Origin of the sequence: Trichococcus patagoniensis (genome assembly GCF_003051085.1) — a bacterium.
GTDB lineage: Bacteria > Bacillota > Bacilli > Lactobacillales > Aerococcaceae > Trichococcus > Trichococcus patagoniensis.
Genome location: NZ_QAOM01000003.1, coordinates 115186 through 172856, shown reverse-complemented (window position 1 = coordinate 172856; position 57671 = coordinate 115186). Strand labels below are relative to the sequence as shown.

Annotated in this window: 47 protein-coding genes and 1 other annotated feature (2 of these 48 only partly in view); of the genes, 34 read left to right on the top strand and 13 right to left on the bottom strand. The window is 48.7% G+C overall.

Annotated features, from left to right (window positions below):
- On the top strand, positions 1 to 1311 hold the 3' portion of the coding sequence (locus C8U37_RS03055; RefSeq protein ID WP_108031789.1) for an ABC transporter ATP-binding protein. Its footprint begins 552 nt before the window's first position; 1311 of the gene's 1863 nt are visible here — the last part of the coding sequence; its start codon lies off the left edge, out of view; the stop codon is at positions 1309 to 1311.
- A 236-nt stretch (positions 1312 to 1547) separates the two neighbouring features.
- On the opposite strand, the gene C8U37_RS03050 is transcribed toward C8U37_RS03055, so the two are convergent.
- Positions 1548 to 1880 carry an iron-sulfur cluster biosynthesis family protein gene (locus tag C8U37_RS03050; protein WP_170100172.1) on the bottom strand — a complete coding sequence of 111 codons (333 nt, stop codon included), beginning with the start codon at positions 1878 to 1880 and terminating at the stop codon, positions 1548 to 1550.
- Between the two features lie 514 nt (positions 1881 to 2394).
- Here C8U37_RS03050 and C8U37_RS03045 point away from each other — a divergent pair.
- A complete protein-coding gene (locus tag C8U37_RS03045; RefSeq protein ID WP_108031787.1) occupies positions 2395 to 3675 on the top strand; it encodes an O-acetylhomoserine aminocarboxypropyltransferase/cysteine synthase family protein in 1281 nt (426 codons plus the stop codon).
- A 472-nt stretch (positions 3676 to 4147) separates the two neighbouring features.
- On the opposite strand, the gene C8U37_RS03040 is transcribed toward C8U37_RS03045, so the two are convergent.
- A complete protein-coding gene (locus C8U37_RS03040) occupies positions 4148 to 4657 on the bottom strand; it encodes a DNA-deoxyinosine glycosylase (protein ID WP_211306109.1) in 510 nt (169 codons plus the stop codon).
- A gap of 170 nt (positions 4658 to 4827) precedes the next feature.
- Positions 4828 to 5070 (top strand) — a binding site (T-box leader).
- Between the two features lie 105 nt (positions 5071 to 5175).
- On the opposite strand from C8U37_RS03040, the gene trpD reads away from it, so the two are divergent.
- The 6 genes from trpD to gpmA all read left to right on the top strand — a co-directional run bounded on the left by trpD (position 5176) and on the right by gpmA (position 10287).
- Positions 5176 to 6189 carry an anthranilate phosphoribosyltransferase gene (gene trpD / locus C8U37_RS03035; protein ID WP_108031832.1) on the top strand — a complete coding sequence of 338 codons (1014 nt, stop codon included), beginning with the start codon at positions 5176 to 5178 and terminating at the stop codon, positions 6187 to 6189.
- Positions 6186 to 6968: an indole-3-glycerol phosphate synthase TrpC gene (trpC, locus tag C8U37_RS03030; protein ID WP_108031786.1), complete on the top strand. Its 783-nt coding sequence runs from the start codon at positions 6186 to 6188 to the stop codon at positions 6966 to 6968. The genes trpD and trpC overlap by 4 nt, the downstream gene beginning before the upstream one ends.
- Positions 6968 to 7579, top strand: coding sequence for a phosphoribosylanthranilate isomerase (locus tag C8U37_RS03025; RefSeq protein WP_211306108.1), 612 nt, complete (start codon positions 6968 to 6970; stop codon positions 7577 to 7579). Before trpC ends, C8U37_RS03025 begins: the two co-directional genes overlap by 1 nt.
- On the top strand, positions 7576 to 8757 hold the full coding sequence (gene trpB / locus C8U37_RS03020) for a tryptophan synthase subunit beta (RefSeq protein WP_108031784.1): 1182 nt from the start codon (positions 7576 to 7578) through the stop codon (positions 8755 to 8757). The genes C8U37_RS03025 and trpB overlap by 4 nt, the downstream gene beginning before the upstream one ends.
- The gene (gene trpA / locus C8U37_RS03015; RefSeq protein WP_108031783.1) at positions 8750 to 9526 is read left to right on the top strand and encodes a tryptophan synthase subunit alpha; all 777 of its coding nucleotides are present in this window, start codon (positions 8750 to 8752) and stop codon (positions 9524 to 9526) included. Before trpB ends, trpA begins: the two co-directional genes overlap by 8 nt.
- Before the next feature lie 74 nt (positions 9527 to 9600).
- Positions 9601 to 10287, top strand: a complete 687-nt coding sequence (gene gpmA, locus C8U37_RS03010; RefSeq protein ID WP_108031831.1) for a 2,3-diphosphoglycerate-dependent phosphoglycerate mutase — start codon at positions 9601 to 9603, stop codon at positions 10285 to 10287.
- A 582-nt stretch (positions 10288 to 10869) separates the two neighbouring features.
- On the opposite strand, the gene C8U37_RS03005 is transcribed toward gpmA, so the two are convergent.
- Positions 10870 to 11619 (bottom strand): NRDE family protein, encoded by a 750-nt coding sequence (locus tag C8U37_RS03005; RefSeq protein ID WP_170100171.1) that lies wholly within the window; start codon positions 11617 to 11619, stop codon positions 10870 to 10872.
- Between the two features lie 228 nt (positions 11620 to 11847).
- Here C8U37_RS03005 and C8U37_RS03000 point away from each other — a divergent pair, with 228 nt between their 5' ends.
- Positions 11848 to 12570 (top strand): hypothetical protein, encoded by a 723-nt coding sequence (locus C8U37_RS03000; RefSeq protein ID WP_108031781.1) that lies wholly within the window; start codon positions 11848 to 11850, stop codon positions 12568 to 12570.
- A gap of 37 nt (positions 12571 to 12607) precedes the next feature.
- Entirely contained in the window at positions 12608 to 13603 is a 996-nt protein-coding gene (locus C8U37_RS02995; RefSeq protein ID WP_108031780.1) for a sodium:calcium antiporter, read from the top strand.
- A gap of 43 nt (positions 13604 to 13646) precedes the next feature.
- Here C8U37_RS02995 and C8U37_RS02990 read toward each other — a convergent pair whose 3' ends face one another.
- A complete protein-coding gene (locus C8U37_RS02990; protein WP_108031779.1) occupies positions 13647 to 14930 on the bottom strand; it encodes an AI-2E family transporter in 1284 nt (427 codons plus the stop codon).
- 220 nt (positions 14931 to 15150) lie between these two features.
- Between C8U37_RS02990 and C8U37_RS02985 the strand changes: the two genes are divergently transcribed.
- A complete protein-coding gene (locus C8U37_RS02985) occupies positions 15151 to 15750 on the top strand; it encodes a cob(I)yrinic acid a,c-diamide adenosyltransferase (RefSeq protein ID WP_108031778.1) in 600 nt (199 codons plus the stop codon).
- Positions 15751 to 16095: 345 nt separating this feature from the next.
- On the opposite strand, the gene C8U37_RS02980 is transcribed toward C8U37_RS02985, so the two are convergent.
- On the bottom strand, positions 16096 to 17643 hold the full coding sequence (locus C8U37_RS02980) for an NAD(P)H-hydrate dehydratase (RefSeq protein ID WP_108031777.1): 1548 nt from the start codon (positions 17641 to 17643) through the stop codon (positions 16096 to 16098).
- A gap of 249 nt (positions 17644 to 17892) precedes the next feature.
- Between C8U37_RS02980 and C8U37_RS02975 the strand changes: the two genes are divergently transcribed.
- The 3 genes from C8U37_RS02975 to C8U37_RS02965 all read left to right on the top strand — a co-directional run bounded on the left by C8U37_RS02975 (position 17893) and on the right by C8U37_RS02965 (position 23141).
- The gene (locus C8U37_RS02975) at positions 17893 to 18813 is read left to right on the top strand and encodes a peptidase U32 family protein (protein ID WP_108031776.1); all 921 of its coding nucleotides are present in this window, start codon (positions 17893 to 17895) and stop codon (positions 18811 to 18813) included.
- A 36-nt stretch (positions 18814 to 18849) separates the two neighbouring features.
- A complete protein-coding gene (locus C8U37_RS02970) occupies positions 18850 to 20088 on the top strand; it encodes a peptidase U32 family protein (protein ID WP_108031775.1) in 1239 nt (412 codons plus the stop codon).
- 416 nt (positions 20089 to 20504) lie between these two features.
- On the top strand, positions 20505 to 23141 hold the full coding sequence (locus C8U37_RS02965; protein ID WP_108031830.1) for a cation-translocating P-type ATPase: 2637 nt from the start codon (positions 20505 to 20507) through the stop codon (positions 23139 to 23141).
- Between the two features lie 76 nt (positions 23142 to 23217).
- On the opposite strand, the gene C8U37_RS02960 is transcribed toward C8U37_RS02965, so the two are convergent.
- Positions 23218 to 24408, bottom strand: a complete 1191-nt coding sequence (locus C8U37_RS02960) for an MFS transporter (RefSeq protein ID WP_108031774.1) — start codon at positions 24406 to 24408, stop codon at positions 23218 to 23220.
- 164 nt (positions 24409 to 24572) lie between these two features.
- Here C8U37_RS02960 and C8U37_RS02955 point away from each other — a divergent pair, with 164 nt between their 5' ends.
- Together C8U37_RS02955 and C8U37_RS02950 are read left to right on the top strand one after the other, a co-directional pair.
- Positions 24573 to 25643 carry a serine hydrolase domain-containing protein gene (locus C8U37_RS02955; RefSeq protein ID WP_108031773.1) on the top strand — a complete coding sequence of 357 codons (1071 nt, stop codon included), beginning with the start codon at positions 24573 to 24575 and terminating at the stop codon, positions 25641 to 25643.
- Between the two features lie 395 nt (positions 25644 to 26038).
- On the top strand, positions 26039 to 27367 hold the full coding sequence (locus C8U37_RS02950) for a uracil-xanthine permease family protein (RefSeq protein WP_108031772.1): 1329 nt from the start codon (positions 26039 to 26041) through the stop codon (positions 27365 to 27367).
- A gap of 407 nt (positions 27368 to 27774) precedes the next feature.
- On the opposite strand, the gene C8U37_RS02945 is transcribed toward C8U37_RS02950, so the two are convergent.
- Positions 27775 to 28893, bottom strand: coding sequence for a 5-methyltetrahydropteroyltriglutamate--homocysteine S-methyltransferase (locus tag C8U37_RS02945; RefSeq protein WP_108031829.1), 1119 nt, complete (start codon positions 28891 to 28893; stop codon positions 27775 to 27777).
- A gap of 560 nt (positions 28894 to 29453) precedes the next feature.
- Here C8U37_RS02945 and C8U37_RS02940 point away from each other — a divergent pair.
- From C8U37_RS02940 to C8U37_RS02880, 12 genes are all read left to right on the top strand, one after another.
- Positions 29454 to 29744 carry an ArsR/SmtB family transcription factor gene (locus C8U37_RS02940; protein WP_108031771.1) on the top strand — a complete coding sequence of 97 codons (291 nt, stop codon included), beginning with the start codon at positions 29454 to 29456 and terminating at the stop codon, positions 29742 to 29744.
- Between the two features lie 24 nt (positions 29745 to 29768).
- Entirely contained in the window at positions 29769 to 30002 is a 234-nt protein-coding gene (locus C8U37_RS02935) for a thioredoxin family protein (protein WP_108031770.1), read from the top strand.
- 194 nt (positions 30003 to 30196) lie between these two features.
- Entirely contained in the window at positions 30197 to 31204 is a 1008-nt protein-coding gene (locus C8U37_RS02930; RefSeq protein WP_108031769.1) for a permease, read from the top strand.
- A gap of 34 nt (positions 31205 to 31238) precedes the next feature.
- The gene (locus C8U37_RS02925) at positions 31239 to 31472 is read left to right on the top strand and encodes a thioredoxin family protein (RefSeq protein ID WP_108031768.1); all 234 of its coding nucleotides are present in this window, start codon (positions 31239 to 31241) and stop codon (positions 31470 to 31472) included.
- Between the two features lie 166 nt (positions 31473 to 31638).
- Positions 31639 to 32163 carry an arsenic metallochaperone ArsD family protein gene (locus C8U37_RS02920; protein WP_108031767.1) on the top strand — a complete coding sequence of 175 codons (525 nt, stop codon included), beginning with the start codon at positions 31639 to 31641 and terminating at the stop codon, positions 32161 to 32163.
- Between the two features lie 117 nt (positions 32164 to 32280).
- Complete coding sequence (locus tag C8U37_RS14785; protein WP_108031766.1) at positions 32281 to 32655, top strand: ArsR/SmtB family transcription factor; 375 nt, start codon at positions 32281 to 32283, stop codon at positions 32653 to 32655.
- An 18-nt stretch (positions 32656 to 32673) separates the two neighbouring features.
- On the top strand, positions 32674 to 33759 hold the full coding sequence (arsB, locus tag C8U37_RS02910; protein WP_108031765.1) for an ACR3 family arsenite efflux transporter: 1086 nt from the start codon (positions 32674 to 32676) through the stop codon (positions 33757 to 33759).
- Positions 33760 to 33788: 29 nt separating this feature from the next.
- Entirely contained in the window at positions 33789 to 35462 is a 1674-nt protein-coding gene (locus C8U37_RS02905; protein ID WP_108031764.1) for an FAD-dependent oxidoreductase, read from the top strand.
- A 138-nt stretch (positions 35463 to 35600) separates the two neighbouring features.
- A complete protein-coding gene (locus C8U37_RS02900) occupies positions 35601 to 36797 on the top strand; it encodes a MalY/PatB family protein (protein ID WP_170100170.1) in 1197 nt (398 codons plus the stop codon).
- Between the two features lie 328 nt (positions 36798 to 37125).
- Entirely contained in the window at positions 37126 to 37824 is a 699-nt protein-coding gene (locus C8U37_RS02895) for a zinc metallopeptidase (RefSeq protein WP_211306105.1), read from the top strand.
- Positions 37825 to 38230: 406 nt separating this feature from the next.
- Positions 38231 to 38836 (top strand): TetR/AcrR family transcriptional regulator, encoded by a 606-nt coding sequence (locus C8U37_RS02885; RefSeq protein WP_108031761.1) that lies wholly within the window; start codon positions 38231 to 38233, stop codon positions 38834 to 38836.
- A 49-nt stretch (positions 38837 to 38885) separates the two neighbouring features.
- Positions 38886 to 40076: a YcjF family protein gene (locus C8U37_RS02880; protein ID WP_108031760.1), complete on the top strand. Its 1191-nt coding sequence runs from the start codon at positions 38886 to 38888 to the stop codon at positions 40074 to 40076.
- Between the two features lie 52 nt (positions 40077 to 40128).
- On the opposite strand, the gene C8U37_RS02875 is transcribed toward C8U37_RS02880, so the two are convergent.
- Both C8U37_RS02875 and C8U37_RS02870 read right to left on the bottom strand, forming a co-directional pair.
- Complete coding sequence (locus C8U37_RS02875) at positions 40129 to 41367, bottom strand: MFS transporter (protein WP_108031759.1); 1239 nt, start codon at positions 41365 to 41367, stop codon at positions 40129 to 40131.
- Positions 41368 to 41607: 240 nt separating this feature from the next.
- The gene (locus tag C8U37_RS02870) at positions 41608 to 42765 is read right to left on the bottom strand and encodes an ROK family transcriptional regulator (RefSeq protein WP_108031758.1); all 1158 of its coding nucleotides are present in this window, start codon (positions 42763 to 42765) and stop codon (positions 41608 to 41610) included.
- Positions 42766 to 43204: 439 nt separating this feature from the next.
- Between C8U37_RS02870 and C8U37_RS02865 the strand changes: the two genes are divergently transcribed.
- Positions 43205 to 43945 (top strand): sulfite exporter TauE/SafE family protein, encoded by a 741-nt coding sequence (locus C8U37_RS02865; protein ID WP_108031757.1) that lies wholly within the window; start codon positions 43205 to 43207, stop codon positions 43943 to 43945.
- An 84-nt stretch (positions 43946 to 44029) separates the two neighbouring features.
- On the opposite strand, the gene C8U37_RS02860 is transcribed toward C8U37_RS02865, so the two are convergent.
- The gene (locus C8U37_RS02860; protein ID WP_108031756.1) at positions 44030 to 45370 is read right to left on the bottom strand and encodes a DUF1576 domain-containing protein; all 1341 of its coding nucleotides are present in this window, start codon (positions 45368 to 45370) and stop codon (positions 44030 to 44032) included.
- Between the two features lie 447 nt (positions 45371 to 45817).
- A complete protein-coding gene (locus tag C8U37_RS02850) occupies positions 45818 to 46636 on the bottom strand; it encodes an aldo/keto reductase (RefSeq protein WP_108031754.1) in 819 nt (272 codons plus the stop codon).
- Positions 46637 to 46836: 200 nt separating this feature from the next.
- On the opposite strand from C8U37_RS02850, the gene C8U37_RS02845 reads away from it, so the two are divergent.
- The 4 genes from C8U37_RS02845 (at position 46837) to C8U37_RS02830 (ending at position 54013) form a co-directional block, all read left to right on the top strand.
- The gene (locus C8U37_RS02845; protein WP_211306104.1) at positions 46837 to 49695 is read left to right on the top strand and encodes a DEAD/DEAH box helicase; all 2859 of its coding nucleotides are present in this window, start codon (positions 46837 to 46839) and stop codon (positions 49693 to 49695) included.
- Between the two features lie 14 nt (positions 49696 to 49709).
- Positions 49710 to 51503: an AIPR family protein gene (locus C8U37_RS02840; RefSeq protein WP_108031752.1), complete on the top strand. Its 1794-nt coding sequence runs from the start codon at positions 49710 to 49712 to the stop codon at positions 51501 to 51503.
- A gap of 574 nt (positions 51504 to 52077) precedes the next feature.
- The gene (locus C8U37_RS02835) at positions 52078 to 53241 is read left to right on the top strand and encodes a M20 family metallopeptidase (RefSeq protein ID WP_170100169.1); all 1164 of its coding nucleotides are present in this window, start codon (positions 52078 to 52080) and stop codon (positions 53239 to 53241) included.
- Positions 53242 to 53515: 274 nt separating this feature from the next.
- Complete coding sequence (locus C8U37_RS02830; RefSeq protein ID WP_108031750.1) at positions 53516 to 54013, top strand: hypothetical protein; 498 nt, start codon at positions 53516 to 53518, stop codon at positions 54011 to 54013.
- Between the two features lie 367 nt (positions 54014 to 54380).
- Here C8U37_RS02830 and C8U37_RS02825 read toward each other — a convergent pair whose 3' ends face one another.
- Positions 54381 to 54977: a helix-turn-helix domain-containing protein gene (locus tag C8U37_RS02825; protein ID WP_108031749.1), complete on the bottom strand. Its 597-nt coding sequence runs from the start codon at positions 54975 to 54977 to the stop codon at positions 54381 to 54383.
- Between the two features lie 254 nt (positions 54978 to 55231).
- Between C8U37_RS02825 and C8U37_RS02820 the strand changes: the two genes are divergently transcribed.
- On the top strand, positions 55232 to 56875 hold the full coding sequence (locus tag C8U37_RS02820; RefSeq protein ID WP_108031748.1) for a phosphoenolpyruvate carboxykinase (ATP): 1644 nt from the start codon (positions 55232 to 55234) through the stop codon (positions 56873 to 56875).
- A 100-nt stretch (positions 56876 to 56975) separates the two neighbouring features.
- Here the strand turns inward: C8U37_RS02820 and C8U37_RS02815 are convergent, their stop codons facing one another.
- Positions 56976 to 57671: the 3' end of a sensor histidine kinase gene (locus tag C8U37_RS02815; RefSeq protein ID WP_108031747.1), read on the bottom strand. Its footprint extends 1146 nt past the window's final position; the window shows 696 of its 1842 coding nt (coding positions 1147-1842); the start codon falls outside the window, past its right edge — the gene reads right to left on this strand; it ends in the stop codon at positions 56976 to 56978.

Sequence of the window (57671 nt, the reverse complement as noted above, 5' to 3'; positions counted from 1 at the left end):
ATCACGACACTGACGGGTGTGTTCATCATGATGCTGACGATCAGTTGGTCGTTGACGCTCGTCATCCTTGGCGTATTGATCCTTTCCATGATGCTGTTGGTGCTGATCATGTCGAAATCCCAGAAGCACTTTGCCAATCAGCAGAAATATTTGGGTGCAGTCAATGGTCATGTGGAAGAGATGTACGGCGGACACGTCGTCATGAAGGCATTCAATGGTGAAGAAAAATCCATTACTGCTTTCGATAAAGAAAACGACCAGCTGATCGAAGCCGGCTTCAAAGCTGAATTTCTTTCCGGTTTGATGATGCCTTTGATGAGCCTGATCGGGAATCTTGGGTATGTCGTAGTCTGCATCATGGGTGGTGCGATGGCAGCCGGCGGAAAAATGACGATCGGGGATATCCAAGCCTTCCTGCAGTACGTACGTAATTTCACGCAGCCGTTGACGCAAGTCGCTCAAGTCGGCAGCCAGCTGCAACGGATGGTGGCATCCTCTGAACGCATATTCGAGTTTTTGGAAGAGGAAGAAGAGACGGTATCCGAAGCAAAAATCGAAATGGCGACTGCTGAGGTGAAAGGGAATGTCCGTTTCGACCATGTCAAATTCGGTTATGAACCGGATAAATTGGTCATCAAGGACTTCTCCGCGGATGTCAAAGAAGGACAAAAAGTGGCGTTGGTCGGGCCTACGGGAGCCGGCAAGACAACGATGGTTAAATTGCTGATGCGTTTCTACGATCTGACGGGCGGAGCCATCTACATCGATAATCATAAGCTCACTGATTTTACCCGCAACGATCTGCGTACGGAATTCGGGATGGTGCTTCAGGACACTTGGCTGTACAACAGCACCATCATGGAAAACATCCGCTACGGAAAACTGGATGCGACGGATGAAGAAGTCATTGCCGCCGCAAAAGCCGCGCAAGTGGATCATTTCGTCCGGACTTTGCCGGATGGCTACAATATGGTTCTGAATGAAGAGGCCAACAACGTTTCGCAAGGCGAGAAGCAATTGCTGACAATCGCACGCGCCATCCTTGCCGATCCGCAGATCATGATCCTGGATGAAGCGACAAGCTCGGTCGATACGCGTACGGAAGTACTGATCCAGAAAGCGATGGATACGCTGATGCAAGGCAGGACAAGCTTCATCATCGCGCATCGCCTGTCGACCATCAGAAATGCCGACCTGATCCTCTGCATGAACAACGGAGACATCGTCGAACAAGGAACCCACGAAGAATTGCTGGCGAAAGGCGGCTTCTACGCCGACCTCTACAACAGCCAATTCGACGAAGAAGAATAATAGCAGTAGCGAAAAAGAAAAGTACGAAGACATTGAATGACTGCCTGACAAGCAGGAAAATGATAAATTAACTGGACACTAAACATGCTAAGATCAGTAGCGCTGACCATACCTTTGGTTTGAACTACTGATCTTAGTATTTTTTTGTTTTTCGAAGGAAAAAATGCCCAGCGAAATCATGGTTCGCCGGGCACTGCTGTCAGAAGGAATGTACACTTTATCTGCTGTCGCTTTTCTCAATCTTTCAACTTCATGTTTTCGTAGTTCATGTTCGGGTTCAGCAGGCCGCGGTTGCTTTTCAGGACGAAAGAGAAGCTGCTGTCGTTGAAATCGATGATGTTGTCTTCATCCAGTTGCTGCAGGCTGTCCCGGGTGACTCTGACCGTGCCGAAGTTGGTGTCCAAAACGGTGTCGTAGTATGGGTTTTCCGTATCGTACGCTCGGATCGTGAACATGCTGCTGTCTGGTCCGCCGCAGCCGTAGATTGTGCTCATGTACAAAGAGATTTCCTCGGCCATCCCCAATTTTCCCAGTCGTTGCATGGCATTCTCAGTAAATGTCAATTTCATTTCCATCACCCCTTTTTATTAATTATAGAGCATACTCCCGCGAAACAAATCGAATATGCTCATCCCGATATATTGTTTGACAAGGTGAGAAACAGATGTTATATTTAATTAAATTTTAATAGAAGAGCGATGAAGAGAAGAGTACCTTTCGATCGTCATTCCAGAGAGCCCCGGTAGGTGAAAAGGGGTATGATGAAAAAAAGCGAAGATGGTCTCGGAGCAAAGCAATGCGGATAGTGTTGCTTCGGTTTGTGCACGATAGCGCACAAGAGTATAACAAGCGGGAGCTTGCGTACTTTTTAAGGTATGGATCGCGAGGTCCGTACGAACATGGGTGGTAACACGAAGAGCTTTCGTCCCTGTATTTCAATCAGTTGGAATATAGGGACGAGGGCTTTTTTACTTTTTGTAGCAATCAGAAAAATGAACAGAAGCAACCTCGGCTAATCGGCAATGACCCAAAGAGCAACCGCTATGCAAGAATAGATCGAAAATCAGAAGGGAAAGATGACAAATGACAGAGAAAAATTACAGTTTTGAAACGTTGCAAGTACATGCAGGCCAAGTGCCGGATCCCGTTACCGGAGCCCGTGCGGTGCCAATCTACCAAACGACCGCCTTCGTCTTCGACAGCGCGGAACAGGCTGCCGGCCGCTTCGCTTTGACGGATGCCGGAAATGTCTACACCCGTTTGACGAACCCGACAACCGCAGTTGTGGATGCCCGGGTTGCTGCGCTTGAGGGCGGCACATCCGCCGTCACGGTCGCTTCAGGTTCGGCTGCGATCACGTATGCGATCCTGAATGTGGCGAATGCAGGCGATGAAATCGTTGCGGCCAGCACACTTTACGGGGGAACCTACAATCTTTTCAGCGCGACTTTGCCTAATTTGGGCATCAAAACAACTTTCATTGATCCCGAAGATCCGGCTAACTTCGAAGCGGCCATCACGGAAAAGACGAAAGCCATCTTCATCGAATCGATCGGCAACCCGAGCACGAACCTGATCGATATCGAGAAGGTCGCTGAAATCGCGCATAGCCACGGCATCATTTTGATCGTGGACAACACTTTCGGTACGCCTTATCTGATCCGTCCATTTGAATTCGGCGCCGATGTTGTGGTCCACTCCGCCACGAAATTCCTGGGCGGACACGGCACAACAATGGGCGGCGTCGTCGTCGAATCCGGGAAATTTGATTTCGCCGCCAGCGGAAGATATCCTGGCTTCACGACGCCGGATGCGCATTACAACGGTTTGGTCTATACGGATTTGGGACCTGGTGCATTCACGACCAAAATCCGCGTGCAATTGCTGCGCGATACCGGAGCCTGCATCGGGCCGATCGATTCCTTCCTGTTGCTGCAAGGGATCGAAACTTTGTCGCTGCGCGTCGAACGCCATGTCGAGAACACCCGCAAGGTCGTCGCTTATCTGGCGAAGCATCCGAAAGTTTCCTGGGTGAATTATCCGGAACTGCCTGAAAGCAAGTACAAGCCTTTAGCCGACAAATACTTCCCTAAAGGCACCGGCTCGATCTTCACTTTCGGCATCGAGGGAGGCAAACAAGCCGGCATCGAATGGATCGACAAGTTAGAGTTATTCTCGTTGCTTGCGAACGTTGCCGATGCGAAATCCTTGGTCATCCATCCGGCCAGCACGACCCACGCGCAGCTGAGCGAAGAAGACCTTATTGCTGCCGGCGTTTCCGGGGATATGATCCGTCTTTCCATCGGGATCGAGAATGCCGATGACATCATCGCCGATTTGGATCAGGCCTTCGCACAGATCTAAAACAAATCAAAGCCAAGGTTGTCTCATTTGTAGACAGCCTTTTTTGGCTCGCATAGGAAGATGTCCGATAACTGCAAAGAATCGGACAAGCAGAGTGCAGTTGAATCTGAAGTTGTCCGATAACCGCAAAGAGTCGGACAAGCAGACCGAAGACGTATCTGAAGTTGTCCGATAACTGTTAAGAATCGGACAAGCGGAGCACAGACGTATCTGAAGATGTCCGATAACCGCAAAGAATCGGACAAGCAGACCGAAGACGTATCTGAAGTTGTCCGATAACCGTAAAGAATCGGACAAGCGGAGCACAGACGTATCTGAGGATGTCCGATAACCGTAAAGAATCGGACAAGCAGAGCGCGGTGGTAACGGAAGATGTCCGATAACTGTTAAGAATCGGACAAGCAGACCGAAGACGTATCTGAAGTTGTCCGATAACCGCAAAGAATCGGACAAGCAGCCCTAACCAGATTCTTTAAAGATACTCCTCCAACACCGACCAGGCTTCCAATTTTTCGGGTAGCGTTTTGACATGTTTCCCGCGCATGGGGCTGGTCGAAGGGAGCGGGAGGTAGACCAAGCCGGAGTCCTCATCCAGACCGAAGTGCTTTTTGTAGCTGCGGAAAGCTTTTCCGCCGTTGAAGGCGATGGCCTTGATTTCGGGATGCTCGCGCAGGAGGCTGTTCAGATCGTTTGGGTATTCCTCTTTGATGGCTGAATCGAGGCTGCCTTCGCGGTAACAGGAGTGGATGACATCCCAGAGGGCGACGTGATGCTTTTTCAGAAGCGTAAGGCGGTCCTCGTAGGTCACCGGATCATCTTCCCCGAGCAGGGAGAAAATGATTTGCCAGAAATGGTTCCTCGGGTTCCCGTAGTAGTGTTGTGCTTCCAATGATTTCACTCCGGGCATCGATCCCAGAATTAGGACCTGGGCTTGGGAATCGATTACGGGTGCCATCGAGTGGATTCTGTCAGGCTGTTTCAAATGCTGCACATCCTTTCATCGCTAATTTGTCTCCATTCTACCAAAACCGCGCCGGAGCAGGAAACATTCGAGCTTGCCAAATAATTTGAATAAAACAGTTGACGGAAGGATGGCGATGCGTTAAAATAATCCCAACATTAAGAAATCGTTAGAAAAATCATTTCCATCTAATTAAACCGATAATCAAGATAAGTACGCATCATACCTTGTTTCCAGAGAGTCGCCGCCAGTGAGAGTGCGATAGCGAAGGGGATGCCGAATGGACTTGAGAGGGTTGCCTTGAAAAGAGTAGGGGCAAACGGGGAACCTGGTCCGTTAACAGACAGGCACATATGTTGGTATGTGAACGAGTGGGCGATTCATTTCGTCAATTTGGGTGGTATCGCAGGAGAATACAAGCTCTTGTCCCTTTAAAGGGGGGACAAGGGCTTTTTTTGTACACAAAAAATGATGAGGTGAATGATATGCTTGATATAAAAAGCACGAAACAGACCGAAGAAATTCTCCCGCAAGACAGCATGAAGGTTGCTATCGATAAACTAGTGAAAAAAGAAGAACTTTCCCCGCAATTGACGAAGACCATCATGCACCAGATCATGAGCGGTCAAGCCAGCCCGGTCCAGATTGCAGCTTACCTGACCGCTATGCGAATGAAGGGCGAGACTGCCGGAGAAATCAGTGCTTCCGCTGAAGTGATGCGGGATTTTTCCAATAAGGTGCGGACCAAGACGACGGCATTGGACATCGTCGGAACCGGCGGCGATCAAGCTTTCACCTTCAACATCTCAACCGTCTCTGCCTTTGTCATCGCGGCCGCAGAGATCCCGGTGGCGAAACACGGCAACCGCAGTTCCTCAAGCAAATGCGGCAGCGCGGATGTGCTGGAAGAATTAGGTGTGAACATCGAAGCCAGCGCGCAACACAGCGAAGCGATGCTGGAAGAAATCGGGATGTGCTTCATGTACGCCCAAAAATACCATCCATCGATGAAGCATGCGGCACCCGTAAGGAAAGAAATGGGCGTCCGGACGATCTTCAACGTCCTTGGGCCATTGGCGAACCCGGCCAATGCGAATATGCAATTGCTTGGTGTGTATGATGTCGCACTGGTGGACACGATGGCTGAAGTGCTGAAACAATTGCAGATGGAACGGGCTTTGGTGTTCGGTGGAAATGACGGTCTGGATGAAATCACATTGACCACAACATCGGAGGTCGCGGAGCTTCGCGACGGCAAGGTTACCCACTTCACGTTCGATCCGAAAGACTATGGTTTCGAATACTGCACAAGCGATGATCTTGTAGGCGGAGAACCAACTGAGAATGCCACAATTGCCTTGGCTATCCTAAGTGGCGAAAAAGGACCGAAGCGCGATACCGTGCTATTGAACGCCGGCATGGCCATCTATTTGGCCAACGACGACTTGACGATCGCTGACGGCATCAAACGCGCAGCCGAATTGATCGACAGCGGAGCGGCTTTGAAAAAACTGGAGCAATTCATCAAGGCATCACAGGAGGCGACAAAATGATATTGGACGACATCATAGCAGCAACAAAGATACGGGTGGAAAAAGCCAAACAGGTCATCCCGCTGGAAGAAATGAAACAAGCCGCCTTGGCACTGCCGATCAATCAGGATTTCCCTTTTGAAAAGGCGCTGACCGGTGAAGGGATGCATTTCATCTGCGAATGCAAGAAGGCATCCCCTTCGAAAGGCGTGATCGTGGAGGATTTCCCTTACATTGAGATAGCCAAAGCCTACGAGGAAGCCGGCGCATCCGCGCTTTCGGTATTGACGGAGCCCGATTTCTTCCAAGGCGAAAATCGCTTCCTTACCGAAATAAAAAAGGCAGTATCGCTGCCGGTCATCAGAAAGGATTTCATCATAGATGCCTACCAGATCTATGAGGCGAAAGTCATCGGTGCGGATGCCGTGCTTTTGATCGCGACCATCCTGAACGAGGAGGAGTTGGATGCCTTCCAACGTTTGGCCCGCGAACTGGGGCTTTCGGCCTTGGTGGAGGCCCATACCGAAGAAGAGCTCCTTAAAGCGCTGCGGACGAATCCGAAGATCATCGGCGTCAACAACCGCGATCTGAAGACTTTCAAAGTGGATATCCAGCAATCCATCAGGCTGCGCGCACTGGTGCCGGATGACATCCTTTTCGTGGCCGAGAGCGGCATCTCGGAAAGGCAGCAAGTCATCGAATTGGAGGAGGGCCACGTCGATGCCATCCTGATCGGCGAAACGATGATGGTCTCGCCGGATAAAAAAGGCATGCTGGACCGCCTGCGGGGAATCGGCTGATGGTCAAAGTGAAGATCTGCGGCCTCAAACGCGTCGAGGATGCGGAAATGCTGAACGAGCTGCGCCCGGATTTTGCAGGATTCATTTTTGCCCCGAGCAAGCGCCAGATTTCTTTGGAGCAGGCGCTGGAAATCAGGGCAGCCTTGATTGATGCCATTCCGGCAGTAGGCGTCTTCGTAAACGAACCGATCGAAAACATCGTCGCCATCGTGGAAAGCCGAGCCATCCAGATTGTGCAGCTCCACGGCGATGAAGATAATGCCTACATCGAGGAACTGGGCAAGCGGATCACGCTTCCCATCATCAAAGCTGTCGCGGTCAAAGATGCCGCCGATGTCAAGAAGGACTACGCAGCCGATATAATTCTCTATGACACTTACCAGAGCGGTGTGGCGGGTGGAACGGGAAAGACATTCAACTGGGAATTGCTGAAAGAAGCAACGCACCCATTCTTCCTGGCGGGCGGCCTGCATGCCGGCAATCTCGAAGCAGCCATCGAACAAATACAGCCATACGCAGTGGATATCTCGAGCGGCGTCGAAACGGACGGCGTGAAGGATTTTGAAAAAATCAGAGCAGTAATGGAAATCATTAGGAGGTCAAAAAAATGACAAGTTATTTCGGTGCACACGGGGGACAGTTCATTCCCGAAACGTTGATGAACGCTTGCTTGGAACTGTCGGAAGCTTTTTTCCGATTCAAAGAGGATCCGGAATTCAAAAAAGAATTGAATGATCTGTTGGACAACTACGCAGGCAGGCCATCCCGCCTCTATTTCGCGGAAAAGATGACGAAGAACCTCGGCGGGGCGAAAGTCTACCTGAAACGCGAAGACCTGAACCACACGGGCTCGCATAAAATCAACAATGCGCTCGGCCAAGTATTGTTGGCCAAAAAGATGGGCAAGAAACGGATCATCGCGGAGACCGGCGCCGGCCAACATGGCGTGGCAACAGCCACAGCAGCTGCGCTTTTGGATATGGAGTGCGTCGTCTACATGGGCGAAGAGGACACCCAGCGTCAAGCTTTGAACGTGTTCCGGATGGAATTGTTGGGCACGAAGGTGATTCCCGTGACGAGCGGCACCGCCACACTCAAGGACGCGGTCAACGAAGCGATGAAGGATTGGGCTTCCACATTTGAAGAATCGCATTACTGCATCGGCTCTGTCATGGGTCCGCATCCATTCCCGACCATGGTCCGCGATTTCCAGAAGATCATCGGGGAAGAGACCAAAGCCCAGATGGCCCAGGCGGAAGGCAAGTTGCCGGATGTCGTGATGGCTTGCGTCGGCGGCGGTTCGAATGCGATCGGGACTTTCTATGACTTCATCGGCGACGAAAGCGTGCGGCTGATCGGCTGCGAAGCTGCCGGCAGAGGGATCCACACACAGGACACGGCTGCGACGATCGCGACCGGCACACCGGGCATTTTCCACGGCATGAAATCGTATTTTTGCCAGGACGAATACGGCCAGATCGCGCCCGTCTACTCGATTTCGGCCGGTCTGGACTATCCGGGCATCGGACCGGAGCATGCGGATCTCTATGACCGCGGCCGCGCCGAGTACGTCTCGGTGACCGATGACGAGGCTGTCGCTGCCTTTGAATACCTGGCGCGGATGGAAGGGATCATCCCGGCCATCGAAAGCTCGCATGCGATCGCGCATGCCATGGTCTTGGCGCCGACGTTGGATTCGGAAAAAATCATCGTCATCTGTTTGTCGGGCCGCGGCGATAAGGACGTCGCAGCAATCGCAAGATACAAGGGAGTGGATATCCATGAATAAAATCACAGCTGCCTTCAAGCACAAGGCATTCATACCTTTCGTGACGGCGGGGGATCCCGACCTGGAAACCACAAAGGAACTGATCAGGGCAATCGTTGCGAACGGAGCGGACATCGTCGAAATCGGCATCCCGTTCTCCGATCCGGTTGCTGAAGGTCCTGCCATCCAAAAAGCGGATGAGCGGGCTTTGGCGAACGGCATCAATACGGACGATATTTTCCGGATGGTCGCTGAGTTGCGCACCGAAATCGACACACCTTTCGTCTTCATGACCTACATCAATCCGGTGTTTGTCTATGGCATCGATAAATTCATGGCGCGCTGCAAAGAGACCGGCGTCGATGGCGTCATCATTCCGGATGTTCCGTTCGAGGAGAAGGGCTTCATCCAGGAAGCCTGCCGGGAACATGGCATCACCTACATTTCCATGGTGGCACCTTCTTCGGCGGAGCGGATTGCCATGATCGCCAAAGAAGCGGAAGGTTTCCTGTACGTCGTTTCTTCCTTGGGCGTCACCGGCGTCCGCAGCGACATCACGACCGATATCGACAGCATGCTGGCGGAAATCCGCAAAGTCAGCGATATCCCCTGCGCCATCGGCTTCGGGATTTCCAACGCCCAACAGGCCAGGGCCATGAGCGAAATCGGGGACGGTGTCATCATCGGTTCGGCAATCATCAACATCATGGAAAAATACGGGAAAGACTCGCCCAAACCGGTCGGAGCCTTCGTGGCTGAAATGGTGGGAGCCATCCGCAGCGGAAGCTGAAGTCTTTACGCGTGAACAGCACCGCCTGTAGCAGTATAATGAAAGAAAATAACAGGCGGAAAGTGGTGACGATGATGCGGAGGATTATTCTTGTGCGTCACGGTGTGAGCGAATGGAATCTGTTGAACTTGTTTACGGGCTGGACGGATGTCGATTTGAGCGAACAGGGAGTTCTGGAAGCGAAAGAAGCTGGACAAAAGCTGAAGGCAGCCGGCATTGAACTTGATATGGCCTTCACGTCGGTTTTGAAACGGGCGATCAGAACCTGTCATATCATTCTGGAGGAAACCGACCAATTATGGATACCTGAAGTCAAAAGTTGGCGCCTCAATGAACGCCATTATGGTGATCTGCAAGGCCTGAATAAACAGCAGACAGCAGAAAAATATGGGGAAGAACAGGTCCTTAAATGGCGTCGATCCTATAATACATTGCCGCCATTAATGGATCCGAATAACCCCTTGTCACCGGCAAATGACCGCCGTTATGCCAATCTCCAGAAACGGGTCATTCCGATGGGAGAGAACCTCGAGACAACCTTGGAACGTGTTATCCCATTCTGGGAAGATCAGATCGCACCGGCAATATTGGATCGGAAAACGGTATTGGTGGCGGCCCATGGAAATTCCCTGCGGGCGCTGATCAAGTACCTCGAAGAAATACCCGATGATGAAATCATGCAACTGGAAATCCCTACCGGACAACCATTAGTCTATGAGTTGAATGACGATTTGACGATCATCAGAAAATACTATCTTTAATAAGAAAGATGGGGGTGTCTCAAACGTTCATGTGGGCGAAGCCCACATGAACGTTTGAGACACCCCTTTGATTTTAAATAGTAATTGAATTGATAATCAGAAATAACCCGCCAAAACTAATTTTGCGGGGGCGGAGACCCGAGACAACCCGCATCTGTCGACTGAACGATTACCGAAAACCGCAAAACACCAGACAGATCGCAATTCTGTCGGGCGTATGCCCAGGACGGGTTCCTGAACTGTCGAGAGATCCCACAATTGTCGACTGAACGATTACCGAAAACCGCAAAACACCAGACAGATCGCACTTCTGTCGGGCGTATGCCCAGGACGGGTTCACGAACTGTCGAGAGATCCCACAATTGTCGACTGAACGATTACCGAAAACCGCAAAACACCAGACAGATTGCACTTCTGTCGGGCGTATGCCCAGGACGGGTTCCTGAACTGTCGAGAGATCCCGCATCTTTCGACTGAACGATATTCGTAGTCATTCCAACAGTCGACAACCAAATATTCATTTGCTTACAAACAAAAGAAGAAGCCATCTCAATTGAGACAGCCTCCGCATCTTTTGTTGCATCATTTTTCTTCAGCCATCAAGTGAAAGTTGAAACGGACATCACTGCTGGTCCCGTCCTGCAGGTAGGTTCTTTCCACAAAAGTTACTTGATCGGAATGGCCGATGAGGATCAGTGTTGTGGAGCGGGTGCCGTAGCGTTCGGTCTGGATGAAATTGGCGGAGACGGCGCGCAAAATCGGCAAATCCGACGGGGGCGTCCGATCCGCCATCATGCCGAAGATGGCCTCTTCATCAAGAGGGGACTGGACAGCCAGTTCGGCCATTGCTGCTTTGGTGTGGGTGACTTTCGGCCATGGCGTATCGAGCGTGGCATTGCTGACGGCGTGGTTGCCTGTTTGAAGGACGCTGTACTCGTCCAAAATGTTATTGTAATGATGGAGGCTGTAGCTTGAACCGACGATCAGGTTGAAGCCGTTGTAGTCGGTCCGTTGCTGTTTGATCTGATTCAGATAGTCCCCGGGTCCAGTAGCTCCGGTCAAGTAATCCATCACGAGGTTGCCGCGGGACAGCTTGTTATCGGATTCCTGATCGGACGTCAAATAACTATTGGTCACGGCGGCGATCCTGCCTTGTCTGGTGATGCCAAGCCAAGTGCCGTGAGCGCTCAAGTCTTTTCCGGCCAACAGATTAGGATGCTCCGGCCAGAAGTGTGCAGCCAGGGATGGCCGGTCATATTGCTCATCCCGATTGGCCACGAATATCAATTTGTAAGACGCATTTTGGTTGAGTTGCATAGATATCAGGCACATAACTATTCCCCCAGTAAGATGTTGTTCTTTTGTTAAGTATAGCATGCGCAACCTTCAAGGCTGAAATGAAGAATCCCCGTAGAGCCAAGTCCAGCTGAATGCTACTCGACCGCTTATCCAAAATTTCAAAACACGCCGGATATGAGCTATAATAAGGATGACAGAAAGCCACCGTGCCAATCGGAAATGTAGCGACAGAATCGACACTATTCGAAGGAGTTGTTTAGGATGCTAAAGGATAGAAAAAAATATTGGACAGTTTTGCTGATCAGTCTTTTTCTGGCAAGTTGCAGCCAAACGCAGGAAACGCCTGCAGAAGAGAGTTCTTCCGCAGCGACAGCACAGAGCAGTTCGGCAGCCAGTAACGCGAGCAGCGAAACGGAAGCAGCATCGGCGGAATCCGCTGAAGTCGGCGACCGTCTCGGCAAACTATCGAAAAGCTATATCGACATTATGGACAGCGGTAATTACTATATGGCTTTCCGTTCCACGACAACATTCGAAGGCGAAATGATGGAATCCGAGACGATGATGACCGTTTCTGGCGACAGGACCGCGATGCAATCAAAATCCGCAGACACCGAAACCGCAATGGTGATGATGGACGGCAATATCTATATGATCGACCATGTCAGTAAAACGGTGATCGTTATGCCCCAGACTATGACTGAGGGGGATGAGACCCTGCCGGAAATTCCGGAATCAAGTGAGCCGGTCGAAGTGGATGACATCGAATACATCGGCAGCGGCAAGGAAGATGGGCTAGTGTACGAAGAATATCGCACAACGAGCGGCACACAAATCTTCTACTATTTTGATGGTTCCGACCTGAAGAAAATCAAGACGATTGATGAATCATTTGAATCGGTCATGGAAATACTGGAATTGTCCGATAACGTGTCGGAGGATGCTTTTGAAATACCAGCGGACTATCAGCAAATCACTTACTAGACGGAATGATCAGTTCCTCGTATAAAGGAGTGGGACAATGTTACTGCTATTGGAACAGATGAACGGATATGTGCTGGTTGCAGTGCTTGTCCTCTGCATCTGGGTGCTGTCCAAGGCGACAGATATCCTGGTCGATGAAGCCGTTTCGTTGTCTTTGGAGTGGGGGATGTCCCAGCTTGTGATCGGTGCTACGATTGTTTCTTTGGGAACCTCGTTGCCGGAACTGGCGGTATCGATCTCTTCTTCCTTAAAGGGTAACGGCATTCTGGCTTTGGGAAATGTGGTTGGATCGACATTCGTGAACACCAGCTTCATTCTGGGAATCGGAGCGCTTTACGGAAGCATACCCGTCAACCGGAAGACGGCGCATAAACATACTGTCTTGTCCGGGCTTTCGCTTTTGCTGATCCTCTCCTCATTGCCGGTCTTTCATGCGGATGGCCAAGGAAAGATTCCGCAGTGGCTGGGCATAGTCTTCCTGATGCTGACTCCCGTTTATTTCTATTGGACAGTGCGGGAAGGAAAGAAGTCTGATCAAGAGGCCATCATAGAAGAAGACAAGGAAAAAGGTCTCCCGATTCTGGTCAAATTGATTAAGTTGCTCATCAGTGCAGGCTTTGTGATTGCGAGTGCCTCTGTATTGGTAAGTACGGTGGAAATCGGTGCTGCCCGGATTGGCATCCCCGATTCGGTCATCGCTTCCACAGTTGTGGCCTTCGGAACCGGATTGCCGGAAATAAGCACAACCATTGTTTCCGTAAAAAAAGGCTACGGCGCTTTGGCGATGGGGAACATCATGGGTTCCAACCTATTGAATACTTTGTTCGTTCTCGGGGTGGCATTAGGATTGACACCGGGAGGAATGGTTGTCAGCCCGGATTTCTATCAGATCCATTTTCCGGCTTTGGCTATTCTGCTGGCGGTTTTGGGGTATTTTTCCTATAACAACAAACGGGACGTCATCAGCAAAAAAGAAGGGCGTATCTTGATACTGTTCTACTTCCTGTATCTGATATGGAACTATTTTCTATAGAAAGAAGGTTCGTGATCCCCACAAGGGCCACGAACCTTCTTTTCTACTTTTCTTCTTCAGTATCGTTAACGCGCTCCGGAACATCCCGGGCAATATCTACGGTCGCGAAATCCTTTACGGGTGTGGAGCCGTTCACCAAGACAGGCTCTTCCTCGTCCAGCTCGAATGGACCGGCCACTTCGCCAAAATAACGATTGTACCGCAGCTTGAATTTTTCGAGTACATGCTCGAAGAGAATCTTCAGCATCGCGAATAGCGGCACACCTAAAATCATGCCGATAAAACCAAGCAGATTGCCCATGATCAGCAAAACGATGATGATCATCAACGGATGCATCTTCAAGTTCCGGCCTATGATGCTCGGTTCGATGATGTTGCCTTGAATGAGCTGCGCCAATGCCCAGACAACAACCATTTTCAGGAGCATGGCCGGAGAGGTGAAGGCCGCCACGAACAAAGCCGGGATGACCCCAATGGTGGCTCCGATGAAAGGAATGACCGCCGTCAAGGTAGCGATCAGGGCAAGGACGAAGGCGTAATCCAGGCCGATGATCAAATAACCGACTATCAGCAAGGCACCCAGACTCAAGGCAACGAGCAGCTGGCCTTGGACATAGGAACCTACCTGAAGCGACATCTGTCTGGATATCTTTTCGATATCATTGCGGAAAACAGGCGGGATGTTCTTCATGACAAACGGTTGAAATTTTCCTTGGTCCTTCAGCATGAAGAAAAGGATGACCGGGAAAGTGACTGCTACGACCATTACGCTGGAAATGGTGGAGAAGATGTTCATGATTTTTTCGCTCGAGTTGCCGATCCAGGCCAGAATCATCTCAGGGATACTGCCGACTGTGCTGTCCAGCCAATTTTGCGCTTGCTCATAATAGTCCTTGAAAGTACTGTTCGCGAGCAGTCTGTCGAAATAGGCATTCATCTGTTCAATGTAGGTAGGAAATTCATTGACCAGATTGGTGAGCTGGCTGGACAAAATCGGAACCAAAAGCACAACCCCATATACCAACATCAGAATGAAGAGTACAAAGATGATTGATGTCGCCATTCCCCGGTTGATTTTCCTTCTTTCAAGGAAGGTCACCATCGGATTGAATATATAATAGAAGACGATTGCTAAAATCACGGGCGCAACGATGGTCGAAAAAATGACCTGCAGCGGTTTGAAAATGAATGAAATGGTATCCAGCGTAAAGATGAGCACACCGATCAGAATCAGGGTGGACAGGATATAGATGATTGTCTTGCCGCCCAAAAAGGAGATGAGGCGCGTATCTTCGGGTATTGTTATTTTCGTTTCTTTCTTTTGCATATGCTGTCCTTTCTTATGCCGTAGTCGGATTTGGCCCGTATAGCGGCATAGCGGTTTTCTATTTTTAGTTTACCAGAGTTCCCTTTGAAAGCCATACTGCAAAGGTCGTATTTCCGGAAAATTCTGTCGTTCGATTGCTGGTTTGGGGGTGCCGGAATGAAATGTGTTAGAATGACAGAACCAGAACCAGAACCAGAACCAGCAATAGAGGAGGAAACTTATGAAATACAGCATCTATACACGCACCGGCGATAAAGGCAACACACGCATCGGAGGAGGGAAAGCACTTCCGAAAAATGCCGAAAGGATCGAAGCTTTCGGCGCGCTGGATGGTCTGAACTCATGGTTCGGGCTTGTCCGCACGAAAAATGATTGCGGAGAGGACATCCAGGAGGACATGGCGCTCATCCAACAGTTCCTGTTCGATTGTTCCTCAGATTTGTCGATCCCGAAAGGGCACCGGGAGTACAAGCTCGTGCAGGATCACATCGATTGGTTGGAGAAGAAAATCGACGGCTACAGTGAAGAGCCGGAGGAAATCCAGTACTTCATCATACCTGGAGGAACGGAACTGGCAAGTTGGTTCCACATTTTGCGGACGACGACCCGTGACGCGGAACGCCGGATCGTCACCTTCATGGAGCAAGAGCCGGACGAAGTGAATCCGTTCGTGCTGAAGTTCATCAACCGTCTTTCGGACTATCTGTTTGTCGTGGCCCGGGTCGCCAACGCCCGCAAAGGCGTTCCTGATGTCCCGTATGAGCGCAGCGAAAAAGTGTTCCGCATTTCCGGAGATAAGGAGAGTTCCGAGGGTAAATAAGCATAAGCAAGGAGTCCGGGGGTCTGTTGACGTCCGGCCTCCTTTTTGTATGGAGGAGAGCGGTGGTTCTCCTCCGGTGAAGGGCCCTTTCGCCGGAGAAGAGAACTCCACAAAAATGTCACCTCCGGTCAGCGAGGCTTCGCCGGAGTTCGGCCGCCTGAAAATACATGTTCTCCGGCCAACAGATCGCTCCTCGGAGCTGAGGAACCCGCAGGCAGATTTCCTCCGGCCACCAAACATCGGAGTCTATGCATATGCCTTATTCAACGCGCGAATGCAAAAAAACGCACAAGAATTCCGTCTGCCGGATTTCCTTGTGCGTTTCGTTTATTTTACAGTAAAGAATCAGCGCAATACCGCTGGCAAAGCCTCGATGAGATCCGAAGCCATCAAGCTGTATTCGGATTTTTCCTGGGCTGCGATATCGCCCGCCAAACCGTGGATGTAGACACCCAATTTGGCCGCTTCGGAAGGGACCAAGCCTTGAGCCAACAAGCCGGCGATGATGCCGGTCAGGGCATCGCCCGAACCGCCTGTCGCCATGCCGTTGTTGCCGGATGCGTTGATGTAATGCTCATCCTGATGGGCAACCACAGTCCGGGCATCCTTCATGACAAAGGTCAGATCCGAATCAGCCGTGCAAAACTCGGCAGTCCCCAAAAGGTCCGCTTTTATTTCCGTCAAGTCCTTATCCAAAAGACGCGCCAGTTCTTTCAAATGAGGGGTAAGGATGCTCCCCACCGGAACGGCCTGCGCCACTGCGCTGATGCGGGCACGGGAATCGTTCCCCGGCAAAGCTGCGTCGTTGAAACGATCGGAAAGGATATTCAAGGCATCCGCATCGATGATCAAAGGGAGCTGACTGTTTTCGAGAACCAAATCGACTACCATGCGAGCTGCATCGGATTTCCCGATTCCGGGTCCGACAACAATCGCATCAGCGCAGGACACTGCGGCGATGATTTTCAGGCGTTCGCTCTCCTTGTCCAACCCGTTCGGCTGGTAAGTCGTCAGGATTGCTTCAGGCAGCTGCATTTGAAGGATGGCGCGGTTCTCATCCGGTGTGATGATCTGGACCAGACCTGCGCCGGTACGGTAGGCGGCTTTTGCCGACAGGAAGGCAGCTCCGCTCATGTTTGCGGATCCGGCGATGATCACGACCCGACCGTAAGTACCTTTGTTCGAATAAGCCGCGCGTCTCGGAAGCGAAAAAAGATCGCTTTCGTCGTAAAACAGCACATTCGAAGAAATGACTTCCATGGCGCTCGGCGGGAAACCGATGTCGCTGACGATCAGTTTTCCGGTGTGCAAAGAACCTGGGTAAAGCAGCTGGCCGATTTTTTCGATCCCGAAAGTGATGGTCACATCCGCTCGGACAGCGGTCCCCAGCACTTGTCCATTGTCTGCGGAGATGCCGGATGGGATGTCGACGGCAAACACATAGCCTTGGAACGCGTTCATGAGTTGGATCGTCTCCGCGTATTTCCCTTCTGCCGGCCTGTCCAATCCGATGCCGAAAATCGCATCGACCAAGACGGTGTAGCCTTTGAAATTGATTTCGCTGACTTCATCCCAGATGACCATGTCCAAGTTTTCGATGATGTCGAGTTGTTTTTTGGACTCAGCGGATAATCTGTCGCGTTCGCCGATCAAGAATACATCCACTTGGAAGCCGTGGTTCAATAAAATGCGGGCTGCCGCCATTCCGTCGCCGCCGTTGTTGCCTGAACCGCAGATCACCAGGATGATGTCCTCTCTTGAGATGCGTTCTTCCATGGCTGCGACGACCTGATTCGCTGCATTTTCCATCAGCACCATGGCTGGGATGCCGATCTCATCGATCGTAAAGGCGTCGATTTTCTTCATCTGTTGGCTGTTGACAAGTTTTTTCATTCATTGTTCCTCCTGATGGTTGGTGGATGTCATACCATTTTCATAATTGCTATTATACCATTCTTGGCGCTGGAAAGAATACGGGGAGCCTGATGAAACTCTATACAAGGCGGAAACAAAATGATTGCCTTAACAAGCGAGAGTGGTTTTGCACAATAATTTTCTGAAAACTTAGGGAAAACAGTCATTCACTTTTTATAAGTAATGTGATAATCTTATCAAGGAACTCGAATAAGGGAGGAATGTATGATGATCGAGCTGATTGCAACAGCCGAGTCAGTAGCGCAAGCCAAGGAATTGGTGGATTGCGGTGTAGATATACTATATATAGGAGAGGATGAGTACGGACTGCGTTTGCCTTACTCCTTCACCAGAGAGGAACAGCGTGAGGTCATTGCTTATGCGCACGAGAAAGGCGCGCAGGTCAGTGCCGCGGTGAATGCGATCTTCCATAACGATCGGATCAATCAAGTGGGCGAATATCTGGCTTTCCTGCGTGAAGCGGCAGTCGACAGCATCACCTTGGGAGACCCTGGCGTAGTGCAAGTCATGCGGGAACAGGATTTATTCATCCCTTACCGTTATGATGCGCAAGTCATGGTGACCTCAAGCGGACAGATCAATTTCTGGGCGAAAAGGGGAGCGGTCGGTTCCGTGCTGGCCCGCGAAGTGCCTTTCGAGGAAATGAAGAAACTGATCCCTGATGCGTTAGTGCCGGTCGAAGTATTGGTGTACGGTGCCACTTGCATCCATCAATCGAAACGCAACCTGCTTGAAAATTATTTCAATTTCATCGAGAAAGAGGAAGCTGTGGACAAAGAACGCGGCTTGTTCATTTCGGAGCCGAAAAAAGTGGATTCCCATTATTCCATCTATCAGGACCTTAACGGGACACACATCTTCGCCAACAATGACCTTGATCTGATGCCTCATTTGGGCGAACTGACGGCTATCGGCGTCTCGCAATGGATGCTGGATGGGTTGTTTACCCCAGGTGAAAATTTTGTCGCAATCGCGAAACTGTTCGTGGCGGCACGTGAAGCCTTTGCGGAAGGAAACTGGACGGAGGAATTGGCGGAACGCTTGGATGCCGAACTGCATGCTTTGCATCCCGCTAACCGTGAGTTGGATTCCGGCTTCTATGCCAAGGATCCGAATGAAGTCGTCTGATACTTTGATACCGAAAGAAAGAGAGTGTATACACACATGCGAACAATAACAAAGAAGCCCGAGGTCTTGGCCCCGGGCGGAACATTGGAAAAATTGAAGACAGCCATCCATTACGGAGCTGACGCCGTCTATATCGGCGGAGAAGCGTACGGTTTGCGCAGCCGTGCAGGCAATTTCGACTATGAGGAGATGGCGGAAGCGGTCGCTTTTGCGCATAGCCACGGTTCGAAGATCTATGTCGCCGCGAATATGGTCACCCATGAAGGCAACGAGGAAGGCGCTGGCGAATTCTTCCGCACGATCCGCGATATCGGCATCGATGCGGTCCTGATTTCGGATCCTGCGCTGATGGAAATCGCTGTGACCGATGCGCCGGGCTTGCCGATCCATTTGTCCACCCAGGCATCCGCGACCAACTACCAGACGCTGAATTTCTGGGCGAACGAAGGCCTGGAACGCGTCGTTTTGGCCCGTGAAGTATCGATGGCAGAAATCAAGGAAATGAACGAGAAGACCGATGTCGAAATCGAAGCCTTCGTCCATGGGGCGATGTGCATCTCCTACTCGGGCCGTTGTGTCCTTTCCAACCACATGTCGAACCGTGATGCCAACCGCGGAGGCTGCGCGCAGTCTTGCCGTTGGAAATATGGTCTGTTCGATATGCCGTTGTTGGGGCAACAGAATCCTGTAGGTGCCGGCGAAGAAGGCATCGAAGAAAAATTTTCCATGAGTGCCGTCGATCTTTCGATGCTGGAGCACCTGCCCGATCTGATCGAGAGCGGGGTCGACAGCCTTAAGATTGAAGGGCGCATGAAATCGATCCATTACGTGTCGACGGTAGTCAACGTCTACCGCAAAGCCGTGGATGCTTATTGCGCCGATCCCGACCATTACGAACTGAAGCAGGAATGGGTGGATGAATTATGGAAAGTCGCGCAGCGCGAATTGGCGACCGGTTTCTTCTATAAAGATCCGACCGAGGATGAACAGCTCTTCGGCCAGCGCCGCAAAATTCCGCGCTACGGCTTCATCGGCCAAGTGCTGGCATACGATCCGGAAACGCAGATGGCTACGATCCAACAACGCAACAATTTCGGTGTCGGGGACGAAATCGAATTCTACGGACCGGGTTTGCGCCACAACATACTGACTGTGGAAGCCATCTGGAACGAACACGATGAAGCGATCGACCGTGCGCCTAACGCCATGATGATCGTGAAGATGAAGGTTCCTTTCGTGATCGAGCGTTTCGATATGATCCGCAAAAAGAAATAAGAAAAGCTGAAGTCTTCAGATTTGCTTTTTTCAGGCTTGCCGTTTATAGTGATTAAGAACTGAATAGAAGTTTTTCCGTGAGGGAGTAACTAGCAGCCTGGCTGCGGCAACGCCAACAATAAGTAGATCCGAGAGGGTCTTCTGGTATTGCCTTAAATAGTGAGACTTACGCCTACCGTTTCTTGAGAGAGACGGTAGCGCGTAAGTCTCTTTTTTATTACTCAATTGCGGAGCAAAGGGGGGGGAGCGGCAAAGACTTGATGCAGTAATGAGGTTAATTGATACGATGTTGAACGATGAAAATAGATAATCCAATAGGAGGCTTACGAATGGAAAACGAGAGAATAAGCACCAAAACGATAGAAGCAACCCAGAGTGCGGGCCATCTGCACAAAAACAAACCGGAGGAAACATCCTTGGAGGCATACCAAAAGAGTCTGGAGACCATTTTTGCGGAAATAGGGAGCAGCAAGGAAGGGCTCGACATACGGACCGTCGTAACGAGACAGGCCGAGTACGGGTTCAATGAACTGGAGACGAAAGAACGGGATTCGGTGCTGAAGTTGTTTGTTGAGACTTTCAAGGATGCAATGGTCATGGTGTTGCTGGCTGTTGCCGCAATTCAGATGGTCATGGGGCATGCGGCGGAATCCTTGATCATTTTCGCTGTTCTGATGATCAATGCGATCGTCAGTGTCATCCAGACGCGGAAGGCAGAAGGCTCGCTGGATGCCTTGAAGAGCCTGTCCGCTCCGATGGCGAAGGTAAGAAGGGCTGGCGCACGACTGACCATCCCGGCAAGGGAATTGGTCGTCGGCGACATCGTCAGCCTTGACGCTGGAGATTATGTTCCTGCGGACGGACGCCTAGTTGAAGCCGGGTCTTTGAAGGTGGATGAAGGGATGCTGACCGGAGAGTCCCTCCCTGCGGACAAGGAAGTGAAGGATATCAACGGTGCCGTGCCGATAGGGGATCGCTTCAATATGGTGTACAGTGGGACGCTGACGGTATATGGCCGCGGCGAGTTCGTGGTTACGGGCATCGCCAACGACACCGAAATCGGCAAAGTGGCCAATCTATTGGAAAATGCGCTGTCCAAGCAAACGCCGCTGCAAAAGAATCTGGAGCATTTCAGCAAGAAATTGGGTGCGGGTATCTTGGTGCTTTCCGGCTTCATTTTCGGTATCCAGTTCATCCGCATGATGGGAGAAGGCACAACGGATATGGGCACAGGGATGTTGAGCGCCTTCATGTTCGCTGTAGCCGTGGCTGTAGCCGCCATCCCGGAAGCCCTGCAGTCGATTGTGACAATCGTACTTTCGATAGGGACGAAAAAGATGGCCAAGCAAAACGCAATTATCCGCAAATTACCTGCAGTAGAAACGTTAGGCTCGACCAGCATCATCGCCACCGACAAGACCGGAACCTTGACGCAGAACAAGATGACGATTGTCGACCACTATTTGGCGAACGGCCAATCAGGCACCTTCAACGATCAGCCGCGGACGTGGTCATTCGATGAACAGAGACTGATGCAGATCGCAGTATTGGCAAACGATGCCAGCATCAACACGGGAGGGCAGGAATTGGGGGATCCCACGGAAGTTGCCATGGTCGCCTTCAGCAACAAAATAAATCAGCCATTTGGCGAGTTGAGGGCAGCCTATCCCCGCGAAGCTGAACTGCCATTCGATTCGGAACGGAAGCTGATGTCAACAGTCCATACGATCGATGGCGAGCGTTTGCTTCTGACTAAGGGAGGGCCTGATGTTGTATTCGGGCGCAGCACCAAAATATTGATCGACGGTAAGGTGTTGCCGTTGACAAAGGAACTGCTGGGAAAAATAAAGGAGCAAAACGAACATTTCTCGGATCGCGCCTTGCGTGTGTTGGCTTTCGCCTACAGGCCGATGGAACGAAATGAGGCGCTCGATTTCAATGTGGAGCACGATCTGATCCTGGTAGGCCTCATGGCGATGATCGATCCGCCTCGCGAAGCGGTATACGCTGCAGTTGAGGATGCAAAGAAGGCCGGCATCAAGACCGTGATGATCACCGGCGACCACAAAACGACGGCGCGCGCAATTGCCCGCGACATCGGTATTGCGGATGCCGAGGACCTCGCTTTGACAGGGCAAGAGCTGGATAACCTGAGCGATCGGGAATTGGACGGAATCCTGGAGCGGGTATCCGTCTATGCCCGGGTATCTCCCGAGAACAAAATCCGGATCGTCCGCGCATGGCAGAAAAAAGGCCATGTCACCGCAATGACGGGCGACGGGGTGAATGATGCGCCGGCTTTAAAGCAGGCTGATATCGGCATCGCCATGGGCAGCGGAACGGATGTAGCGAAAGAGGCGGCAGCGATGGTGCTGACCGACGACAATTTTGTTTCCATCATCAGCGCGGTCGGAGTCGGCCGGAACGTCTACGACAACATCAAGAAAGCCATCGCCTATCTCTTCTCGGGGAATCTGGGGGCGATCATCGCGATCATCGCGGCGCTGCTGATGGACTGGGTGAATCCTTTCACTGCCTTGCAGCTGCTGTTCATCAACTTAGTGAATGATTCGATTCCCGCGATTGCTTTGGGGATGGAGAAGGGCGAGCCTGACGTGATGACCCGCAAACCAAGGAATCCAAACGAGGGAATCTTCTCCGGTGATACGCTTGTTTCAGTCATCTACCGCGGAGTGCTGATCGGGGCAGCCGTCATTCTTTCGCAATACATCGGACGCGGCTTCTCGGATGAGATGAGCGTGGCCATGGCGTTCTCTACATTGATCATCGCCCGCACCTTGCAGACATTCCCGGCCCGTTCGAATTCCCAGACGGCAATCGGCGCAGGCTTATTTGCCAACAAATATGTCCTCTATGCTGTAGTTTTCTGCAGCACACTGTACGCAGTGACTTTGCTGCCGGCAGTACGCGGCATCTTCTCGATACCGGCCGATTTCGGCTTGGTGCAGTTCGGTATGGCAGCAGGATTGGCCTTGGCCGCGGTCGCATTGATGGAAGCGACGAAGCTGATCATTAACCGAGTCAGAAACTGATGGATTTTCCAACAGAAAAAAAGAAAACGGCCGGGGAACTTGGATTCCCGGGCCGTTTTTGCGATTAAAGATGTCATCATGAAAACAGTCGTTCCTTCGGCTGAGCCGGTACTTTGAACAGCAAGGCGATCACCGCAGCGATGACCGTAAAGACGAAAAGGAGCAGATAAAGGTAATTCAGCCCGATTTGATCGATGATGGGGCCGGCCATCAATTGGAAGAAGATGGTGCCGATGTTCCTCGAGAGCATGGCGACAACCGCTGTTCCTGTGGCAATCAGTTTCCGGTTCAACAAGGTGGAGACCATCTTGAGGTTCAGCATAATGAAGGTGCCGGAAGCGAAAAATTTGGTCAGGACGGTCGCAATGGATAGGACCAGGAAGTCGCTCGAAAGGAAATTGATCAGATACTCCGTTCCGGACAGGAACAGAATGGCCAGAAGGAGCTGTTTGTTCGTGAAATGGTCCATGAAACGATGCGAAAAAGCCATCGCGATGACTTCCGCAAACAGAGCCACTGTCAGGGTCGTGCTGACGAGTGCGACCGGAGCGCCCGTATCGGTCAGAAGCAACGGCAGATAACTGGTGTTGACGGTGTTCGTGCCGAAAATGATGAACGCCAAAATCAGATAGGTGATGAACAGTTTATTCTGGAATATATTCTTGATCGTATTGCCTCCGGAAGCTTCATCCTTCTTTTCCGACAAATCCTTTGTAGAGTCAATCGGTTGCGCCGGTTTGGGCAACAGATACAAGAACAGGATGCTCGAAAGATAGCAAACAAGATAGAGTACGAAAATGGATTTCGGGGATACAAAATCGTAGATGATTCCTGAAATCTGTTGCCCGGCCGCGTAGCCGATAGTTCCCCAGAGGCGAATTTGGCCGAATTTGTAAGGGCTATTGGCCGCAAGCACATCGAACAGAGGCGCAAGCCCCAAAGTGATGGCGTTCGCCAAGCCATAAACGATCCCGAAAATCCAGTTGCTTGTGAAGAAAAAGAGCCCCAAGCTGACGACAGCCGAGAACAGGACATAGATGGTCACGGTCTTGCGTGTTCCCCATTTTTCATTTGAATAACCGATAAGTCCTTGAATGATGAGTGCGATTACGTTTGAAAGGATAAGGATGAAGGAAATTTCCGACCCGCTTTTTCCCAGGCCGCGCATATAGACGGTGATCAATGATGATAAAGCTGACATGGCCATAAAGTAGAAGATGAACAATATCACGTATTGCTGATACAGTCGTTCCTTAAAATACCCCATCGAAATGCATTCCTCCAATAAGTTCACTAGTATACAATATTCTAACACATGATCAGGTGTTAAGGCTGTTTCTTTCTTAAATTGAAAAGTGCTTCGCAAAACTTGCGCCAATCTTCCCGGAAATTGTAAAAAGCGTTCGAAAGGGGCCGCGCAACAGTCCTCTGTTGCGTTATAATGAAGGCAACAAACAACCGAAAGGACGGCACCTGCTGATGTACCCAGAAACCCAAAAGAAAATCGAAGAGATGCTGAAGAACGCTGTTTTTCCTGGGGTGACCTACACCTTCATCGATAAGGACAAAACGGAAACCCGTATGATCGGATCGGCGGCGATCCTGCCCGAACAGGAAGCCTTGCGGGTGGGCCTGCTCTATGATGTGGCGTCCTTGACGAAAGTGATCGTCACGACCACACTCCTGTTGCAACTCCACGAAGAAGGGAAAGTCAATTTCGAAGATCCGGTGCAGGCCTATCTGCCGGAATTCCCTTCTGATGCGGTCACGATACGGCACTTACTGACGCACACGTCCGATCTGAAAGGTTACATCAAAAATCGCGATGAGCTGCCGGCCGAGGAACTCGCCGCCGCCTTGATTTCCCTTGAGCCGGGAGAAAATCTCGGGAAAAAAGTGTGCTATACCGACACCGGCTTGATCTTGGCAGGTTTCATCATCGAGAAGCTGACAGGAAAATCGGTTGAGGATAACTTTGAGGAACGGATCAAGCAGCCGCTAGGCATGACGGAGAGCACCTACCGCCCGGCTGACCTGCTGCGATGCGTTCCGACGCAAAACCACCCGATAAGAGGTGTGATCCGCGGCGTTGTTCACGATCCCAAAGCAGTGATCCTGGGCGGACACTGTGGGAGCGCCGGATTGTTTGCGCCGATGCAGGATCTGATTCGTTTCAGTCAGATGCTGCTGCATTTCGGGGAGTGGGAAGGCCAACGGATTCTGCGGGACGACAGTGTGCGCTCCTTGCTGCAGGATTGGGGAGGCGTTCCGGGCCAGCCGCGCGCCTTGGGCTGGAACTTGTTTCAGAACGGGGAAAACTTTGTGTTATGGCATACCGGCTACACCGGCACCTTTATGATTTTGGATCCAATGCGACAAAAAGGATTTGTGCTGCTTTCGAATCGGGTCCACCTAGAGGACCGCAGACCCGAATGGATCGCGGTCCGCGATGAGCTGATTGCCATCTACTTGAAAGAAGCCCTTGAAGAAAAGGCAGAATAACGAAAAAACGCCACTTTTTGGGTGGCGTTTTTTGCTGTCCATGGATGGACGGATTTCTTCAGAAAGTGGACGGCGAAGTTGCAGCTTCACCAATCCGGTTCGGAGGTCCAAAGAAAAAGAGTAGATTCTCTCAGTACCTATAGAGTATACAGAGATACTCTGAATATAGTATGACAGCTTATTAACATTTTGAATAGTAGCAAATGAGAAAATTCACATGAAAACTGCTATTGAAAATTTCACTGACAATTGATAAGATAGTGAAAGCAAAGTCCTTTAATATGATCCAGAGAGATCATGAAGGGTAACAAATCACATACATTTGATACCTTAGGTCCTTTTGCAAATAAACGTCAAAAGGGTATTTTTTTGCCCAAAAACAAGGAGGAAAAGGTATGGCAATCAACCAAAAACCGTTATTATTGGATGTGGATGAAAAACCGGAAGTGCTGAAAGGCATTCTGTTGAGTTTTCAGCACGTCTTTGCAATGTTCGGAGCAACAATATTAGTTCCGCTTATTTTAGGGATGCCCGTCTCGGTCGCTTTGTTCGCGAGCGGAATCGGCACACTGATTTATCAGGTGGCAACACAAGCGAAAGTTCCCGTTTATCTGGGTTCTTCATTCGCCTACATCACGGCTATGGCTGTGGCAATGGAACAAATGGGCGGAGACATTAAAGCGGCGCAGACTGGTGTCATCATGGTGGGTCTTGTCTATGTCCTGATTGCTGGCCTTGTCAAAGTGCTTGGCACAAAATGGATCGACAAATTATTGCCGCCGATCGTCATCGGACCGATGATCATGGTCATCGGTTTGGGACTGGCTTCGTCTGCGGTAACTAATGCCGGATTCGTAGCTGATGGCGATATCCGTCATATCATTGTGGCAATCTCAACTTTCCTCATCACATCATTCATCAATACGAAAGGGAAAGGCTTCTTCAAAATCATTCCTTTCCTGATCGGAATCATTGGAGGATACGTCATCGCGCTTTTCATGGGTCTGGTCGATTTCCAACCTGTCCTGGATGCGAAATGGTTCGAACTGCCGGGCTTCTATCTGCCGTTCGAAACACCATGGTTCAATTCATATGATTTGTATTTCGGACCGGAAACATTAGCCATCATCCCGGTCGCGTTGGTTACGATTTCGGAGCATATCGGTGACCATACTGTACTGGGGAAAATCTGTAACCGCCAATTCCTGAAAGATCCAGGCCTTTCCCGCACACTGATGGGGGATGGGGTGGCGACTGCCGTTTCAGCATTCATCGGTGGGCCGGCGAATACAACTTACGGCGAAAACACTGGCGTAATCGGCATGACGCGTATCGCATCCGTTTCCGTCATCCGCAATGCTGCCTTCATCGCAATCGGCTTGAGTTTCTTCGGAAAATTCACGGCGCTGATTTCAACCATCCCGACATCCGTATTGGGCGGGATGTCCATCCTGTTGTATGGTGTCATCGCCAGCAACGGTCTGAAAGTGTTGATCGAAGAACAGATCGACTTCAACCATGTCCGCAACCTGATCATCGCCAGCTCGATGTTGGTCCTTGGCCTGGGCGGCGCAGTTCTGGATATCGCAGGCGTTGTTACCTTGTCGGGTACAGCCTTGAGCGCACTTGCCGGCATCACGCTGAACTTGGTTCTGCCGCATGAAGAAGTCTACAACCCAAAACATCCGACTAAGAAAAAAGAAGAACACAAACAAACACATTAATGCAGAAAAAAACGCATCGCCACTCGATTTATGAGCGGCGATGCGTTTTTTTTCGACATATAGGAATTTATAAAATTTTCCAGAGTGAAAAGTGCATCACCATAGGTGTTTCACAATTTTGCAAAATGTTTCATGCACCTAAAAAGATGTCCAGCTTCACGGGTTAGCCCTTCGGAAAGAATAAAAGGAACCCCTTGGCTCTACGAGCCAAGGATACTATTCGACTAACCTGCTGACGCAGGAAGTCTCTCAGCATATTGCGCTCTTCGATGCTCAGTTGCATGGGGACTCTTAGGGATTCATCCCTTAGAGCCCCAGTACAAGGTGACTGTAGGGAACGTTGCGGACAGATTTCCTAAATTTCTTTCAGGGCTGAACGAACCCGTTCAGCATTTCTTAGGATTTTATCAGTCGCCCCAGACTTCATCGGCAATTTGCTTGACCAAAGCCAGCTTCGCCCATTGTTGTTCTTCCGTCAGATTGTTTCCTTCTTCGGTCGAAGCGAAGCCGCATTGCGGGCTTAAGCATAATTGCTCAAAAGGTACATATTTGGTTGCTTCAGCGATGCGCGCTTTGACTTCGGCGATATCTTCCAATTCCGGTGTCTTCGATGTGATCAGACCGAGGATGATTTGGCCGTCGCCTTTGTAGTAGCGCAATGGTTCGAATCCGCCGGCACGGTCAGTATCATATTCCAGGAAGAAGCCATCAAAGCCGGTTTCGCCGAACAGCTCTTTCGCAACAGGCTCATAAGCGCCTTCCTGCGAGTAGGACGAGCGGAAGTTACCGCGGCAGATATGCGTCGTGACGACCAAATCTTCAGGCAGACCAATCTGGATGTTTTTGACGTTTTCGGTAGCTACGCGTTTCAATTCATCATAGGTCTCCTGTGAACCGAAGATTTCCAATGCATTGTCCGAACAAAGGTCGCCCCAGAACGTGTCATCGATTTGGATGTAGCGGTTCCCCAGCGAGTAGAAGTGCAGGATCGTATCGCGGTAGGCTTGCTGCAGATCGGCAGCGTACTCCTCCAAGGTAGGGTAAATTTCTTCGTTGCGGAAACCGAGGCGGATCAATTGGTTCGGGCTCGGAATCGAAACTTTTGCAACAGCTTTGTCGCCGACTGCTTCAGCCAAGAAAGCATAGTCCTCAAAAAAGGGGTGTTCCGGATTAAAGGCGATTTTGCCGATGTTGCGCACGCTGTGGGCGCTGGTCACAACATTGTGGAATTGTTTGCCCTGCGCCGCAAGGTAACCTTCAAAGCCCAACAGGTTTTCAAGAAAATCGAAATGCCAATAAGAGCGTCTGAATTCTCCATCCGTGATGCCTTTGTAGCCAAGTTCAATCTGTTTTTCGACGATGCGTGTGATCTCAACATTTTCGATTTCGCGCAGGGCTTCCTTTGTGATTGTGCCTTCAGCCAGCTCTTTGCGGGCCGTTTTGATGCTTGCAGGGCGCAAGAAGCTGCCTACGTGGTCTGCGCGGAAAGGCGCCTTCGTTCTGCTTAAAGTTGTTTGGGTTGTCATGATAGTTTCCTTCTCTCGTTTGTTTTTTTGTAAAAAAATACGTCCTTGCGCATTGTGCTGCGCAAGGACGTATGAAAGATTCATCGTGTTACCACCTTGATTCAGAAAAACCTCTCGATTTTCCCCTTAACCAGTACGCCTCAGCAAAATGCTGTTCCGGGATACTGTGATGCTGTAACGGGCATTCCCGTGGAGGGCTAAGGTTCTAAAAAGAGCGTTTGCCGTCCACTCACTCGAAGACCATTTTCCGGATAGCATCCCTGTCCTCTTCTCAACTGCCGAGGTTCTCTGTGCATTTCGTCCACCCGTACTTATCTTTTCAATGTGAATTTATTTTGAAATTTATATACATAATAACAATAGACTGAGGATGAGTCAAATATTTTTAATCTTTTTACCATTTTTGGTTGGGAGACTTGGCACGAACGGCTTTCCAAGAAGCAAATTGCATTTAATCCCGTTAAGGATTATACTTCATATAGATAGGCGTCTATGTGGACGGTCGGGAGCTAGATAGCTCTTGGAGCGCATCCAGAGACCTCGAGGAAAGGGGAAAAGTTATGGTAATCGAATACAAAACTTACGCGAAATGTCTGAAAGTGTTGTCGGACGAGACCAGATTGGAAATCATGGATTTATTGTCGGAAGGGGAAATGTGCGCCTGCGCGTTATTGGAGCAATTTTCGATCACGCAGCCGACCTTGTCGTATCACATGAAGATGATGAAGGACTGTGGCTTGGTGGACAGCAGAAAAGATGGCATTTGGGTCAAATATTCCGTTAATCATGAAAAATTGGATGAGCTGAAGGACTTTTTCCAGACAATGGCAAAGCAAAGCACTACTGCCTAAGCTAATCGAAAGCAGGTAACGAAAATGGAAATCAAAATACTGGGTCCGGGCTGCCGGAATTGCGAAAAATTGCAGGCCAATGTAACCGAAGCGCTGCAGAAAATCGGCATGGATGCAACCATCACCAAAGTGGAAAATCCGATAGAAATAGCCAAGTACGGCATCATGCAGACACCGGGGCTGGTCATCAATGATAAGGTCGTCTCTTACGGGCGGATCCTGACACCCAAACACATTGCGGAGCTTTTGCAAAAGTGACGCATAGAGAGTCGCCTTCGACTTGTCTTCAAGCTGCGAAAACCGGTGTTATCCGGAAGTATCGCAGCTTTTTTGTCGCGCCTGAGTATCTGGAAATAACACATTGACATTTATCTATACGACGGCGTATACTGACACATAGATAAACATCGATGTGTTGTGTGAAAAATAAAAACTAGAAGGTGCAGTTCATCATGGGAATATTTCAATGGTTAAATGATCAATTATTAAAAATGCAGTGGCTCAGCGATTTGGTCGGTGTGCTTGTCCGGGATGTCTTCGGATTGGATCTCGCCAGCAGGGTAGGCGCCAGCATCCATTTCTTCATCTACGACGTCATCAAAATCTTCATCCTGTTGTCGGTCTTGATTTTCTCCATTTCATATGTGCAAAGTTTCTTCCCGCCGGAGCGGACGAAGAAAATCCTGGGCCGCTTTGATGGGATCACAGCCAACATCCTGGCTGCCTTGCTGGGGACGATCACGCCGTTCTGTTCCTGTTCTTCGATTCCGCTTTTCATCGGGTTCACCGGATCAGGTTTGCCGTTGGGTGTGACGTTTTCGTTCCTGATTTCTTCGCCGTTGGTCGATCTGGCATCCATCATCCTCTTGGCCAGCATCTTCAACTGGAAAATCGCTATCGCCTATGTCGTTGTGGGCTTGATCCTTGCGGTTGTCGGCGGAACCTTCATAGGGAAAGCGCATCTGGAAGATCAGGTCGAGTCCTTTGTTTTCGGTAGTCCGTCAATTGAACTGGAGGAGGCTGATTTGACGAGGAAGGACCGTGTCGATTATGCGATCGATCAAGTGAAGGAAGTCGTCCAGAAAGTATGGATTTATGTCCTTCTTGGGGTTGGCATCGGGGCGGCCATCCACAACTGGATTCCGGAGTCCGTCATTACCGCTTTGCTGGGTCAGGATAAATGGTATTCGGTATTGGTGGCAACGTTCGTCGGCATTCCGATGTACGCGGATATTTTCGGTACGTTGCCCATTTCCGAAGCACTTGTCGCAAAAGGCGTCGGAATAGGGACTGTATTGTCCTTTATGATGGGCGTAACGGCATTGTCCTTGCCGTCGATGGTCATGCTGAAGCAGGTCATCAAGCCGAAGTTGTTGGGCCTCTTCTTTGGAATCGTGGCTGTCGGCATCATCATCATCATCGGCTATCTGTTCAATTTCCTGGGACCAATATTTATCTGAACAAATCAAAAATAATAAGCAGGAGGAAAACATCATGGAAATCAAAATTTTGGGTATAGGCTGCAAAAATTGCGTGAATTTGGCAAAGAACACGGAAGATGCTTTGAAGGAACTGGGCATGGAAGCAACCATCACAAAAGTGACAGACATGAAGGACATCGCCAAATACGGCATCATGCGCACACCGGGATTGGTCATCGACGAGAAAGTCGTCTCCTACGGTAAAGTCGCCAGTACGAAAGAAATCACAGAATTGCTGAAAAAATAATAATTCCGAAAGTGCCGGGTTGGGAAATATTCTCAGTCCGGCATTCTTTGGTTTCTGATCGAATTAAGGATTGACTATAGATCGAAGTGCATCTATATTAGAGAGGTACCAAAAAGCAAATAGGCGGATAAGCCTTCAAATAGAAACATATAAGGGGATACGGAATATGACGAACATCACTATTTTTGAACCTGAAACAAGCAGCAGTTTGTTCAGTAGTCAGGATGCCTTGCGCATCGCAGCGGTTATCGAGGCCTTGGCAGAATTGGAGAATTACGAGGCATTGCTTTTCAATTTGACGGATGATGCGGAGCAATTCGAGAGCAACAAAGTCGTCAACGAAAAAATCCAAGCCGAAGGAAACGCAATTTTGCCGATCACAGTTGTGGATGGAGAAATCGTCAAGACCGGCGCTTATCCAACCAATGACGAAATCACCGGTTACATCGGCGTCCGTTTCGTCGAATCGACGGAAGATGGTTGCGGTTGCGGCTGCGGTTGTGGCGGTTCAGCGGAAGCTGAAGAAAAAGAAGAAGAACAAGCAGAATCCGGCTGTTGCGGCGGCAAGGGCAAAGAAGGCGGTTGTGGCTGTGGTGGGCATGGACACGGTCACGGTCACCATCATCATGAAGAAAGTGCTCAAGCAAAAGGCGGTTGTGGCTGCGGCGGACATGGTCACCATCACCACTAGCATGTAGGTAGCTGCTGACAATAGCAAAAAGACTCGTGTTTCGGAATCATCCCCGGCTCGAGTTTCTTTTCAGATGATAGATAGAAAAACTTCTATATATAAGGGGCATCAGCAATCATGGATTATGAAAATTATGCAAAAGTCGCCAAGGCTCTGGCCGATCCGAAGCGCGTCAAAATTGTCGATATGCTTTCCTGCGGGGCCATGTGCGCCTGCGACATACTGGAGCACTTCGATTTTACCCAGCCTACTTTGTCCCATCACATCAATCTGTTGGTGAAGGCGGGACTGGTGACGACGGAAAAATCCGGCACGTGGCATTATTACGACCTGAACAAAGCCGCATTCGAAAAATTCAAGGCGGATACGGCGGAACTGATGTCCGATACGCCGGCTTGCATCTGCGAGCCTGTACGGTCAAAAGCTGTGTGCGAAACGGGTGAAAGAACGGATCAACTGATGCCAAACAGTGCTGTAAAGAGCATTAAGTAATAAATGGGGGTATAATAAATGAGTAGCAAAGAACAAACAAGCATGTCATTCTTCAATAAATATTTGAGTGTCTGGGTAGCCATTTGTATGATAGTGGGGGTTTTGATCGGTAAATATCTGCCGGCCCTACCTGAATTCTTCGGGAAATTTGAATATGCGAACGTCTCGATCCCGACGGCTGTATTGATTTGGGTCATGATCTATCCGATGATGATGAAAGTGGATTTCCAAAGCGTCCGGGATGTCGGAAAGAATCCGAAAGGACTTTATGTCACCTGGGCAGTGAACTGGCTGATAAAACCTTTTACCATGTATGCCATTTCCGCCTTTTTCTTCTTTGTCGTCTTCAAGAATTTCATTACGCCCGAGTTGGCGACGGAATATTTGGCCGGTGCCATTCTCTTGGGAGCTGCCCCGTGTACGGCTATGGTGTTTGTCTGGAGCCAATTGACAAAGGGCAATCCGGCCTACACTGTCGTTCAGGTTGCGACCAATGATCTGATCATCTTGGTCGCTTTCATTCCAATCGTCAAATTTCTGTTGGGCGTCAGCAATGTTACGGTACCATGGGACACCTTGATCCTGTCCGTTGTGTTGTTCGTCGTGATTCCGTTGGTCGGTGGCGTTTTGACCCGGGTCTTCGTCACAAAGAAAAAAGGGGTCGCTTATTTCGAGAAGGATTTTCTTTCGAAATTTGATGGCGCGACTACTGCGGGGCTGTTGTTGATGCTAGTCTTGCTGTTCTCTTTCCAAGGTGAGGTCATCCTGGAAAACCCGTTGCACATTTTAATGATCGCAGTACCTTTGATCCTGCAGACATTCCTGATTTTCTTCATTGCCTATTTTGCAAGCAGAGCCCTGAAGCTTCCGCACGCAATCGCGGCTCCGGCCGGGATGATCGGCGCATCGAACTTTTTTGAACTATCTGTCGCGGTCGCCATCGCGTTGTTCGGCATGGATTCTCCAGCAGCATTGGCTACGGTGGTAGGCGTCCTGACGGAAGTGCCGGTGATGCTGATTTTGGTGAAGATCGCCAATTCGACAAGACACTGGTTTCCCGGGAAAGAAACTAGTTTAGTGAACCCTGTAAAAACGGTAAAATAATCCACTTTAACTGAAAAGGAGAAATTATCATGAAAATCATCATAATCGGTTCGGTAGCAGCGGGCACTTCCGTTGCAGCCAAAGCGCGCAGAAACAATGAGGAAGCGGAAATTGTTGTCTATGACCAAGGGAAGGACATTTCCTATTCCGTCTGCGGTATCCCCTACAAAATCGGTGGGGAAGTCGATTCTATTGAACGCCTGACGCCGCGGGATGCGAAATGGTTCAAAAAGAGATATGATGTCTCCATCTTTACGGAACATAAAGTGACAAAAGTGGATCATGAAGCCAAAAAGCTTCAAGTAGAGGACTTGGTGACCGGTGAAATCAAAGAGGATTCTTATGACGTGTTGGTTTTTGCGACGGGTGCTTCTCCGATGACGCCGCCGCCGTTCGATCAGGCCGAATATGAGAATGTTTTTCATGTCCGCAACATCCAGAATCTTCGTGACATTGAAAGTTATTCGGAAGCGAACCAACCGAAAAAAGCACTGATCATCGGTGCCGGGTTCATCGGTCTGGAAATGGCTGAACAGCTTGTGCATAAAGGCTGGGATGTCACGATCGTGCAGCTGGAAAATCAAGTGATGCCGCCGATGGATGCGGATATGGCTTGCCGGGTGGAAGAAGTGCTGATGGCAAATGGGGTGCATCTGCACTTGGGTGATACGGTCAAGACCATCGAAGGGGATGGGGCCGTCAAAAAAGTGGTGACGACAAAAGGCGCCACCATCGAAACGGATATCGTCATCCTGGCTGCCGGCGTGCGTCCGAATATCCAACTGCCGAAGGAAATCGGCGTCACGATCGGAGCAACGGGTGCGGTTGCCGTCAACAGTAAAATGCAGACGAATCTTCCGGATGTTTATGCGGTCGGGGATGTGGCTGAAAGCTTCTCCGTCATCACAGGCAAGCCGATTTACCGTCCATTGGGCTCTACGGCCAACAAAATGGGGCGGATCGCCGGCGATGTGATCACAGGTGGCAATCTGGAGCATCGCGGGGTATTGGGCACCGGTATTTTCCGCGTATTCGATCTGCATGTCGGCCAGACAGGCATGACTGAAAAAGAAGCGAAGGCAGCAGGCTATTCTGTGGAAATCCTTTACAACATCAAGCCGGACCACGCGGAATACCTTGGCGGCAAGGAATTGATCATCAAGGCATTGGCGGATAAAGCGACCGGACGGGTTTTGGGCGCACAAATCTTAGGAACGCAAGGTGTGGACAAACGGATCGATGTGCTCGCCACGGCCATCACCTTCAAAGCGAAAGCGGAAGACCTCTTCCATCTGGATCTGGCCTATGCGCCGCCGTTCGCAACGACTAAAGACCCTATCCATTATACAGGTATGGCATTGGATAACGCTTTGCATGGAAATCCTTTGATGACGCCGGCCCAGTTGGTCGAAACGCAGCAAAAAGGCGAATCCATCCAGGTGATCGACACGCGTTCCGCCAAGGACTTCGAAAAAGGCCACGTCAAAGACGCGATCCACATTCCTTTAGGGGAACTGCGGACACGTGCCGGAGAACTTTCCAAGGATATTCCGACAGTGACATATTGCAACAAAGGCGTGACCGGAAACGCCGCTCAGAATGTATTGATCAATTTAGGCTTCCAGGAAGTCTACAACCTTTCCGGCGGCAACAAAAATTATCAAAGTTACCTCAAAATGCTGAAGAGAAAAGCTGAGATGTGAGTCGCTGAATGCATCGAAAAATGGAGAATCCAAAGCAATGGATTCTTCTTTTTTTGGATTAAAATCTGATTAAGGCTGGCAATTGTCAGAACGAGTGTTAGAATGAAAAGTAAGTCAAATGTTTGGGAGGATGAATGTATGAATTATGATTTTGAAACGCCCGTCAACCGGAGCAACACCGGATCCGAAAAATGGGCAGCCATGCACAGAAGCAATCCGAATGTGGGGAAGGATGTGTTTCCTTTTTCTGTCGCGGATTTGGACATAAAGACAGCACCGCAGATCGTTAAAGGACTGCAGGAATATATCGAAACAGCCGTAATGGGCTATGATTTGCCGACCGATGACTATTACCGGGCAATCATCGATTGGATGGGGAAACGCCATGCTTGGGAAATCAAGAAGGAATGGATCATCTGCACGCCGGGCATCATTGCGGCGTTCTATTCCGCTATCCGGGCTTTCACCGAGCCGGGCGATGGGGTCCTTTACATGGGACCGGTCTATTATCCGTTCATGAAGTCGATCAAGAACACGAAACGGACGCTCATCAACAATTCATTGGTCCGCAACGGCGATCGCTATGAAATCGATTTTGATGGCTTGGCCGAGAAAGCCAAAGATCCGAAGACGAAGCTGATGCTGTTCAGCAATCCGCACAATCCGGTCGGCCGCGTCTGGACCAAAGCGGAGCTGGAGAAAGTCGTCGAAATCTGCGCCGTCAATGATGTCTTGATTTTGGCGGATGAAATTCACCACGATCTGATCATGCCTGGCCATGTATTCACGCCGATGGCAGCCATATCCGAAGCGGCAGCGGACATCTGCATCACGGCGACCGCCGCCAGCAAGTCCTTCAATATCGCGGGCCTGCGCAATTCCAATGTCATCGTCTCGAATCCGGAGCTCCACTCGGCTTTCAAGCTGGATATGGAAATGACCGGCATCGGCGGAGGAACCAACGTGATCGGCTTGAAGGCGACAGAAATCGCCTATACCGCAGCCGAGGACTGGCTGGAAGAATTCAAAGCCTTGATCTGGCACAACCATGAGACGCTGAAGGATTTCTTGGCGAAGGAACTGCCGGAAGTGACCGTCTTCGATCTGGAAGGGACCTACCTGCAATGGATGGATTTCAGCGCCTTCGGTTTGACGCACAAACAATTGGAAGACATCACGGAGCAGGAAGCGCAAGTATTCCTGGATGAAGGCTATATATTCGGGGACGAGGGCCGCGGATACGAGCGGATCAGTCTGGGTGCCCCTACGAAAACGCTGATGGAAGCGATACAACGCCTGGTCACAGTCATGAAAAAATACCGGAAACAAGGATAAAAGCTTGGGCTGTCTCGTTTTCGAGGCGGCCCTTGCTTCTTTCTCCGGTGAACGGAGGCTTCGCCGGAGTTCAGCCAACATTTCGAACGTGTCCTCCGATGAGCGCGTCTTCGTCGGAGCTGAGGCTTAAAGATACCGGTGTCCTACGATGAAAGGGTCACTCCCCGGAGAAACGCGCCGCTTCCGCCGCTCTCCTCCCGCTAGCGTCTGCCCCACGTGCCCAAAACCTAAAGAATTTGATAAAATTAAACAACCGTAAGCATCCTTCATCCTTTCTTCATAATCTGATGCTATACTGTAGAGTAACAAAAAGAAAGGTTGATGAAAAATGATGTATCCATTCTTCGATAGCACCTATATATTGATCATCCTCGGTATCGTGGTTTCCATGATCGCTTCGGGATTCGTCAAGCGTACCTTCAATACCTATAACAAAGTGAAAAGCCAAAACGGTTACACCGCTACGGATGCAGCACGCTTCATCCTGGAGCAATCGGGCATCCATGATGTGCAGATCGAGCGCGTCCGCGGAGATCTGACGGACCACTATGACTCGCGCGCCAAAGTGCTGCGTCTTTCCGACACGACAGCCAACTCGACTTCGGTTGCGGCTATCGGCGTCGCTGCCCATGAGGTCGGCCACGCAATCCAGGACCAAAAAAATTACATTCCGTTGCGCTTGCGCGCCGGTTTGGTGCCGGCTGCCAATTTAGGCCAGACGCTTTCCATGCCGATGATCATGATCGGCGTCTTCGCAGGCATGAACCAGACGTTCCTCAATTTGGGGATCCTCTTCTTCTCGTTCAGCTTCCTGTTCCAAGTGGTCACACTGCCGGTCGAATTCAATGCATCCGGCCGCGCCCTGAAGATCCTGTCGAACGGTGGGATCCTGAATGCGCAAGAAGTGCCGAAAGCCCGCAAAGTTCTGGTCGCAGCGGCCATGACTTATGTCGCGGCTGCCTTCATGAGCTTTTTGCAATTGCTCCGACTGCTCTTGCTTTTCGGCGGCGGCAGCAACGACGATTAAATACGCGTAAAGGAAAGGCCGGGACAAAATCCCGGCCTTTTTCGCGCGGATTCGACTGATTTGCGGAGAAGTTCTTGCCTTGCCGGGAAGCCCTAGCTCCGATGAAGTAGGCGCTCGTCGGATGTAGGGCTTCGATTGCCGTCCAAAGACCGGCGAGCCGGGCTACATCGGAGATACGTGCTTGATTGCTTCCGCATCTCCGGCGGGCAGGCCGTTCGTCGGAGATGGCGCGTCAACCGCGCTGTGTATCTCCGGAGAACTGGAGATCGATTTCCGGATTTTTAGGCAGCGGAGGGCGGCCGTTAAACTTGTTATCTCGGGGTGGCTATACTATAATCATATTAGCATTTTGGAAGTCTATATCAGTAAAGATTCCCAAACCAGAAACTGGAAATAGGAGCTAACAATGAATCCTAATAAACAATCGCAGGACAAGCGCGTCATAGCCACAAAGAAAAACCTGTTGCATGCGTTGATCACGCTGCTGGAAGAAAAATCCATCGAAGAAGTGACGGTGAGGGAACTTACCGGACGGGCAAAAGTGAATCGGGGAACTTTTTACCTGCACTATAAAGATAAGCATGACCTGTTGGAGAAAAATATCGATGCCCTGATCCTGGAACTCCAGGATAGAGGAAAAGCCATCACGAAAACGGCTTTATCCGGTGCAACGGAAACGGAATTCAGGCAAAAGACGGTTGAGGCTTTCACGGATATCTTCAGTTACATCAAAGAGAACGAACGCTTCTTCAGTGTTCTTTTCAATGGGCGAAGCAGCTACTCCTTTCCGCTCAAATTCAATACCTATCTGAGGGGACGCTTGGAGGAACAGCTCCAGTCGAAAAAGACCGTCATCCCTTATGAACACTGGATCACTGCCGTTTCCTTCGCCTACCAAGGGATGATTTACTCCTGGGTGACGAACGGCATGAAAGACTCGCCGGAACGGATGGGCGAGTATGGCTATTATTTCATTTCCCAAAGCGTGGTGGAAATAACCAGAGGAACGTGATTGTTCCGTAAAAAAGTGTGCTTGCGGTCGAGCGACAGGAGGAAGCGTCATGGGAAGAGGAAACCTTGATTTGAATGTGGTCCAGGAGATACTGAACAAGACAAAAGAAGAAGTGGAAAACATGCATCCCGTCAATATCCTGCTGGCGGGGAAGACGGGAGTCGGGAAAAGTACGCTGATCAACAATGTCTTCCGGGAACGGATGGCTGAGACCGGCATCGGGAAACCTGTCACGAAACATCTGCGGCGGATCGCGAAGGAAGGCATGCCGATCGTGTTGTACGATACGCGCGGGCTGGAATTGGGCCATCCGATCCAAATGGAGGTAAAGAAGGAAATCATCGAGGCCATCAAGCAGAGCCAAAAGGAAGGGTCCGATAAGGCAATCCATTTGGTCTACTATTGCATCAATGCGCATTCCTCCCGCATCGAGGAATCCGAGATTGCCTTCATGGAAGAACTTTCCGGCTTGTTGCCGGTATTGGTCGTCCTGACACAAGCAATCGGTCAGCCTGCGAATGAGCTGAAGAAATACATCGAAAACCTGAACTTGCCGATAGCCGGTGTGCTGAACGTGATGGCGGAACCGTATGCCATCACGGATGAGCTGGTGCTTCCGCAGAGCGGATTGAAGGAATTGATCGAGCGGACGTTTGCGGTGCTGCCGGAGGAGACGAAAGAGGCTTTTAATAATGCCCAACAGGTGGATATCGCGCGTAAAGCGAAAGCCTCCCGAAGTTGGGCGACCAAATACATCGTGACCACATTCGGCGTCGGGTTCACACCGATCCCTTTTTCCGATGCGACTGTCCTGGTGCCGATGCAGATCGGCATGCTGGCCCACATCACTGCCATCTTCGGCATTTCAATGGATAAAGCCGCCATCACCAGTGTGATCGGCGCTGTCGGCGGAACAGGGGGAGCCACTTATCTGGGGCGGTACATCGTATCCAACTTGCTGAAGATGATCCCTGGTGCGGGAACGATCGTCGGCGGGGTCATCAGCGGCGCGACGGCTGCCGTGCTGACGACTGCATTGGCGATGAGTTACATCGAGGTGTTGACGGTCGTTGCCAAAGGGGAAAAAGACGGCAAGTATCCGGACCTCAGCAACATCGAGACGCTGATGCGCGAAAAAATGCAGGAGCGCCTGAAAATGGGGACCAAGGATCAGGACGTCAAAGAAGTGCTGGATAATCTGAAGAAGAGCAATCCATTGAAAAAGTGGCTGAGAAAATAACACACAAAAACGCCCAGTCGGCCGACTGGGCGTTTTTTCAACCTATCTGATTTTAGATGCCGGTTACGTTAAGAGACTGTTTTAACGGGCCTCTCTTCAGTGCGAAAAGGTAACAGATGCCGTAGATGATGGCCAAGCCCATCATCGCATACATGCCGATTGCATAGGAGCCGGTCACGTCATAAACGGCTCCCCATAGCGGGCCGGAGATGGACATCCCGATGGAAGGCGCCATGCCGAGAATGGACCAGATGCGCGGGTAATCCCCGATACCGAAGACTTCGCTCACGACCAACGGGGTCAATACCGCTGGTCCGCCTAGTCCGAAAGCGAGGATGAACATCACAATCGACAAGGCCAGGAAAGAGCGAGTGGTCGCAAGGAAGAACAAGGCGATCACCATGCAGACAACGACAACTGTAAGGGTGATGGTCGAATCGATTTTGTCATTGAGGGCTCCTACCGAAATGTTGGCGATGATCATGCCGGCCATGACGAGCGAGAACAATGTGCCGACCTGTCCGGATGTGAAGTTCATCCCGCTGAAGTGCGCTGGCAAATGTTGCATCATCCCGCCTCCGAAAGCGGAAAGGAAAATCCCTATGAACAGAATGTAAAACGAGTTCATCTTTTTGGCTTCTTCATAAGGGATGGACAGATCATGTATCGGTTGATTGCTTTGGGTTCGAGCGGACAGTTCATCCCCATAAGCGTTCAGGCCGATAGTACCCGGATTTTCCACCAACAAAAAGAGGGCGTTCGGTACAGTCAAGAGCGCGAAAAGTCCTGCAATCAGAAAGTAACCCATGCGCCAACCGAAATTATCCAGAAATGTCGGCATGATCATCGAAACGATGGCTCCCGCAAGTCCTCCGGAGGCATTCAACAATCCCATCATCAATCCTTTTTTGGCGGTGAACCAATTGTTGATCAATAAAATCGCCAGAAACATAGTGATTGGCATCATGAACAATCCGAGGAAGATGCCTCCCAGATAAAATTGCCATAAACGAGTTGCGAATGCCAACCAAACAAATCCAAGCGAAACCCAGAGACCTCCTCCGATCAGCAAGCGTTTTGCGCCAAATTTAGGGAGAAATTGACCAATCAGGGGAAGCACAAAGACGCCGGTCAAAGTCGACAGGCTGATGTAAAGCGAAAAGGCACTGCGAGTGAAACCTAATTCCGTGGTGATCGGCTCAACGAAGAAACCGATCGCATTCCCGGCAATATACATGGCCATGATCAAGAAGGCCGCAGATAAAAAAGATAGATAGTGGCGTAAGGTCATATAATAGTTCCTCTCTACATCATAATAGGTCAAAGATGATTCATATCAGATTTTCCGTATAACAAAAAGGCATTCCACAATATGGAATGTCGTTTTGTGAAACCGGATACATGTCTCTGTATTTAAAATTTTATATTAATAATCAACAAAAAGCAATAGACTGTCAAAAAAATCGTCACACCCCGGAGGGTGTGACGCCAGAAAGAGGCTGATTTCTTAAGAAAACCTTGCATCGGACATTCAATCATCAAGATGCAGTTCCAGTTGCGGCACTTGAAAGAATTGTTGGAGCACCAAGGCGATTCCGCCCAAAAGTGCAGCATTTTTCCCCAACGTGGACAAAGTGACCGGAACGTTTTGTGTCGACATTTCGTCCAATTCTGTTTGGATCGCATTCACGCATTCCGGCAACGCACGGAAAAGTTCTCCGTTCAGATAAATTTTTTCCGGATCAAGTAGGCTGACGAGATTGCTGATTGCGATGCTTAAGTGCTGCACAAGATGTTCCACAACACTCTTAGCTTCTTCATCACCATTTTTGTACAATGCAATCAAATCTTCCAGTTGAAGGGCGGAATCCTTTTTCAAGTCCCTTATTTCTGAAACCAAAGCAGCAGTTGAACAATACTGATTCAGACAACCTTGTTTGCCGCAATCACAGTGTTTCCCGAACGGAAAGAGGATTGTGTGCCCCAGATTACCAGCCAGACTGTTTTTGCTGCGGAACAAACGGTTCTTCAAGAGGATTCCGGAACCGATGCCCTCGCCAAGTTCGATGCTGATGATGTAGCCTGGAGACTGGGCGAATGCCGCTTCGGCAATCACCGCCAGATTGTTCTGATTTTCCAGAGAGATCGGGCAGTTGATGGTATGGCTTTCCAGATGTTTCGCAGTCAGATGCTCCAACATTTTGTTGGTTGAGGCTACTATCTCATCTTCATGCACAAAGCCGTCGATGGACACAACAATGCCAACGAAGCCAAACGGTGTCTTATTGAGGCTCTTCCTGTGGTAAAGGACCACTTCCTCGATGCTGTCGATGATATTACTTGCTTCCACTTTTCTGACCAAATCATACTGGGCGATGATCCTGCCTTGAAGATTGCAGACGAGAGAAGAAATCTTTGTTTGTGTAATGGTCAAACTCATCGCGTATCCGCCATTCGCATTCACCTTCAACAACACCGGTTTTCTCCCGCCAACGACGGAACTTTGACCTGTGCCGAGTTCGACGACAAGTTTTTCCTTGAGCAGTTTTTTGACAATTTCAGATACGGTTGCCTTATTGAGTCCGGAATCATGAGAGATGGCAGCTCTTGAAGTATTGGGATGATTGATGATTGCTGTCAAAACGATGGTCTCGTTTTGTTCCCTGATTGTGTTACGGTTGACGATCATGGTGTGTCACACCCTTTACAAATTTTTTTTGAGTTTTGGGCGTAAGAAAGGTGATGGATCTGAAAAATATACAAAGAAAGGCCATCTTGATGCACAATCGAACGTGTTCCAGAAAGTCTCTTGGAGGTGGAAATACCTTGTATAGTCGTCAGAAACTTGTTTTTGAATGCGGTTACATAGATGGCGAAGACAAAAGTGGGCTCGTTGAAGAGCGATGGGTGGGGGAAACAGGCACTGCGGGCATTCGTCTTTGGTTACATTTTAACACTTTTTGAGGGTGAATGCGAGGTTTGGATGACCGCCAAACCCAATTAACGAGTACTTTTTTTCAATTAGACAAAGTGATTAAGCGTTTTCTGGATTGTGGTCCCTGAGTCATTGTCATTTTTTGTGATAATCGGTAAAATGAAAGGAATCACGGGAGGGGGCATATATCAGAATGTTGGGTTTGAATGGAATAGAATGGGTGATGCTGATCATTGCGGCGCTCATCATCGGTTTTTCCAAAACAGGCATACAAGGCGCGACAATACCGGCCGTGGCACTCGTAGCGGTTCTGTTCGGCGGGAAGGCATCAGCCGGAATTATGCTGCCGATGCTGATGCTGGGGGACTTGATCGCGATCTTTCAGTACGGCAAACAAGGTAAATTCAGTGACGTCCTAAAATTATTGCCTGCAGCCGTAGTCGGCATCGTCGGTGGAGCCATCATGGGCAATTATCTCGATGACAAGCAGTTCAAAGCCTTATTGGGTATCGTTGTTTTGATCTGTCTGGGGCTGTTGGTTTATAGAGAGATCGCCAAAAGAGTTTTGCCGCTTCCGAAAAACCCAATCTTCCATTGGATGGTCGGGGCTGTCAGCGGATTTTCATCGATGGTCGGGAATGCCGCAGGACCCATTTTCAATGTCTATTTGCTGTCACAGGATCTCACCAAGAACAAAATGATCGGAACGACGGCTTGGTTTTTTCTGCTGATGAATATTGTAAAGTTGCCTTTCCATATCTTTATGTGGGGGACCGTCACTTGGGGAACACTGCGGTACATGTTGCTGATGATTCCTTTTATCGGATTGGGGAGTTGGATGGGCATCAGATTCGTCCGGAAGATAAACGAAGTGTGGTACAAACGCATCATCATGATTATGACCGCGATTGCGGCGATACGTTTGTTCATTTAAAAAGAGACACCTTATGAATGGACTTTAGTCCCCTCGTAAGGTATCTCTTTTTTCTGTTTTAAAAAATCTGACTGGATATTTCTGTTAATTAGTACGATCTACTTCAATTTCATCAGCCGGATCGACTCCTCCACGCAAAGCGCGTTGGTTGGCTCGGTGAAGGTGGAATGCTTCCAGGATCGGTACCAGTATCGAAGCCACAAGTCCACCCGAAAAGCCGTTGTTGTAGAGGTTTACGCCGCCATGTAGATACCCGATGTTCATGACCAACGTCAGATGCATGGCTCCGGCAATGATACCCGCTATGTTCCCGTAACGACCTGCCAGCGGCGCCAAAGTTGTTCCGAACAGTGCCGAAATCAGTACGATGGTGGACTGGTTGTCCTGATAGTTGAGTCGACCCATCAGTGTGACCCCGATCAGAATCGGCAGGACATTCTTGACGTTTTTCCCGAAGGCTCCGAAGCCTACGACTGTGAAGATTCCGCCCAAAACTGGGCCGTTTATTTCTCCACCCATCAAAAGAATGTATGTTGTAGCCAGGAATCCGAGCAAAGCCATGTTGATGAGCGTCGCACCCAAACCGCCAAGCTCCAGGTAATCAGTGGACAATTGGCCCGAATGGCGCATGATCCGCTTCAACCCCTTGAAGCTCCACCCATTGAGCTTCAAGCCAATCAGGAACATGCCACTGAACAGTGAATAGAGCATCACCGAAAAGGGACCATTGTAGCCGCTGGCAAGGATGTTCACCGTTTCGATTTCGAAGCCGAAGTTGCGCATCAAAGAGATGAAGACCGTCCCGATGATGCCGCAGGTGAAGCCGACGTTATAGAGGCTGAATCCCCTTGTGAAGGTAACGAAATGATGCGCCAGTGGGGGAATCAGGAAGCCGGAAATAAAACCGGCACCCAGCCCCAGGAACACACCATAGGGTTGACCGATGCCGAGGCTGAAGGAGAGTTCACTGACCAATGGGGCCAAGGCGGTGCCGAAAAGGGCGGCCAGCAAAGATTTATGCATCGGTACTTTTGTGACTCTTGCATAAGTGAAGGCGCCGATGCTGATCGGCATGGAATTGAATAAGTTCTTGCCGAAAAAGGCGAATCCCGCAATCGTCAAAATGCCGGCTATGACCGGGCCGTTTATCTTTGCATCCGCCATCCGGACGATCCAGATGGCCTGCAGCGTCATCAGCGAAACGTTGAACAATGCTGACCCGACGTTCGTCAAAGCCATGTAATCCGTAAATAGGTTAGCCGGAGAGGCCAGGATGGTGAGGTTGCCCTCATAAATTTCCCGCGGGCTGTTGAACAGGAATGCCACACCGCCCATCAATAAGGCAAAACCGGCCAATAAACCGTATTTTAATCGCTCGGAGAGTTCCTCTATGCCACTCATAGTAGGCTGTCTTTTCTGTATCATAAGTTTCCCCCAATCTTATAGTGTTGAAACTGGTAAATGAAAATAAAATATGAAAATTGCTGTTTGCCCGATTGGGAAGAACCCAAGCTGACAAACTCATGTAAACGTTAACTTACATTTAATTATACAGGCTCGGAGCGACCATCACAATATTTATTTTCAACTTTACTAAAACCCACTAATATTGCAACAGGAAATACACAAACGGAACAATCCGCGCTGACATTTATGGCAAAAGGAAGCACCAGATCCCAAAAAGATCGCAATAAGGATGTAAGAGCGGCCCCGTTGCGAGATCGCCCCTGATTTTTGTTATTCGCTTTGCTGGTTTCGTGGGGCTCGTCTCCTTCGGCCTTATGCCATCCCGTAAAAATTATCATCTGTAAAAGTAGAAAAATCCTTGAAATGGGTATGAACGCCCATTTCAAGGATTTTTTTGAGTTTAAATTAATTTGCGCGGACATCCTTCATCGCATCCAAAATGGCTACATCTTCCGGCGAAATGGTGAAGTCAAGCTGTGCATTTTCGATGATGCGGGCCTCGTGCGTAGACTTCGGCAAAGGCAAAGTATCCTTCTCCAGACAGTAACGGATGGACAATTGCGCCGGCGTCACGCTGTATTTTCCAGCCATCTGCTTGATTTCCGGACTATCCAGAATAGCACCTGTAGCTAAAGGTGAATACGCTTCGACAAGGATTTTGTGCGTTTTGCAGAAAGTCAGCAGGTCTTTTTGGTTGCGGCCGATGTAGTAAGGAATCTGGTTCGCCATCGGTACGATGTCGCAGTTGTCCAGGATCGCTTGCAGGTCTTTGATGGAGAAGTTCGAAACCCCGATTGCGCGGATCCGGCCTTCGTCATAGAGCTGTTCCATGGCTTTCCAAACTTGGATGTTGCCTTCAGTGCAGTCCTTGCCGATTTCGTTCCATGGCCATGGCGCATGGATGAGGTAAAGGTCCAAATAATCCAGACCGAGATTGCTCATGGTTTCTTCGAAGTGTTGCAGCGCACCGTCGAAATCCTTTATTTGCGCAGGCAACTTGCTGGTCACGAACACTTCTTCGCGGGCGATGCCGAAATCGCGGATCGCTTTTCCGACATTTTCTTCGTTATGATAGGCGTGTGCCGTATCGATGTGCGTATAGCCGTTTTTCAAAGCCATCGTTACCGCCGCATAGGCTTCTTCGTTGGGGATTTGCCACGTCCCGAAACCGATTGAGGGAATCGTCACACCGTTGTAAAAAGTGAATACGTCTTTAGCTGTCATTAAATAACCTCCTGAGTATGATAACGTTTACTATTATTCAGTTTAGAACAGTTGGTGGCAGATGTAAAAGAATACATCTCGAAAGGCCAAAAAAGCTGAGAAGAAGATGTGCGTATATAGAATAATTATTGCGACATGATCTAGTAAAATATTATCAGTATGATAAAATCATGATTAAAGAGAAAAAGCGAGGTGAAGCCATGTATTCGTTAATTACCAACAGCAAAAAAGGCACATTATTGGATGAATTGGTCCAATCTTTGGGAACGTGCCAACGCTTTTACTTGAACGTGGCCTTCATCAACTTTTCCGGACTGCAATTGTTGTTGGATCCGATCCAAAGGGCTGCTGAGAATGGCGCGTCAGGAAAAATACTGACCGGAACCTACCTGAACTTTACGGAACCCTATGCGTTGACCCGCTTAAAAGCTTTCCAGCATATCGATACCCGCATCTTTGTCGCAACCCAACAAACCGGCTTTCATCCTAAAGCCTATATTTTTGAATATACCAATTATTATAAAGTCATTGTCGGCTCTTCCAACATTACCCAAAGCGCCTTGAAGAGCAACATCGAATGGAATCTTCAAATCATCACCAAGGACGGTAATGAGGACGAGGAATTCATCTCGGAAATCATGGAAGCCTACAACCTGATTTGGGAGAGCAGTGAAATATTGGACGATGCCTTCATCGATGACTACGCAAGCTTCTTAATGGATCGCAAAAAAGACCTTGTTGTCCAAGAGTCTTATCCCATGGTTTTCCAATTTACGCGCGGACCCTCAATCAAACCAAACATGATGCAGGAATTGGCGATGGGAAAACTGATGCGGCTGCGTGAAAAGCACCAGGAGAAGGCATTAGTGGTGGCTGCCACCGGGACGGGCAAAACTTTTTTAGCCGCTTTTGATGTGAAGCAGACGAAGCCAGAGCGGCTGTTATTCTTGGTTCATCGGGAAGACATCTTGCATAGTGCGCTGTCGTCCTTCAAAAAAATAATCAATCTGAAGGATAAATCGACCGGAATTTTATCGGGGACATCGAAAGAGCATCAGTCTGATTATTTGTTTGCGACGATCCAGAGCATGAAGAATATTTATGCAGAATATGACCCGGGGCATTTCGACTATATCATCGTGGATGAAGCGCACCATGCGACCAGTCCAAGATATATGGAGGTTCTCGAGCATTTTAATCCCAAGTTTCTGCTAGGGATGACTGCGACTCCGGAGCGGACGGATGGCGGCAACATCTTTGACCTGTTCGACAACAATGTACCGGTTGAAATCCGGCTGCGCGAGGCGTTGGAATATGATTTGCTGGTTCCGTTCCATTATTTTGGCATCACCGATGAATCGGGTGTCGACTTAAAGGATTCGGAGAATCTGACGCCTGATCAAATTGCAAAGCGCCTCAGTGTTCATCGGAGAGTGGACTTCATCGTCGAGAAAATGAACTACTACGGGCATGATGGTTTGAAACGAAAAGCGTTAGGCTTCTGTATGACGATTGCGCATGCGGAGTTTATGGCGGCGGAATTCAATAAACGGGGTATCCCAAGCATCGCCTTATCTGGTGGTGATAAAGTAACAAGAAGGGAAGCCTACACGAAATTATTGGAAGCAGAAGATTCTGATCTGGAAGTGATTTTTACCGTAGACATCTTCAATGAAGGGATCGACATCCCCGGAGTCAATCTGGTCATGATGCTGCGGCCGACCCAATCTTCCATTGTTTTCACACAACAATTGGGACGTGGCTTGCGCAAAAAAGACAACAAGGAATTCCTGACGGTTTTGGATTTCATCGGCAACTACAGCAAAAGCTTCCTGATTGCGATCGCTCTGAACGGGCGCCGCTTTTACGATAAGGACAGCGTCAAAACGTCAGTGAAACGCAATTTCTCGGATTTGCCAGGAGCGACCCATATCCAGTTGGACGAAGTCAGCAAACAACAGATTCTGGAACAGCTCGAACAGGAGAAGTTTTCGAGTCTGGCCTACTTGAAAAACAGTTATCTGGAGTTCAAGAACCTGAATAGCGGGAAAATTCCTTGGTCATTACAGGACTATTTGAAAGTGGACGCTGCTCCCGATCCGGTGACTTATTTTCACAGAGCCGGAACAGTGTCTTCAAGAAATTACCTCGAGTTTATCAACAGAGTGGAAGAGAACAATGAATATGTGCAAACTTTGACTTCAGACACGCTGTTTATGAATATTCTGTCGACACTTTCCCAATGGCTGCCTTTGATCCGTCCGCATGAATGGATCATCTTGGAGCACTTGTTATCTTACGAGACCTGTACGTTGGCGGAAGCGAAAAGTGAGCTGTTGGAATACGTAGACTCAGTGGATGAGGCTACAGTATTGCATGCCTTCCGCACATTAGCCATGGAATTTTCGGATAAAGGAGAAAGAGATAAAACGAGAGCTATCGTTTCCTTGGACTCCAATCTGACGCTGCAGCGTACACCGGAGTTTGCGAAAATCCTTGACGATGAGACCTATCGTTTCTTCATCACGGATATCCTGCATTACGGACGGATGCGCTACTTGAAAGCTTTCGGCACCCTGAATTATGGAATTCCGCATCTGAAACTTTACGAGGAATATACTATGCGGGATATCGCTTTGGTATCCAACTATCAAAAGACCCATTCATCTTTTAGGGGACAAGGCGTCCTGAAAAATGATGAAATTAACCATTATTTCTTTTTTGTCGACCTCCATAAAGGCGAAGATGTGGAGGAACGGGTCAATTATAAGGACAAATTCATCAGCACCAAGCAATTCCAGTGGGAGTCGCCAAATAGCACAAAAGTCACTACGGATCGCGGGCAGGATTTCGTCAATTCCGAAAACCGCGGCGTGACGTTGCATCTGTTTGCCCGCAAATTCAAACAGATAGATAACGTCACTTCCAAATTCATCTATCTCGGTGAAATTACACCAATATCCCATCGGAACGAAAAACCGATCGAAATCCAATATAGACTGGAAAAGGAAGTGCCTTGGGAATTGTATCAAGAGTTTGAACCGGAACTATTGAAATAAAGGGGGAACATTTTATGCTTAAGAATGAACTTGATTTTATTCAAGAAAAAGTTGCAAAGTACGACGTCTCACTTACGCGTGAACAAGCATTCAATGTCTTACTTTTACAATATTACTGCTATAAAGAACCTGATCTCGATAAAATATGGTATGAGTTAGAAGGACGAATTACTGATTCTGCAAATGACGGAGGTATAGATTTTGTTTATTTTGACGAAGATGAAAATAAAGTAATGGTTGGTCAAAATAAATTATCAAAAAATATTGATGTGAATGAATGTGTTGCTGAAATAAATAAATCAGCCAACACTATTCAAGACTTTTTGCAGTCGAGAACAGGATACTACAATAATAAATTGAAAAGTGTGCTTCAAAATGATTTAGATAGACTAACTGATGAGTACACTGGAAACGTCGAAATTATTTTTTCGTCCTTATCCAATTTTTCAAAGGAAAAAGTGATAGGTAAAATTGAAGATGCAATGAATAAAGTTTCTGATGTCGATATTCTTAACGAGAATGATCTAGAAAATATTGTTGATAAAATTAAATCTGATTTTGAAACAGTGGATTCCACTGAACTTATAATTGATCAACCAAAAAATATCTTAAAGTATGAAACAGATGAACTGGAAGGGATATTTGTAAACATAAGCGCTAGGTCACTAGTTAAAACATACAATAAATATAGTGAAAAAGGTTTGTTTAATTTAAATATTAGAAGATACGTTCGTAATAAGAATGTTGATGATGGCATTAAAAATACCATTGATAACGACCGTAATAATTTTTGGTTTTTAAATAATGGATTAACTATCGCATGTGAAGATTATTATTCTGATGGGAACAAAATAAAACTATACAGTTTTTCTATCGTTAACGGTGGACAGACAACAACGCTTATAAGCCAATATAAGGGAAACAACAATGATGATTTTTATATTCCGTGCAAAATACTAAAAAATAAAGAAAAACTTTCTGCTCAAAGTAGCTTAGAATTTTTCAATAAAATTGCCGAAGCTACAAATTCACAAAAACCTATTCAACCGAAAGATTTAAAAGCTAACGCACCAGAAATGAGAAATCTGCAGAATATGTTGAAAGAGCATAAAATCAGATTAGAGATTAAAAGGGGCGTTGAAGCTGAAAGTAAATATGCAATTAAAATTAGAAATGATGAACTTGCTCAAATAATTTTCTCTTTTGTAAATCAAAAACCAGGAACTGCAAGATCTAATAAAAAATCATTATTTTCAAATAATAAATATTACAATTCTATTTTCAAGAATAATTATAATAAAGATATTCATAAAAAGGAATTTTTATTAGATTTGATAGAGTTAAATGAAAGATACAATAATTTGAGTAAGAGGTTTAAAGAAAAGGGAGTAAGTCAATTCTCTGTAGATGAATCTAATATATTTAATAATGGTAAGACAGTTATTATGGGTTTGTTTGGAGTGGTTTATCGATTGATAAACGAAGATTTTTCAATTATTGAATTAAAGAATGAACCATTATTATTAGAAATAAGAGATTTTACGTATGGCTCTTTTATTTCAAATTACCATGAAGATGATATAGACAATAAATTTGAATTCTTAATACGTCTCTTTGTTGAATATTTAAATCATGGATATACTATGCAATACAATGCAAACCAAGTAACGAGTGTCAGCAATTTCTTTAAGACAGATAAAAAATATTTAGAAGATATTGTAGCCGGATTTGCTAGCTATGTAACTTCAACGTATAAGGTCAAAGAAAATCTTATGGAATTAGGACAAATCCTAAAGAGACAAATTTAACAAAATAATACCTGACGTGAGAAAGAATACACAATTGAAGGTTAAATTTATACAAAGAACTATTCGAAAAGATAATATTCAATATTCAAACTAAATAATCTTCTAACAAAAAGCAACCGTTCTTCAGTGGTAGTGCCTAGCATAAAATTTCAAATCCTTCTATATCAGATTCTTGCTGGTCCAAGCATTCATCATAGAAAATGGCTTTTTAGGCATCGGTACAAAAGTTCCTTTGATTTTTTTTACGTTCCATTTACTTACAAATTCATATTCTTGATGTAGCTATCTCCTCAAAATTGTTTATCGTATGATAATCCATACTGTTTGTGACCTAAGCATTTAATCATTTGGGAGAATTGCGGGCTCTTCGAAAGATAAGAAAAATAATTTTTGCTGACATCAACAGTCGGATTGATGCTATAAAGAAGTCAACCAGGGTGCTTCAAGTTGGTATAGGAATAACCCATGTCATGATTTGCATCAACCAATGTCAGGGTTAATTTGAGAACGCTTTAAAAAAACGGTATATTTTAGACAGGGGTGGATGCTATAATTTCGCCAAGGGGGAATGGCTATGGGCTTCGATAGGAATCAGTATTTACGTGAATTGGAGGCGATCGTCAATATCGACAGTGGCAGCAGAAACCCTGCAGGCACACGAGAAGTGGCGGCGCTTTTGGAAGAGAAATATCGGCAGCTGGGCTTTCATACCGAAATGGTTTCGGTCGGTCCGGAGGTGGGGCCGGTTCTGGTGGCGATGAATGCTCCGGACGAACCCATCGATCTGCTCTTCATCGGCCACACCGATACCGTGTTCCTGGATGGGGAAGCGAGCAGGCGGCCTTTCAGGATAGAAGGAGAGCGCCTCTATGGGCCTGGTGTCTACGATATGAAAGGCTGCAGCCTGTTGACGGCTTATTTGCTGGAAAACTTGCCCGAAGAACTGAAGGCGAACCTCAACATCTGTGTGATCCACAATCCGGATGAGGAGATCAGCTCCTTTTATTCCCGCGAAGTGATCATCGAGAAAGCGAAAACTGCCAAGTTTGCCTTCGTCATGGAACCGAGCGAGGCGGACGGGTCGATGATCAAGGAAAGAAAAGGCATCGAAAAACTGAAAATCCATTTCAAGGGACGGCCATCCCATGCCGGCGATGCTCCCCAAGACGGGCGCAGTGCCATCAACGAATTGGCTTATTGGATCGTTCGCATGAATACCCTGATTGACTACGATGCCGGTGTGTCTGTCAATGCGGGCACTATCCAAGGCGGCAGTGTGCCGAATGTCGTCCCCGAGCATGCCCAGATGGAATTGGACTACCGTTACTCAAATCCCGTGAACGTCACGGCCTTCTTTGATATGCTGGAGGAATTGCAGCGTCATGCAACCGAAATGGAGATCGGCATTGACATCGAAGTCATCGGCAAGCGGCCGCCAATGGTTGATGTGCCGGGAGCGAAAGCGTTGCGGAGCGTCTTCGAGGATGTTGGCAAGCAAATGGACACGTTCGTTTCGTTCAAGAAATCGGGAGGCGTATCCGACGCCAACTTCACTACCAGTGTCGGGGTCCCGACGGTCTGCAGCATTGGTCTTATCGGCAGCGGTTTCCATACCGAACATGAATACGTTGAGCTAGAGTCGATTCTGCAACGCTTGGATTTTTTGACCGCCGTCATAGCAGAGATGAGGCGGCGGAAGATGTTCTGCGAAAGTGCAGATCGTCTTTCCGTAACGTGAAACCCAAACGATGCAACTAGGAAAAAATATCAAACAGAACAGTAGCGTGAAGGCCATTTTCCGGTCCTCTGCGCTGCTGTTTTTTTGTACTTCTGTGACGGATTTCCGCGACTGAAATACTTGCCGAAGCACACCGGAAGAACAGCACTTTTATCGTTCCGGATGCGATAATAGGGTATAGCATTTCAGCCGTAGATACCGATTCGCGTAGCCTGCAGGCCGAGAAAATGAGTGAGTGGATGTTTCCGGGGGATTAAGCAGAAGGAGTGGTAACATGGTCAAGATTGGTGAGAAGACAGTTGTGTCCGTAACATGCCAAGATGTTATTCTGCAATTAGCTGAGCAATACTGTTCTGATGGGGAGTATCTGCATTTCGGGATGAAAGAGAATCCGAAAAAATATGTGTTGGTGACCGACGAAAAAATATATCTGATCAAATCCAAGGCAATGGCTGACGATAGACATAAAGAGGATGTGTTCAGCATCCAGTACACGCAGATGCTGAAAGAGGAATTAAGGATGAAGTTTGATGGCTGGTTTGTGGAAATGTCCACCAACTCTGCTGCAAAGCAAGAGCCTCATTTCCATGTCGTTTTGGACAAAATCCAAGGCTTGCGTCCGGATGAAAAAGAGACTTCCTTAAAGAATCCGCAACCCGTTTTGTCAGATTACCTGGAAGAGGAAATCCACTGCTTAAAAGAAATATTGGCGGAAGGCCTCATCACGCAGGAGGAATACGAGAGCGTGAAGGACAGACTGTCGGAAATCTAAACAGGCAGTCGGTTCCCCGGATTCGCGATACAGAACAGCAAAAGAAAAACATGGAGTCTACCTCGCTTTCGAGGGAGCTTCATGTTTTTCTTTTGTGGGCACGCTACTGGTGTTGTCCGATACTTACGGGTTATCCGACAACTACGGATGAAAGCGAGCGCTGCTTGTCCGATACTGACGGGTTATCCGACAACTACGGATGGAAGCGAGCGCTGCTTGTCCGATACTTGCAGGTTATCCGACAACTACGGGTGGAAGCGAGTGCCGGTTGTCCGATACTTGCAGGTTATCCGACAACTACGGGTGGAAGCGAGTGCCGCTTGTCCGATACTTACAGGTTATCCGACAACCGCTTATGGAATTAAACTTATACTGCCAGACTTGTTCTCTTGAATGTGTTGAACTGATCACGCAATAGAGCGCGCGTCAGATGGTCCTCAAAAGTCACGTTCAGATTCGGAAGCTTTGCGATATTGTAGATGTCGTTTGTATCCTCGACAAGCACCCAGTTGTTCAATACTTTCACGACGATGGAAGACAGCGGTTCTGCGTGGCTACACTTGAACAGCGTATCATCCACAAATTTTTTGAAAGGGTTGACCAGTTGCGTTTCCGGCAACATGTCCTCCGCCAAGTCCAAGGCATCATCCCGATAAATCGTGAATTCTTTCTCATAAACGGGTGGAGATTGTTTGATCAGTTCGTAATCCCGTTCCTTTATGTACGCCAAGGCATCCTGATAGCCTTTGCGGTATTCCTTAGTCGATTTGATGCCGCTATTCATGTAGGTTTTGGCTGCGATGACTTCTTCCAATGAATCTTCAGGAATCAACCAACCTTCCTTATTGCTGAATTTTACAGCATCCTTGATTTTCCCTTTGCGGATCCATCTGCGGACCATTTCTTCTGAATGGGTAATGTTTTTTTTGCTGAGTATTTTGACTGCTTCGGCTACGGTAAGCATTATTCATTCCTCCGTTATTACTTGTTTAGTTGTTTACATAGTAGCATTAAGCTTTCGGGATGTGGTGTTTCTTTTGTGTACTCCCAAATATAGTACAGTGAAAAAACACTTCCCGGATGCAATGAAGTCTCATATACCAAGCAAGTGTTTTTTTACTGTTCAAAATATCAAGCACATCATAAGTACACATCGTAATCAGCACAAATACAGAAAAGCATACTATAATGAAGGCATCAAAACTACGGAGGTCGCAAATGGCAACAATCGAAATGTACGAAAGATCGGCATTGAAAAAATCCAATCCATTGTTAACCAAATTACGCACAACAGTCGAAACTGCTTTCTATGGCAGCAACATGCATGAAGTGACGACGCTAGCAGAAGCCTATGAATTGGCTAAAGTATCGCCAGGGGTCATCGTAACCGACCTTCCCATCAAAGAGACGGCTAAATTGGGCCTGCCTGAAGATGCCAAAGTGCTGGTCGAAAACGGTGGCAAAATAGTCGGACGGACCGCTAAAGCAAGAAGGATTGTTGGCGAGGACAAAGCGGAAGACGAGCAATTGTTCGCGATAGTCCGTGAAGTCATTTACCAGAACCGTACCAAGAAATACCACCAGACAACCGGCTATGTCGGCTTGGATGAAGCGTTCATCATCAAAGCGCATATCGCATTTCCGGAAGGGAACGAAAATAATCTGTATTCTTGGTTGTTGAACTTCCAGTGGGCCAATGACACGTACAATGAATTGTACGCGCATTCAAAAAAATATGATGAAGGGGATATCTACATCTATACGGATCCTGACTGGCGCCATCCCGATTATCCGCTGGGTCTTGCCTACTTTGAACCTGATCATAACGTTGCTTGCATTTTGGGCATGCAGTACTTTGGGGAATTCAAAAAAGGCACGCTGTCATTGGCATGGGGTACCGCGCATCGCAACGGGTATGCTTCCTGCCATGGCGGCCTGAAGAAATTTGTATTGGAAGACAAGAAACGCGTCTTTGCGTTCTTCGGTCTGTCCGGTTCAGGCAAATCGACCCTGACGCATTCGAAGCACAACGGAAAATACAAAGTGAAGGTTTTGCACGACGATGCCTTCATCATCGATCTGCTTGACGGGTCCTCGATTGCGCTGGAGCCTGCCTACTTCGACAAGACGCAGGATTATCCGGCCGACCATCCTGAGCAGGAATATTTCTTGACGGCACAGAACGTCGGTGTGACGAAGGACGTGGACGGGAAACGTGTATTGGTGACGGAGGATATCCGCAACGGCAACGGCCGGACCGTCAAGTCCCGTTATGTGACACCTGATAGAGTGGACAAGTTCCATTCGGCGATCGAGGGCATTTACTGGATCATGAAAGATGACGCCTTGCCGCCGCTCGTCAAAATCGAGGATCCAATACTTGCCGCCACTTTTGGAGCCACGTTGGCGACGAAACGTTCGACTGCGGAAACCGCAAGAAAGGGCGAGGACCGGGATCGGTTGGTTATCGAACCTTATGCCAATCCATTCCGCGTCTACCCGTTGATCGAAGATTACGAAGATTTTAAAGCCCTGCTGAGCAAAGAAGCAGTGGATTGCTATATCATCAATACCGGCGCTTTCCTGAATAAGGACATCACCAAAGATATCACACTCGGCGTAATCGAAAGCATCGTCGAAGAGACCGCTGTATTCAAACCTTTCGGGGACGGGACCGGTTTGGCATACTTGGATGTGCCAGGCTATGAACCGCCGTTGGAAGACGAGAATTACAAGAAACTGGTCAAAGAACGGATGACGATGCGCACGGAGTTCCTGCAGTCGTTCAACCAAGAACATCCAGACTGTCCGCTTCCGGATGAAGCCATCCATGCATTTGACCAGATTGTCCAGTCTCTGTAATTGCCAGCAGATCGGTTAATCCCTGATCTGAAAAGAAAAAACCAACAGCATTGTCCCCGTCAATCAGGAATAATGCTGTTGGTTTTCATTTGTTGTCGTATCAACTTTTTTGGAGTGGGATATTGATGCAGACGGTCAAACCTTTTTGGGCTCTGTCCAGCCTGATCTGCCAATCATATTTATCCGCGATGGAAGATACCACAAACAATCCCAATCCGGATCCGTTGCTGCCTTTCGTGGTGAAGAACGGGTCGAACAGGTCATTGCTCTCCAATCCTTCCTTGATTCCGGGGCCATCGTCTGTGATGGACAAGACCGCGAATTCTTTGTCTTTAGTGACGATCGAGCGCTTCTGCAAATCGGCATTGCATTCGGGATCAGCTTTTTTCAGCCTGATCCTGACATTGCCGGGACGTTTGTCGATCGCCTGGAAGGCGTTTGTCAGAAGGTTATACAGGACCACCTGCAAGTCCTGCTTGTCGAAGCCTTCAACCAAGATGCCGGGAGCGATATCACTCTCTACTTTGATGCTCTTCGGCGTCAGGATCGTGATTTCGGAGATGGTGTCCTTGAGCACTTGCGTAAGATCATGCACGGTATCTTGTTGCCCCTCGCTGACCTTGGAAAAACGCAACACATTTGTGGAGAGATCCTTGCCTTTTTCCGCCGCAAGGTAGATTTCCTTCAGTTCGCTGACCAATTCTTCGTTCTCGGCATAGTCTTCCATCAACAACTGGGCATTCCCCAGGATAGGCGTCAGGAAATTGTTCATGTCGTGAACGATGGTCGTGGTCAA

What these genes read in the sequence shown, in the direction of transcription:
- C8U37_RS03050 (WP_170100172.1), bottom strand. Translation starts at nt 1,880, where the DNA reads ATGAAATTGACATTTACTGAGAATGCCATGCAACGACTGGGAAAATTG.
- C8U37_RS03045 (WP_108031787.1), top strand. Translation starts at nt 2,395, where the DNA reads ATGACAGAGAAAAATTACAGTTTTGAAACGTTGCAAGTACATGCAGGC.
- trpD (WP_108031832.1), top strand. Translation starts at nt 5,176, where the DNA reads ATGAAGGTTGCTATCGATAAACTAGTGAAAAAAGAAGAACTTTCCCCG.
- trpC (WP_108031786.1), top strand. Translation starts at nt 6,186, where the DNA reads ATGATATTGGACGACATCATAGCAGCAACAAAGATACGGGTGGAAAAA.
- C8U37_RS03025 (WP_211306108.1), top strand. Translation starts at nt 6,968, where the DNA reads ATGGTCAAAGTGAAGATCTGCGGCCTCAAACGCGTCGAGGATGCGGAA.
- trpB (WP_108031784.1), top strand. Translation starts at nt 7,576, where the DNA reads ATGACAAGTTATTTCGGTGCACACGGGGGACAGTTCATTCCCGAAACG.
- trpA (WP_108031783.1), top strand. Translation starts at nt 8,750, where the DNA reads ATGAATAAAATCACAGCTGCCTTCAAGCACAAGGCATTCATACCTTTC.
- gpmA (WP_108031831.1), top strand. Translation starts at nt 9,601, where the DNA reads ATGCGGAGGATTATTCTTGTGCGTCACGGTGTGAGCGAATGGAATCTG.
- C8U37_RS03005 (WP_170100171.1), bottom strand. Translation starts at nt 11,619, where the DNA reads ATGTGCCTGATATCTATGCAACTCAACCAAAATGCGTCTTACAAATTG.
- C8U37_RS03000 (WP_108031781.1), top strand. Translation starts at nt 11,848, where the DNA reads ATGCTAAAGGATAGAAAAAAATATTGGACAGTTTTGCTGATCAGTCTT.
- C8U37_RS02995 (WP_108031780.1), top strand. Translation starts at nt 12,608, where the DNA reads ATGTTACTGCTATTGGAACAGATGAACGGATATGTGCTGGTTGCAGTG.
- C8U37_RS02990 (WP_108031779.1), bottom strand. Translation starts at nt 14,930, where the DNA reads ATGCAAAAGAAAGAAACGAAAATAACAATACCCGAAGATACGCGCCTC.
- C8U37_RS02985 (WP_108031778.1), top strand. Translation starts at nt 15,151, where the DNA reads ATGAAATACAGCATCTATACACGCACCGGCGATAAAGGCAACACACGC.
- C8U37_RS02980 (WP_108031777.1), bottom strand. Translation starts at nt 17,643, where the DNA reads ATGAAAAAACTTGTCAACAGCCAACAGATGAAGAAAATCGACGCCTTT.
- C8U37_RS02975 (WP_108031776.1), top strand. Translation starts at nt 17,893, where the DNA reads ATGATCGAGCTGATTGCAACAGCCGAGTCAGTAGCGCAAGCCAAGGAA.
- C8U37_RS02970 (WP_108031775.1), top strand. Translation starts at nt 18,850, where the DNA reads ATGCGAACAATAACAAAGAAGCCCGAGGTCTTGGCCCCGGGCGGAACA.
- C8U37_RS02960 (WP_108031774.1), bottom strand. Translation starts at nt 24,408, where the DNA reads ATGGGGTATTTTAAGGAACGACTGTATCAGCAATACGTGATATTGTTC.
- C8U37_RS02950 (WP_108031772.1), top strand. Translation starts at nt 26,039, where the DNA reads ATGGCAATCAACCAAAAACCGTTATTATTGGATGTGGATGAAAAACCG.
- C8U37_RS02945 (WP_108031829.1), bottom strand. Translation starts at nt 28,893, where the DNA reads ATGACAACCCAAACAACTTTAAGCAGAACGAAGGCGCCTTTCCGCGCA.
- C8U37_RS02940 (WP_108031771.1), top strand. Translation starts at nt 29,454, where the DNA reads ATGGTAATCGAATACAAAACTTACGCGAAATGTCTGAAAGTGTTGTCG.
- C8U37_RS02935 (WP_108031770.1), top strand. Translation starts at nt 29,769, where the DNA reads ATGGAAATCAAAATACTGGGTCCGGGCTGCCGGAATTGCGAAAAATTG.
- C8U37_RS02930 (WP_108031769.1), top strand. Translation starts at nt 30,197, where the DNA reads ATGGGAATATTTCAATGGTTAAATGATCAATTATTAAAAATGCAGTGG.
- C8U37_RS02925 (WP_108031768.1), top strand. Translation starts at nt 31,239, where the DNA reads ATGGAAATCAAAATTTTGGGTATAGGCTGCAAAAATTGCGTGAATTTG.
- C8U37_RS02920 (WP_108031767.1), top strand. Translation starts at nt 31,639, where the DNA reads ATGACGAACATCACTATTTTTGAACCTGAAACAAGCAGCAGTTTGTTC.
- C8U37_RS14785 (WP_108031766.1), top strand. Translation starts at nt 32,281, where the DNA reads ATGGATTATGAAAATTATGCAAAAGTCGCCAAGGCTCTGGCCGATCCG.
- arsB (WP_108031765.1), top strand. Translation starts at nt 32,674, where the DNA reads ATGAGTAGCAAAGAACAAACAAGCATGTCATTCTTCAATAAATATTTG.
- C8U37_RS02905 (WP_108031764.1), top strand. Translation starts at nt 33,789, where the DNA reads ATGAAAATCATCATAATCGGTTCGGTAGCAGCGGGCACTTCCGTTGCA.
- C8U37_RS02900 (WP_170100170.1), top strand. Translation starts at nt 35,601, where the DNA reads ATGAATTATGATTTTGAAACGCCCGTCAACCGGAGCAACACCGGATCC.
- C8U37_RS02895 (WP_211306105.1), top strand. Translation starts at nt 37,126, where the DNA reads ATGATGTATCCATTCTTCGATAGCACCTATATATTGATCATCCTCGGT.
- C8U37_RS02885 (WP_108031761.1), top strand. Translation starts at nt 38,231, where the DNA reads ATGAATCCTAATAAACAATCGCAGGACAAGCGCGTCATAGCCACAAAG.
- C8U37_RS02880 (WP_108031760.1), top strand. Translation starts at nt 38,886, where the DNA reads ATGGGAAGAGGAAACCTTGATTTGAATGTGGTCCAGGAGATACTGAAC.
- C8U37_RS02875 (WP_108031759.1), bottom strand. Translation starts at nt 41,367, where the DNA reads ATGACCTTACGCCACTATCTATCTTTTTTATCTGCGGCCTTCTTGATC.
- C8U37_RS02870 (WP_108031758.1), bottom strand. Translation starts at nt 42,765, where the DNA reads ATGATCGTCAACCGTAACACAATCAGGGAACAAAACGAGACCATCGTT.
- C8U37_RS02865 (WP_108031757.1), top strand. Translation starts at nt 43,205, where the DNA reads ATGTTGGGTTTGAATGGAATAGAATGGGTGATGCTGATCATTGCGGCG.
- C8U37_RS02860 (WP_108031756.1), bottom strand. Translation starts at nt 45,370, where the DNA reads ATGATACAGAAAAGACAGCCTACTATGAGTGGCATAGAGGAACTCTCC.
- C8U37_RS02850 (WP_108031754.1), bottom strand. Translation starts at nt 46,636, where the DNA reads ATGACAGCTAAAGACGTATTCACTTTTTACAACGGTGTGACGATTCCC.
- C8U37_RS02845 (WP_211306104.1), top strand. Translation starts at nt 46,837, where the DNA reads ATGTATTCGTTAATTACCAACAGCAAAAAAGGCACATTATTGGATGAA.
- C8U37_RS02840 (WP_108031752.1), top strand. Translation starts at nt 49,710, where the DNA reads ATGCTTAAGAATGAACTTGATTTTATTCAAGAAAAAGTTGCAAAGTAC.
- C8U37_RS02835 (WP_170100169.1), top strand. Translation starts at nt 52,078, where the DNA reads ATGGGCTTCGATAGGAATCAGTATTTACGTGAATTGGAGGCGATCGTC.
- C8U37_RS02830 (WP_108031750.1), top strand. Translation starts at nt 53,516, where the DNA reads ATGGTCAAGATTGGTGAGAAGACAGTTGTGTCCGTAACATGCCAAGAT.
- C8U37_RS02825 (WP_108031749.1), bottom strand. Translation starts at nt 54,977, where the DNA reads ATGCTTACCGTAGCCGAAGCAGTCAAAATACTCAGCAAAAAAAACATT.
- C8U37_RS02820 (WP_108031748.1), top strand. Translation starts at nt 55,232, where the DNA reads ATGGCAACAATCGAAATGTACGAAAGATCGGCATTGAAAAAATCCAAT.